49 protein-coding genes and 2 pseudogenes (1 of these 51 running past the window's edge) are annotated in these 57,671 nt (G+C 37.2%); 19 read left to right on the top strand and 32 right to left on the bottom strand.

Translation table 11 applies throughout. The annotated features are described in order from the left end of the window. Positions 1-166 precede the first annotated feature (166 nt). Positions 167-748 carry a hypothetical protein gene (locus tag L647_RS0112235; protein ID WP_024611342.1) on the top strand — a complete coding sequence of 194 codons (582 nt, stop codon included), beginning with the start codon at positions 167-169 and terminating at the stop codon, positions 746-748. A gap of 271 nt (positions 749-1,019) precedes the next feature. Here L647_RS0112235 and L647_RS0112240 read toward each other — a convergent pair whose 3' ends face one another. The 8 genes from L647_RS0112240 to L647_RS0112280 form a co-directional block, all read right to left on the bottom strand. After that, a complete protein-coding gene (locus tag L647_RS0112240) occupies positions 1,020-1,460 on the bottom strand; it encodes a hypothetical protein (RefSeq protein WP_081706984.1) in 441 nt (146 codons plus the stop codon). 49 nt (positions 1,461-1,509) lie between these two features. Next, entirely contained in the window at positions 1,510-1,956 is a 447-nt protein-coding gene (locus tag L647_RS0112245; protein ID WP_024611344.1) for a hypothetical protein, read from the bottom strand. 106 nt (positions 1,957-2,062) lie between these two features. After that, positions 2,063-2,404 carry a hypothetical protein gene (locus tag L647_RS0112250; RefSeq protein ID WP_024611345.1) on the bottom strand — a complete coding sequence of 114 codons (342 nt, stop codon included), beginning with the start codon at positions 2,402-2,404 and terminating at the stop codon, positions 2,063-2,065. Positions 2,405-2,974: 570 nt separating this feature from the next. After that, complete coding sequence (locus tag L647_RS0112260) at positions 2,975-3,412, bottom strand: GTP pyrophosphokinase (RefSeq protein WP_024611347.1); 438 nt, start codon at positions 3,410-3,412, stop codon at positions 2,975-2,977. A gap of 81 nt (positions 3,413-3,493) precedes the next feature. After that, positions 3,494-3,865 (bottom strand): hypothetical protein, encoded by a 372-nt coding sequence (locus L647_RS0112265; RefSeq protein ID WP_024611348.1) that lies wholly within the window; start codon positions 3,863-3,865, stop codon positions 3,494-3,496. A 68-nt stretch (positions 3,866-3,933) separates the two neighbouring features. Beyond that, a complete protein-coding gene (locus L647_RS0112270) occupies positions 3,934-4,569 on the bottom strand; it encodes a DUF4272 domain-containing protein (protein WP_024611349.1) in 636 nt (211 codons plus the stop codon). A 45-nt stretch (positions 4,570-4,614) separates the two neighbouring features. Then, positions 4,615-4,920 carry an MGMT family protein gene (locus L647_RS0112275; protein WP_024611350.1) on the bottom strand — a complete coding sequence of 102 codons (306 nt, stop codon included), beginning with the start codon at positions 4,918-4,920 and terminating at the stop codon, positions 4,615-4,617. Positions 4,921-4,922: 2 nt separating this feature from the next. Further along, positions 4,923-5,819, bottom strand: a complete 897-nt coding sequence (locus L647_RS0112280; protein ID WP_024611351.1) for a LysR family transcriptional regulator — start codon at positions 5,817-5,819, stop codon at positions 4,923-4,925. A gap of 122 nt (positions 5,820-5,941) precedes the next feature. Here L647_RS0112280 and L647_RS0112285 point away from each other — a divergent pair, with 122 nt between their 5' ends. Further along, positions 5,942-7,024 (top strand): efflux RND transporter periplasmic adaptor subunit, encoded by a 1,083-nt coding sequence (locus L647_RS0112285; protein WP_024611352.1) that lies wholly within the window; start codon positions 5,942-5,944, stop codon positions 7,022-7,024. 2 nt (positions 7,025-7,026) lie between these two features. After that, positions 7,027-10,090: pseudogene (locus L647_RS01000000124145) on the top strand (efflux RND transporter permease subunit). Between the two features lie 269 nt (positions 10,091-10,359). Here L647_RS01000000124145 and L647_RS0112295 read toward each other — a convergent pair. Continuing rightward, positions 10,360-10,692, bottom strand: a complete 333-nt coding sequence (locus L647_RS0112295) for a PBPRA1643 family SWIM/SEC-C metal-binding motif protein (protein WP_024611353.1) — start codon at positions 10,690-10,692, stop codon at positions 10,360-10,362. Between the two features lie 275 nt (positions 10,693-10,967). On the opposite strand from L647_RS0112295, the gene L647_RS0112300 reads away from it, so the two are divergent. Both L647_RS0112300 and L647_RS0112305 read left to right on the top strand, forming a co-directional pair. Next, positions 10,968-11,222 (top strand): hypothetical protein, encoded by a 255-nt coding sequence (locus tag L647_RS0112300; RefSeq protein WP_024611354.1) that lies wholly within the window; start codon positions 10,968-10,970, stop codon positions 11,220-11,222. A gap of 36 nt (positions 11,223-11,258) precedes the next feature. Next, positions 11,259-11,843, top strand: coding sequence for a hypothetical protein (locus L647_RS0112305; protein ID WP_024611355.1), 585 nt, complete (start codon positions 11,259-11,261; stop codon positions 11,841-11,843). 14 nt (positions 11,844-11,857) lie between these two features. On the opposite strand, the gene rluF is transcribed toward L647_RS0112305, so the two are convergent. The 10 genes from rluF to L647_RS0112355 form a co-directional block, all read right to left on the bottom strand. Next, complete coding sequence (rluF, locus tag L647_RS0112310; protein ID WP_033024413.1) at positions 11,858-12,856, bottom strand: 23S rRNA pseudouridine(2604) synthase RluF; 999 nt, start codon at positions 12,854-12,856, stop codon at positions 11,858-11,860. Positions 12,857-12,942: 86 nt separating this feature from the next. Continuing rightward, positions 12,943-14,013: a DUF418 domain-containing protein gene (locus tag L647_RS0112315; protein WP_024611357.1), complete on the bottom strand. Its 1,071-nt coding sequence runs from the start codon at positions 14,011-14,013 to the stop codon at positions 12,943-12,945. Between the two features lie 30 nt (positions 14,014-14,043). Then, positions 14,044-15,258 carry an HDOD domain-containing protein gene (locus L647_RS0112320; RefSeq protein WP_024611358.1) on the bottom strand — a complete coding sequence of 405 codons (1,215 nt, stop codon included), beginning with the start codon at positions 15,256-15,258 and terminating at the stop codon, positions 14,044-14,046. A 90-nt stretch (positions 15,259-15,348) separates the two neighbouring features. Beyond that, positions 15,349-16,884, bottom strand: coding sequence for a glycogen/starch synthase (locus L647_RS0112325; protein WP_024611359.1), 1,536 nt, complete (start codon positions 16,882-16,884; stop codon positions 15,349-15,351). An 85-nt stretch (positions 16,885-16,969) separates the two neighbouring features. Then, positions 16,970-18,271 (bottom strand): glucose-1-phosphate adenylyltransferase, encoded by a 1,302-nt coding sequence (gene glgC, locus L647_RS0112330; RefSeq protein WP_024611360.1) that lies wholly within the window; start codon positions 18,269-18,271, stop codon positions 16,970-16,972. Positions 18,272-18,285: 14 nt separating this feature from the next. Continuing rightward, on the bottom strand, positions 18,286-20,823 hold the full coding sequence (locus L647_RS0112335; RefSeq protein WP_024611361.1) for a glycogen/starch/alpha-glucan phosphorylase: 2,538 nt from the start codon (positions 20,821-20,823) through the stop codon (positions 18,286-18,288). Further along, positions 20,816-22,879, bottom strand: coding sequence for a glycogen debranching protein GlgX (gene glgX, locus L647_RS0112340; RefSeq protein WP_024611362.1), 2,064 nt, complete (start codon positions 22,877-22,879; stop codon positions 20,816-20,818). The genes L647_RS0112335 and glgX overlap by 8 nt, the downstream gene beginning before the upstream one ends. Beyond that, positions 22,872-25,142, bottom strand: a complete 2,271-nt coding sequence (gene glgB / locus L647_RS0112345; protein ID WP_024611363.1) for a 1,4-alpha-glucan branching protein GlgB — start codon at positions 25,140-25,142, stop codon at positions 22,872-22,874. The genes glgX and glgB overlap by 8 nt, the downstream gene beginning before the upstream one ends. After that, a complete protein-coding gene (gene malQ, locus L647_RS0112350) occupies positions 25,143-27,134 on the bottom strand; it encodes a 4-alpha-glucanotransferase (RefSeq protein WP_024611364.1) in 1,992 nt (663 codons plus the stop codon). Between the two features lie 9 nt (positions 27,135-27,143). Next, the gene (locus tag L647_RS0112355) at positions 27,144-27,446 is read right to left on the bottom strand and encodes an isoamylase early set domain-containing protein (RefSeq protein WP_024611365.1); all 303 of its coding nucleotides are present in this window, start codon (positions 27,444-27,446) and stop codon (positions 27,144-27,146) included. 372 nt (positions 27,447-27,818) lie between these two features. On the opposite strand from L647_RS0112355, the gene L647_RS0112360 reads away from it, so the two are divergent. After that, the gene (locus tag L647_RS0112360) at positions 27,819-28,769 is read left to right on the top strand and encodes a hypothetical protein (protein ID WP_024611366.1); all 951 of its coding nucleotides are present in this window, start codon (positions 27,819-27,821) and stop codon (positions 28,767-28,769) included. 219 nt (positions 28,770-28,988) lie between these two features. Here the strand turns inward: L647_RS0112360 and L647_RS0112365 are convergent, their stop codons facing one another. Beyond that, positions 28,989-29,417 carry an Lrp/AsnC family transcriptional regulator gene (locus L647_RS0112365; RefSeq protein ID WP_024611367.1) on the bottom strand — a complete coding sequence of 143 codons (429 nt, stop codon included), beginning with the start codon at positions 29,415-29,417 and terminating at the stop codon, positions 28,989-28,991. Between the two features lie 194 nt (positions 29,418-29,611). Between L647_RS0112365 and L647_RS0112370 the strand changes: the two genes are divergently transcribed. The 4 genes from L647_RS0112370 to L647_RS0112385 are packed head-to-tail and all read left to right on the top strand — an operon-like array spanning position 29,612 to position 34,216. After that, on the top strand, positions 29,612-30,817 hold the full coding sequence (locus L647_RS0112370; protein ID WP_024611368.1) for an aspartate aminotransferase family protein: 1,206 nt from the start codon (positions 29,612-29,614) through the stop codon (positions 30,815-30,817). Between the two features lie 50 nt (positions 30,818-30,867). Continuing rightward, positions 30,868-31,902 (top strand): arginine N-succinyltransferase, encoded by a 1,035-nt coding sequence (astA, locus tag L647_RS0112375; RefSeq protein WP_024611369.1) that lies wholly within the window; start codon positions 30,868-30,870, stop codon positions 31,900-31,902. A 7-nt stretch (positions 31,903-31,909) separates the two neighbouring features. Continuing rightward, on the top strand, positions 31,910-33,376 hold the full coding sequence (astD, locus tag L647_RS0112380; RefSeq protein WP_024611370.1) for a succinylglutamate-semialdehyde dehydrogenase: 1,467 nt from the start codon (positions 31,910-31,912) through the stop codon (positions 33,374-33,376). 36 nt (positions 33,377-33,412) lie between these two features. Continuing rightward, positions 33,413-34,216: a DUF1338 domain-containing protein gene (locus L647_RS0112385; protein ID WP_024611371.1), complete on the top strand. Its 804-nt coding sequence runs from the start codon at positions 33,413-33,415 to the stop codon at positions 34,214-34,216. Between the two features lie 70 nt (positions 34,217-34,286). Here the strand turns inward: L647_RS0112385 and L647_RS0112390 are convergent, their stop codons facing one another. Then, positions 34,287-35,567, bottom strand: a complete 1,281-nt coding sequence (locus L647_RS0112390; protein ID WP_024611372.1) for a flavohemoglobin expression-modulating QEGLA motif protein — start codon at positions 35,565-35,567, stop codon at positions 34,287-34,289. A gap of 146 nt (positions 35,568-35,713) precedes the next feature. Here L647_RS0112390 and L647_RS0112395 point away from each other — a divergent pair, with 146 nt between their 5' ends. From L647_RS0112395 to L647_RS0112425, 7 genes are all read left to right on the top strand, one after another. After that, positions 35,714-35,971, top strand: coding sequence for a DUF3081 domain-containing protein (locus tag L647_RS0112395; protein WP_024611373.1), 258 nt, complete (start codon positions 35,714-35,716; stop codon positions 35,969-35,971). After that, complete coding sequence (locus L647_RS0112400; protein WP_024611374.1) at positions 35,971-36,282, top strand: hypothetical protein; 312 nt, start codon at positions 35,971-35,973, stop codon at positions 36,280-36,282. The genes L647_RS0112395 and L647_RS0112400 overlap by 1 nt, the downstream gene beginning before the upstream one ends. 451 nt (positions 36,283-36,733) lie before the next feature. Further along, the gene (gene betI / locus L647_RS0112405; protein WP_024611375.1) at positions 36,734-37,309 is read left to right on the top strand and encodes a transcriptional regulator BetI; all 576 of its coding nucleotides are present in this window, start codon (positions 36,734-36,736) and stop codon (positions 37,307-37,309) included. A gap of 1 nt (position 37,310) precedes the next feature. After that, a complete protein-coding gene (gene betB, locus L647_RS0112410) occupies positions 37,311-38,774 on the top strand; it encodes a betaine-aldehyde dehydrogenase (RefSeq protein WP_024611376.1) in 1,464 nt (487 codons plus the stop codon). Between the two features lie 11 nt (positions 38,775-38,785). Beyond that, positions 38,786-40,453, top strand: coding sequence for a choline dehydrogenase (gene betA / locus L647_RS0112415; RefSeq protein WP_024611377.1), 1,668 nt, complete (start codon positions 38,786-38,788; stop codon positions 40,451-40,453). A gap of 157 nt (positions 40,454-40,610) precedes the next feature. Next, entirely contained in the window at positions 40,611-41,828 is a 1,218-nt protein-coding gene (locus L647_RS0112420) for a BCCT family transporter (RefSeq protein WP_024611378.1), read from the top strand. A gap of 9 nt (positions 41,829-41,837) precedes the next feature. After that, positions 41,838-42,539 (top strand): TorF family putative porin, encoded by a 702-nt coding sequence (locus L647_RS0112425; RefSeq protein WP_024611379.1) that lies wholly within the window; start codon positions 41,838-41,840, stop codon positions 42,537-42,539. 613 nt (positions 42,540-43,152) lie between these two features. On the opposite strand, the gene L647_RS0112430 is transcribed toward L647_RS0112425, so the two are convergent. The 3 genes from L647_RS0112430 to fdxA all read right to left on the bottom strand — a co-directional run bounded on the left by L647_RS0112430 (position 43,153) and on the right by fdxA (position 47,989). After that, positions 43,153-45,066, bottom strand: a complete 1,914-nt coding sequence (locus L647_RS0112430; RefSeq protein ID WP_024611380.1) for a bifunctional diguanylate cyclase/phosphodiesterase — start codon at positions 45,064-45,066, stop codon at positions 43,153-43,155. Between the two features lie 204 nt (positions 45,067-45,270). Further along, positions 45,271-47,514 carry a carbohydrate binding family 9 domain-containing protein gene (locus L647_RS0112435; RefSeq protein WP_024611381.1) on the bottom strand — a complete coding sequence of 748 codons (2,244 nt, stop codon included), beginning with the start codon at positions 47,512-47,514 and terminating at the stop codon, positions 45,271-45,273. A 151-nt stretch (positions 47,515-47,665) separates the two neighbouring features. Next, positions 47,666-47,989: a ferredoxin FdxA gene (gene fdxA / locus L647_RS0112440; protein WP_024611382.1), complete on the bottom strand. Its 324-nt coding sequence runs from the start codon at positions 47,987-47,989 to the stop codon at positions 47,666-47,668. A 196-nt stretch (positions 47,990-48,185) separates the two neighbouring features. Between fdxA and L647_RS0112445 the strand changes: the two genes are divergently transcribed. Further along, a complete protein-coding gene (locus L647_RS0112445) occupies positions 48,186-49,793 on the top strand; it encodes an NAD(P)/FAD-dependent oxidoreductase (RefSeq protein WP_024611383.1) in 1,608 nt (535 codons plus the stop codon). A gap of 88 nt (positions 49,794-49,881) precedes the next feature. Next, positions 49,882-51,387: an amidase family protein gene (locus L647_RS0112450; protein WP_024611384.1), complete on the top strand. Its 1,506-nt coding sequence runs from the start codon at positions 49,882-49,884 to the stop codon at positions 51,385-51,387. A gap of 34 nt (positions 51,388-51,421) precedes the next feature. Here the strand turns inward: L647_RS0112450 and L647_RS0112455 are convergent, their stop codons facing one another. The 8 genes and pseudogenes from L647_RS0112455 to L647_RS0112490 form a co-directional block, all read right to left on the bottom strand. After that, positions 51,422-52,723, bottom strand: a complete 1,302-nt coding sequence (locus L647_RS0112455) for a DEAD/DEAH box helicase (RefSeq protein ID WP_024611385.1) — start codon at positions 52,721-52,723, stop codon at positions 51,422-51,424. 67 nt (positions 52,724-52,790) lie between these two features. Continuing rightward, positions 52,791-53,222: a hypothetical protein gene (locus L647_RS0112460; protein ID WP_024611386.1), complete on the bottom strand. Its 432-nt coding sequence runs from the start codon at positions 53,220-53,222 to the stop codon at positions 52,791-52,793. A 1-nt stretch (position 53,223) separates the two neighbouring features. Next, the gene (locus tag L647_RS0112465) at positions 53,224-54,036 is read right to left on the bottom strand and encodes a MipA/OmpV family protein (RefSeq protein ID WP_024611387.1); all 813 of its coding nucleotides are present in this window, start codon (positions 54,034-54,036) and stop codon (positions 53,224-53,226) included. Next, positions 54,029-55,220: pseudogene (locus L647_RS01000000124150) on the bottom strand (beta-ketoacyl-ACP synthase). The gene L647_RS0112465 and the pseudogene L647_RS01000000124150 overlap by 8 nt, the downstream one beginning before the upstream one ends. After that, a complete protein-coding gene (locus L647_RS0112475; RefSeq protein WP_024611388.1) occupies positions 55,220-55,945 on the bottom strand; it encodes a 3-ketoacyl-ACP reductase FabG2 in 726 nt (241 codons plus the stop codon). The pseudogene L647_RS01000000124150 and the gene L647_RS0112475 overlap by 1 nt, the downstream one beginning before the upstream one ends. After that, entirely contained in the window at positions 55,945-56,406 is a 462-nt protein-coding gene (locus L647_RS0112480; RefSeq protein WP_024611389.1) for a hotdog family protein, read from the bottom strand. The genes L647_RS0112475 and L647_RS0112480 overlap by 1 nt, the downstream gene beginning before the upstream one ends. A gap of 3 nt (positions 56,407-56,409) precedes the next feature. After that, positions 56,410-57,579, bottom strand: coding sequence for a beta-ketoacyl-[acyl-carrier-protein] synthase family protein (locus tag L647_RS0112485; protein ID WP_024611390.1), 1,170 nt, complete (start codon positions 57,577-57,579; stop codon positions 56,410-56,412). A gap of 1 nt (position 57,580) precedes the next feature. Continuing rightward, positions 57,581-57,671, bottom strand: partial view of a DUF3261 domain-containing protein gene (locus tag L647_RS0112490; RefSeq protein ID WP_024611391.1) — the end only. The gene runs 470 nt beyond the window's last position; 91 of the gene's 561 nt are visible here — the last part of the coding sequence; its start codon lies off the right edge, out of view; it ends in the stop codon at positions 57,581-57,583.

Here is a 57,671-nt window from a genome sequence, read left to right on the forward strand (position 1 = left end):
GTCCAAAACGCCAATTAAAACAACACCAAACTCCCACTTTATATTCTGCATAAAATACAGTAATCGATTGAACCAAAATAGGAACTCAGCTATGGTTTGTTTATCAATAAAAATAAATAAAAAAACGAGTTAATCTACAGGCTCGTTATGTTTCAGGTGAGGTTTGGTGAATAATATTTGTGAATTCATAAAAAATAATATTAGATTTGTACTTGCCATTACAGCAAACATATTTGCCTTATTCGCTTCTGTTTGGTGGCTTATTGATAGTAACTGGAATACTAATAAACCAATCGAAATAGAACCAATAGTCTCTAGTATTGCTTTAACTGCGGCGTTACTAGGTTTAAATTTTGTAAATGACAAACTAACTAAGCCACGTCTCAAGATTAAATTGAGTATATCATTTGCTGACAACCCGATAACTGGGCGACAACAAGGTATGAATATTGAGGTAGAAAACCATTCAATCCTTAAGGTTTTCATTCGTGGGTTTCAGATTGATTACGTAGGTAAAGATTACTGTGCAAAATTATTGTATGAAGGGTTTACTGATTATCCATTACCAAATGTAGTGCTCGAACCTGGTCAAGCATTCTCATTTAATGTTGTTAAAAAAAATCTTAATGGTGCTCCTACAAACCTTAATGAATTTGGTGATTTAGTTGTTAAAACAGATGTTGGCCATAGGTTTATTGTTCCAGCGAAAGAGGTCAGGAAGCAGCTCGGTTACTTGATGAGTTCTTGAAATATAACAAGAAATCAAACAAGGACCGAGAATAAACTAGACATCCATCCTAAATTTTCACTTTCTTGGGTTAATAATTAGAGTGGCTGTCTAGTTTAGTTATAAATTTAATAACTTGCTTAATTGCTGAGGTAATACTCGGACAACTATGTCCTAGTTATTCCTTTTTATTTTCCACTCAGATAAAAAATCATCTATAAGGTCAAATAATTCATAATCGTCTGTTGTAAATGAAGGTCGATTATATTTACTTATAAATATACACTTAATACTACACCTCTAAATATTTTCTAATTGACGCCCAGTCGGGATAAAGTGAAGTACCAAAGTGTAACAATTTACCTTCAAATTCACTTTGGCAACGTCCTGTATGATTGTCATCTATTAAGTACTGCCCTTTTAATAAACTTTTGTTAGGGCTGATAATTAATCTATTTACCATTTCAAAACCTAAGTGCTGCTCAACCCAAATGCGTTTTTCGGTATAACATAACGGATTTTTTACTGACGGAGCAGTTAAAATATAAGGTGTGTATTTATCAGAATCTAATAAAGCGTTAACGGCGTTAATTGCACCAGGCAAAGGACGTAATTTAGTATAAAAACCATATTGAGATTGAGGAAATTGAATCGCCGGATTTAATTTAAGATCTTGATTCGCAGTCTCGGTAAAATTACAAAGAACATCGTCCATATCAATGTAAACAATCATATATTTCCTAATTTTAAAATCAAGCATGCAAATTTACTACACGTGATAACTATTTTTTTATTATAAAAAGTATTAAAAATACGAAGCCATTTAATGCTATAGAGCATGTACTTAACAACAAGCCATTTATTACATGTTCATTATGTATTTGGCTAATTGACTTTACAGGCGACTCCCTTTCATACTTTATGCGCTCAGTAAATGAATCGTCCATACGAATATAACGAAAAAGAACATAACCCTTACCGCTCACAGTAAAAATTAAGCCTAACCAACCTGATGCCACCCATGGCATAAAGGCAATAAAACCAAATAAGTAGCACAAAAAATATAAACGGTTACCCATGTAGTCTGTGGCTACTTTTAGAATTATTTGTTCTCGTTTATTTTTGGGGATTCGTTTTGTAAAAAGCAGCCTTTGTTGGGCATCTAAGCTCATATGCGCGTAATCATCCGGATGACGACTCGATATGTCTTTTTTATTTTTTGCATTCATTCATATATTATCCATTAAAAAATCAATAATAAACCAATAAAAAAAATCCATATTACGAGCAGCCTTCAAGTTGATCTACTTGATTGTTATTCACTCAATTTCATTTTCAGTTAAATTTACTATTTGTATAAATACGATTTAATATTTCATAAACAATACGGGAATATAAATGATAATGCGTTGAATCGTTGGGGATATAACTGACCGTTTTGATAAAATAAATCTTACCTGTTTTATTAATAAATGATTGCAGAGCGAGTTCAACCGACTCTTTTATTTTATCAACAGACACCACACTACTCAAACCAACATTCATTGCTTTTAACTTAATAAACTGGATACTTTTAACTTCGATGTCAGATAGTTCAATTTGCAAATAAGCATCAAACCCGCCACCGCATTGGAGCGCGCCAGTATAGATATTATCGCCATTATTATAAATTCTCAAAATAGCCCTTACCGCTTAAATATTTTTAAACAAACCAGAAAAATATAATAATTAAAGTGATTATAACTACTTTAATTATTATATTTTTGTTTAAACCATAAAAAAATGCAGGGTAATATAACGCAGCTAATGGAATTGATAACCAGACCAACATAGGCAATATAGAACTACTTACTTCTGAGTGAGGTTGTTTAGCCATATAGCTCACCCAAAAATAAAGAGTAATACTCTGCATAACAGCAAATACGCTATAAGTAGTGACTCGAGCACGCCTACCTTTTAAAATATCGGCTACNCTGCAATAGCCGGTATAACAAGCCAACAACTTAAAAATGAGGCAATCCATATAGGATCGTCGCCTCTTAAAGTACCAACAGGAATACCGCTTCCTATACCTCTTAATATCCACAATGCCAGTATTGATATAAATAGACAGGCTGTTGCCGAAAACCCTCTAATCAAAAAATCAATGAAGATCGCAGTACCCGACTTATTACATTGCATGTAGTGACCTTATGATAAAAATAATACCTGATTACTGATTACTGATTACTGATTACTGATTACTGATTACTGATTACCGCCAAGCGTGCTGTGTAAAGACTTCCAAGCGCGATGGTATTTAGCTACTCGGCTAAGATCATTTTCGTTAACAGTGTCTAAACGTAATATATTTATATTGTCTTCAATGTCGGCAATTTTTATTTTAGCTGCAAGGCTATTCGTTTTTACACGTTTGATAAATAAGTCGTAACTTTCACCTTTAATCTTGGAAAGACATTGAACGGCATTAACTATATTCGATGGTATGCCTTGTGCTAGCAAGTCGTCAGCTGTGTAATCAGAATCCTCAATCACGTCATGAAGTAATGCAACCGCCTTTTCTTCATCTGTGTCCATTTTTGCCATTAAACGCAGCGGGTGTAGAATATACGTTTGACCCGCTTTATCTTTTTGCCCCGAATAAGCTTTAAGCGCTATAGCTAATGACTTTTCAATTATATCCATTTTTTATTCAACCCTATTCCAACATAAAGTGAGCGTAATAAATGCAATGCAACGGGGATATCACCTTACTTATTAACTGTATTACTCGGTAAAGTTAACTGTTGCAGGGCATTTATAAGTAGCCACGCTGTATTGTAAGCCTATCTCAAAATTATTGTATGCGTATTGCACCAAAACTAAGTTATCTTTTACTGCATCATTTTTTGCTTTTTTTAATAAACAAAGCGGCTTACCATTTATACCCGAAGGTATATAATCAGCAATAATAGGCCCTTGTGAATAGCTATAACGAGAACGTTCTAAACAGGATTCTAATTTAAGGCTGTCATCATCGTTAAATGCATTTAAGTTGTATACTTTTAAATTTGCAGAGCCTGGTTCTTCATCGACTAGGCACACTGAAGAACAGCCTCCAAGTATGACTAAGGTTAACAATCCAAACAACTTTTGCATTTTAATACCTATATATTTAATAAATAATTGGTTTATTTAAATACGTAATAAACGGGTTAATTTTTTTACTACGTATTTTGCGCAATATTATCCCAGTCAGAATCATTATCAAGGCACCACGTTAAACCGCGTCTGCGCTCCATAATAAGGCTCATATTAAAGTTGTCGTTAGATTTAGCGTTTAAATTAAAGTGCCTAGCGCACCACATGGCTCTATAATATAAATCTCTCATTGAATAAACTTCTTCAAAAGGACGTAATTGAATATTTTGGGTGAATTTTTCAGGACCTTCTTCATTTTGTAAATTTGGGCAGTAATCAATCATATCATCAGGGATTGGCTTATTAATACTAAGCTCATCAAATTTACTCATAACCCAAATTAATGACCAAAGAGACTCCAAATACCAATGTAAGTTTACTTTGTCTTGCTCCTCTATGGTGTCTTGCGATAACGCTAAAATAGCTATTTCAGCGTCAGACAATGAGCTTGTTAAGTTATTATCATTAATATATTTTTTTATATCTTCGATAGGCGCATTAAAAGCAATATTAATCATCGCATTCATAATAAGTGCTCGGTCTATAATTTCTTTCGGACTCCTCATGGTGGTTAATTCGCAAGAGGGCAACCAATCACACACTTCGCCATTTAAACTCAAAATTATTTTTTCGTTTTCGGTCTTTATTTTATTAAAATCCACGTCTATTAATCCTTATTAAACTTAACTGTATGTAATGCTGAATAATTAAATCCAGCGATGCAATTTTATATTCACTTTATCACTTTTAAAACTAACACCTTCTGATAAAAGCTTTTCACGTTGCTCTTGGTATTTATCGCTTCCCTCAGGGAACGATATTTTACCTTGGCTATTTACTACGCGATGCCATGGAATACTCGAATCTTTAGGCATCATTTTTAATAAACGACCAACCAAACGTGAATTTTGAGGATAACCTGCAAGCGCAGCTACCTGCCCGTAGCTTGCCACAGAGCCTGCTGGTATTGAGCCAATGACAGTAAAAATAAGTGTTTCTTTATCAATATCCATTGTTAACTGGTCCTGGAGTATTCCTTACTTAATTGTTTAAATTGATCCCAAATAGTACGCGCTACAGGACCATGATGAATTGCATGTTGCCTAAACGCTCTAATTTGCGCACTAAACTTATGCTCTCTATCTGTTATATGTATTTCTTGTAGTAAGCCCGCTTTAATTTCGGGAGCGCAATGCGCTAAACTCATCATTGCCCATCCAGCACCTGAAAGTAAAAATGATTTTAAAGTTGATACGTCGTCTATTTTCATCATTGCAGAGCCTTTTGAGTACGATAACCTATCGCTATCTATACTTAAATCGCTTTCAAACATGGCTAAACAGGGATATGTTTGTAGCTCGGTATAGGTGAGTTTTTGAGGGAGCACACCTTTAGCACTTACAATACCTATATCAAGCCTACCTATTGGCACACTTTCTAAATCGCCTGTTGCATGAAATAAGTCAAACCATGGACCAATGCCTAGCTCGGCTTGACCACTATTAACTTGCTCTAACGAGATAAAGCGCTTTCCGCTCGTTAAACTAAACTCAGTGCTAGTAAACAGTCCAAAAGTATTACTTATGATCTCATTATAACTTTGCATATGACAAAGCTGTTCATAACAAATTCTAAACTGCGGTTCATTTCCTAATGATAATTCCTCAGCAAGTTTGCCCAACTCGTCGTTAGCATGCAGTAAGTGCAAAGCCTCTCGGTGAAAAATCCGCCCTTTTTCAGTGAGCTGTAATCTGTACTTACTTCTATCTAGTAACTCAAAGCCTATTTTAGATTCTAAATTTTTGATTGCTAAAGTGAGCGCTGGTTGTGTTTTATGTAGCTTTAAAGCTGCTCCGCTCAGGCTTGCGCTTTGTACTATCGCATCTAAAATTATTAATTGATTCAGCTTCATACACTCCCCCACAACATTATAAATAAAACTTATTGAGTTTCTAAAATTTAATGATTTTTATTTTATATGTTTGCAGCGTATGCTGCACTTAATTATTTTGCCATCTTTGCAACGGAGAAAAAATGCAACTGTTTCGTTTATGTTTGCTAACAACGACTTTACTCAGCTTAATAGCTTGTTCTGAGCCTGAACAACAAGTTAAAAAAGAGCCCATTCGCCCAGTTAAATTATTTAACATTGGGCATGACTCGCAAATAAACATTCGTAGTTTTCCTGCTGAAGTGGTTGCAAACCAAGGCTCATATCTTGCCTTTAGGGTAAATGGCGAACTGATTAAGTTTCCTGTACTTGCTGGCGAGCACGTTGAGAAAGGCGATTTGATGGCAAAACTTGACCCTGAAGATTTTCAGTTACAATTTGACGAACGTAAAGCGCGCTTTGAGCTGGCAAAATCTCAACTTGGGCGTATTGAACAATTGTTTGAGAAAAAAATCACAAGCCAATCAGAATTAGATGAAGCCACTGCCAATATGCAAATTGCTGAGTCTGCATTTAGAATTGCCGAAACAAACCTTGAGTACAGTGAACTTCGCGCGCCATTTTCAGGGACGGTTGCTAAAGTATTTGTTAAAAACTTTGAAAACATTCAAGCTAAGCAAAATATATTACGCCTAGAAACACGCGATTTAATGGATGTAGAAATTCAGGTACCAGAGAAAATAGTCGCTCGCTTACAAAAAGGATCCGACTACCACCCAACCGTAAAATTTGATGGCTTTGACGATAAAGAATACACACTTGATATTAAAGAGTGGGATACCCAAGCAGACCCAGCAACACTTACTTACCAAGTTGTTTTTTCGCTTCCTTTACCCAAGGACTTTAATTTACTTGCCGGCATGACGGGTCGTGTACTAATTGACTTAAGCAAAGTTACTAGCTCACAAGTTGCCTATACTATTTTACCGATTGAATCAGTTTTTTCTGAGCCACAAGAGTCAATTAAAGATAATGCTTATGTATGGATATTTAATCCTCAAACAAGTGAAGTTCGCAAACAAGCGGTAAAAGTAGGTCAACTACATCGCGATGGTATTGAAGTGTTAAGTGGTATTGAAGAAGGCCAAATTGTGGTTTCTGCTGGTGTTAATTCATTAAAAGAAGGCATGAAAGTAAGAGCATGGAATAAAGAGCGAGGCTTATAATTATGAGCTTTGCACAACTCTCCATTGAAAAAAAAGTAATTAGTTGGATGTTTACGCTACTGCTACTAATTGGCGGTAGCGTTTCGTACTTTGATTTAGGCCAATTAGAAGACCCTGAATTTACACTTAAAAAAGCCATGGTTATTACTATGTACCCTGGCGCGTCACCACAACAAGTTGAAGAAGAAGTTACTTTTCCAATCGAAAATGCAATACAACAACTTCCCTATGTAGATTACGTAACGTCTATTTCATCGAATGGTAAATCGCAAATTTCTGTCGAAATGAAAAGCACTTATCGAAAAGAGCAGCTTCGCCAAATTTGGGATGAAATGCGCCGTAAAATTAACGACCTTTCCCCTTCATTACCTAGCGGTGTTTACCCAAGTACTATTTTGGATGATTTTGCCGATGTGTATGGTGTTATGTATTCGGTGACCGGTGATGGCTACTCTTATGATGAACTAAAAGATTATGTTGATTACTTAAAACGCGAGTTAGTCCTTGTTAAAGGCGTAAGTAAAGTCACTATTGCTGGGGAGCAACAAGCGCAAGTAATGATAGAAATGTCTACTCGTAAATTAGCGCAGTTAGGGATTGCCCCAAGTCATATTTTTGAATTATTACAATCACAAAATACAGTGTCTAACGCGGGTAAAATTCGCGTGGGTAGTGAATCGATTCGTTTGCACCCTACCGGTGAATTTAAAGATGTAGAAGAACTCGAAACGCTTATTATTTCAAAACCTGGTGCAAGTGAGCTTATCTATTTAGGTGATGTAGCAACGGTTTTTAGAGAATACGCCGAAGTCCCTAGTAACATTATTCGTTTTAATGATAAGCAAGCACTTTTAATCGGTATTTCGTTTACCTCGGGCGTTAACGTAGTTGATATTGGTAGACATATAGATGAGCATTTAGCATCACTTGAATACCAACGCCCACATGGCATTGATATAAGTTCGGTGTATAACCAGCCAAAAGAAGTTGAAAAATCAGTTGATGGATTTATTGTTAGCCTACTTGAAGCAATAGCGATTGTTATTGTTGTGCTGTTGTTATTTATGGGTATGAAAAGCGGTATTTTAATTGGTGGGATTTTACTTCTTACCGTATTAGGTACGTTTATATTCATGAAATTGTTTGCTATAGATTTACAGCGTATATCCTTAGGCGCGCTTATTATTGCTTTGGGTATGCTAGTAGACAATGCAATTGTGGTTACCGAAGGCATACTTATAAACCTTAAGCGTGGTCAAACAAAACTAAAAGCGGCAATAAATATTGTTGAACAAACAAAGTGGCCATTATTGGGTGCCACTGTTATTGCGGTTACTGCATTTGCGCCAATTGGTTTGAGTTCTGATGCGAGTGGAGAATTTGCCGGCAGTTTGTTCTGGGTTTTATTTATCTCACTTTTATTAAGTTGGATAACGGCAATTACACTAACACCATTTTTTGCTAATTTAATGTTTAAAGAAAACGAATTTAAAAACGATAAAGGTCAAGAAGACGAAGACCCATATCAAGGTATCATTTTTAATTCTTATAAGGCCATTTTAGACTTATCTTTACGCTTTAGAAAAACGACTCTTATTTTAATGGTTGTTTTACTGTGCAGTGCCGTTGTTGGTTTTGGCTCTGTTAAACAATCGTTTTTTCCTGCATCTAATACGCCTATGTTTTATGTTGATTACTGGCAAGAACAAGGCGCTGATATTCGCTCAACACTTGATGGTGTTAAACAACTCGAAGCCTATTTACAAAATGAAGATTTAGTTGAAGAAGTAACAAGTACAGTAGGTCAAGGTGCTCCTCGATTTATGCTGACTTACGCGCCAGAAAAATCATACCCTGCATACGGGCAGTTAATCATACGTGTTACCGACAGAGAAGCCGTTGCTGTTATTATGCAAAAAGTGCGCGACTACTCAGTAAACCATGCCCTTTCTGCTCAATTAAAAATCAAACCAATGGAAATTGGCCCCTCTACTGATGCAAAAATAGAAGCACGTTTTTCAGGACCCGATCCTGTTATTTTAAGGCAATTAGCAGCGAAAACTGAAGAGTTATTAGGCAGTGACGATGGGGCATTTAATATACGTAATGATTGGCGTGCTCGTACTAAAATGATTCGCCCACAATTTAATGAGCAAAAAGCGCGGCGCTTGGGTATTAGTAAATCAGATCTTGATGATGTTTTACTAACAAGCCTTTCAGGTAAACAAGTTGGTGTGTATCGCGATGGTACGCAGTTATTACCTATCATTACCCGTTCACCTGAAAACGAGCGTTTAAATGTAGAAAGCGTACACGACTTGCAAATATATAGCCCTGTACTGGCTGTGTTTGTTCCTGTCACACAGGTAGTTGATGAGTTTGTTGTTGAGTGGGAAGACAGCCTTATAATGCGCCGCGATCGTAAACGCACAATCACGGTAATGGCTGACAACAATGTTTTAGGCGACGAGACACCAGCAAAACTATTTGCTCGTATTCGTGCTCCTATAGAAAACATAAAGCTACCACACGGATATGAGCTGGAATGGGGCGGTGAATTTGAATCGTCGAGCAAAGCACAAAAAGCTATTTTTGGCTCGTTACCGCTGGGTTATTTAGCCATGTTTGCAGTAACTGTATTGCTATTTAACTCGGTAAAACAACCTCTGGTTATTTGGGCAACTGTACCACTTGCTATTATTGGCGTGAGTGCTGGCTTGCTTGTTATGAACACACCGTTTAGCTTTATGGGGCTGCTTGGCTTGTTAAGCTTAAGTGGTATGCTAATTAAAAATGGAATTGTGTTGGTCGATCAAATAAATTTAGAGCTTCGTGAAGGAAAGCAACCATATCAAGCCGTATNCCGGTGTGAGCCGAGTGCGTCCTGTAGCTATGGCAGCTATCACCACTATATTAGGTATGATACCACTGTTATTTGATGTATTTTTTCAATCAATGGCAGTAACTATTATGTTTGGGCTAGGTTTTGCCACCATACTTACATTAATTGTAGTACCGGTGCTTTATACCGTTATATTTAGAATAGATTATGAACCACGTAAATAGTTAGCCCTATAATTAAAAAGCATTAAAAAATGCCACTGACTTAAGGTCAGTGGCATTTTATTTAATACCAATCTGCTTATATATGGGGTCTATTTAACAATAAGAAAATTGCGCTAGAACTAAGCAAAAATTTTTGTATCTAGTGTTCTAAATAAAAAATTTTAACAACGTTGTAGAGTGATTTAATTCGATAAATTGTTCAAATATTTATGCAGGTTGGTATAAATCATGTGAAATAAGAAAGGCTACTTATTTAGTGGTCAATTAAATTAACCGCAACACTTTTTGTACTTTTTACCGCTACCACATAAACAGGGTGCATTGCGCTCTGGTACTTTATCAAATACTTGTGGCGTTGACTTACTAAGTGCAAAGTCTAGTTCACGAATATCTTCTGGTTCTTGTTCTTTAACTTCAATTGAAGCAAAGAGCGAATGCTCTGCTAATATGGCTTCTATTTCTGAGCATCGTTCAGCCGAGTTTACAATTAACGTTAACGGGTGCAGCTCTGTGCCAACCTTTGCGGTACGTTTTGGTGCAAATCCATTACTGTTATTTTTACCCATTATGTCGGGCTTACCCATAAAGAAAAATTTTGACATGTTACTTCTATAACCTTTCTACATTATTAAGACGGCGCATCTTAACAGTTTATCCAACATATAACTAAGCCGTACTGGTAATGCGCAATATAAAACAGGCTTTAAGAGAGATAAGAGCAATTTAACAACACAACCACGATTTTTAGTGCCTTTGCCTACTAGTTGAACTTAGTATGGTTTGCTAGACAAACATGAAATTCATAATATAGTTAGGTTTATATACGGGTTAAAAATCTATCGTATTGTGTTTATTATCTCAACATTCAGGAAAAGCGTTGGAAAATTTTAAAATTGCGATACTAATAGCAGGCAGTATTTTTATACTTTTTGGCTATCTACGCTTTATAAGCGACGATAATGGTAACGTAAACTTGAACAACTACCGATTTACAGGTGGTATAGGGCTAGTGTTTTTAGGTATGATTAACTGGACACGCGACATAGTTAAACGCTTGCGCTCAAAAAACGCACTATCAGCATTTGCTATCTATTTTGGTATGCTTTTACTTTATATTGGCTTTTATATTTAAGCCGTAACCAATGCAACATTTAATAAGTGATCACCTTTGACTGCAAAAAAATTTCTCTATGAATCTCTTATGTTCTTCCCTTTCTTACCACCGTGGATTTTAATAGAATGGGATGAAAAGGTCGATCCTTCTTTTATTGCTAGCAATACTTATGATTTCTTTTTAAAAACGTTATTTCCAATACTTACAATTATTTTAAGTATAATTATATTTATTTTTTTAAGGAAAAAATACAACGATAGTTATAACTTTAGAGGAAATATTAAAGATTTTATTTCTGAATACGGAAAATTACGTAGTTTACGCGAAGCACTAGGAGTCCCTCTGTTACTTTATTTATGGATGTCGGCTTCGATTTGCCTTTTACCGAAAATTTTTACTCACTACCACGGTGGTGATTCATGGCAGCGAGAATATCAACTAATAAAAGTAGATAAATGCCCAAGGTTTTATGAATATGAATGTTCAGAATTGACAGTTCTTGATTTAACAACGTACAGAAAACGTTCATTTAGGTGGTATGCAGATAAGTATAAACTGGTTAGCTTACAAAACAAAAAACTAACCTTTGTGGGCGTTAAAAGCCCACTTGGATTTGTTGTTGATGAAATACAGTGGTAATTTTTTAGGATAAACTATTTTTTTAGAGTTAATATTTTTCGCGTATTCGTTTTAGAGTCTACCGGCTTATCGTTTTTAATACTTTTAGGTTTACCAACATACGTGGTTGAGCGCTTTTGATAAGGTGCGTTACTGCGCTCATTTTTACGTTCGCTATTAGCGTTACCACGCTCAGAGTTACGATTTGTATTTCGCTCAGTACTACGATCACTATTTCGGTCGCCATTATTAAAGCGTCGTGGGTTTTCTCCCTGAAAATCACGCTTTTTAGGTGCTGAAGCTACATTAACTTCTGATTGCTTATTAGTATCAAGCGAGTGCTCTTGGGTTTTACCAGAATCAGAAATTGAATCGTTTATTTGCGCCATTTCAATATCTGATAAATGACGCCACTGCCCTACTTTTAAACCTTTAAGTGTTACGTTCATTATGCGCGTACGTTTTAAGGTTACAACTTCGTAGCCTAAGTATTCGCACATACGGCGTATTTGACGGTTTAAACCTTGAGTAAGGACTATTTTAAATTCTTTAGGGCCACTTTGCGTAACTTTACATTCTTTAGTGACTGTATCTAAAATAGGCACGCCATTCGCCATTTTTGTAACAAATTGACGATTAAGCGGTTTATCTACCGTAACAACGTATTCTTTTTCGTGATTATTGCCCGCACGCAAAATTTTATTAACAATGTCGCCTTCATTGGTTAAAAATATAAGCCCTTCAGACGGTCTATCTAAACGCCCTATTGGGAATATACGCGTAGGATAATTTACCGCTCGTATAATATTACTTTGAATTTTACTCTCGGTAGTACACGTTATGCCAACCGGTTTATTGTAGGCAATGTAAACGCGCTTCGGCGTGGCTTTAAGAGGCTTACCATCAATTAATACAACATCGGTAGCGGCTANATTAACGCTGACACGACCTTGCTCAATATATTTATCGGCTTCGCGGCGTGAACAAAATCCTGTTTCACTAATAAATTTATTTAAACGTTTTAATTCAGTCATGGCACTTATAGCGTAGTAATTTTTAAGGCGAGTAGTGTAAACCACCCACACTATTTTTTCGCCCCTAATTTAATATTTATAGGTGTTTAAGCATTAATTTTTGCTTTAGTTAATTTTCGCCATACAAATTCAAGCGGACCTTGGCTAAAATAGCGGCTGTATATAAATGTAAATAGCAATTGCAGTGCAACTAAAGCCGTTGCTACTAACCAGTAATCTATTCGATTAAAGCTAAGTACCCATTGCGTAAATAGCACTTTATATAACAATAATTGCATGAGTGTTTGGCTAATATATAAAGTAAATGCTAAGCGCCCTGTTTGTTGAATAAGCTTACCTACGTGTGCGCTGTTATTGCAAAACTTAACAACTAAATGAATATAAAGTGCAGCCATACCAAGGGCCGCAAACATATTTATTAACTCTTGAATTGCATACATAAAGCCACTGTTGTATTGCGAAATACAGAGCCTAAATACACTAAAAATAATACTCACAATTACAGCAACGGTTAACTGCTGCGAGTTCAATCCTTTACTAAATACGTCTTGTTTATATAAATAAATACCAATAAGCATAATACCTACGCACATCCACATAGTCATTATTGGCACTATAAATATCATTAATGCATTCATACTAATGTTCGAAATAAAGTAATCAATGTAGTGAGGGTTATATAAAGAGATGAAATCTTCAGAGTTACGGTAAATAATATCAGCAGGGGCGCTATACATAACAAGCCCTGTAGTTACTCCTCCCAATAAAATAAACGCTGTTCCACGTTTTAAGAGTAGTTCGTTGTCGCTTTCTAAATATTTAAGGGCATACCAACCAGACACACCATAAACGAATAAAATATCACCAGCCCAAAGTAAAAAACCATGCGCTAAACCAAATAATATTAACCAGTAAAGCCTGCTTTTTAATTGCACATCAGACTTATAACGTTGCCATTGAATATAAAGCCCCGCTCCAAAAAGCAAACTAAATAAGGTTCTAAAACGACCATCTACAAACAAAGTGCTAAAGATGTGAATAATTGAGTCGCTAACAGGAGGATTAGTTAAAGAGGTATACCCGTATTCAAAAAAGCCGAAGGCGTAAGCATTCATGTAAACCAAGCCGAGCACGGCAACGCCGCGAATAAAGTCCATATTATAATTGCGCATTAAAGCTATTATCCGTTAAATATTATTCTTATAACTGTCAGCCCAATCGACTGCATCTTGGTAAAGTTGAGGTAATGTATCACTGTCTATATTTAATAAGAGCATGGCTTGTTCTAGTGCCCACCAACTTCCACTTTCATATGCTTTAACAACATTTAAAATGTAGTAAAGTTTATTTTTATCATTAAGCAATGCCGCTTTTATTTCATCAGGAAAAGGTAACTTTTCTACTAATAGGCTCATTGGTTGATCAAGTATTGCATCGAGTAACGAAAAAAGCCCGGTTAAAAACGCTTCTCCAACGAGATGTTTAGCTACCCTTTTGGCTATTAATTCGCAAAAACGTGCTCGGACTACACAAACTTGCATTAATTCTGCAGGCTTTTTACCCGCAGTATGCGCAGTTACAATTAAGCTTACAAACTTCTTTATACGGTCGTGTCCTAAGTAAACCAAGGCTTGCTTTAATGACGATATTTCACTTTGAATAGGGAAAACACCGCTGTTAATTAGGCGTAATAATTTATAAGCAAGTGCAGCATCGAGTTCAAACAAACCAGAAATAACTTTTATATCAGGGCTTTGTTTCATTATTTCAGCATAAATAGCCACAACCAACCCATAATTATAATCAATATCGTTTTGCGTTATCATGGTTGGTTTTGCAAAAAAATAACCTTGGAAGTAATCAAACCCCATATCGTAGGCAAGTTGGTAATCTTCTTGAGTTTCTAATTTTTCAGCAAGTAATTTAATTTTTTTATTTTTCTGAAGGCTTTTAACGATTGTAGTTATTTCATTTAGAGGCGTTATTTTTATATCAAATTTAATTAATTTGATTAACTTTAAAAAACGATCCCACTGTGGTTTATACACAAAATCGTCTAGTGCTAGTTTGTAATTACTATTAAAAAGATCGCAGCATAAAGCATAATTATCGTCGCTTGGCTCTATTGTTTCTAGCAGTTCTATTACAACATCTTGGCTGGGTAAAAAAGCGCATAAGTCTAGTTTTAAAGACTCTGGTCCAATATTGATCAATGCTTTTTTACCCGACGTTATATGCCGAGTACCTAAATTGAGCTGGTTTTCCATAATAAGTCGAGCTGTTGCTTGACCTTCGGCTATATCAGGGAAATAGTTTTTAGGGCTATCACGAAAAAGTAGCTCATAGGCTACTACTTTTTGACGACGATTGAATATTGCTTGCCTTGCAACAAATACAGACACATTACCTACTTCTTAGATTTTATATAATACTAAGTAATTAAACCTTAAATCGATAAAATTGTCACTCAACTTTCTAACTTACGTAACAATTTACTGGTATAAGGTTGTTATATAATCAGCAGCCACTTGTGGCCATGAAAAACGCGCTTGTTCTGCGCTTTCCTTTATTTTAAGCCATTTTTTAGGATCCTGCTTTTTAATTAAGAGTGTTTCGTTTAAACAAGTAAGTAGGTTACTCGTTTGAGTTGCTAAGGTGCCGCCAATAAAACTAAAACCATTTTCATTATGCTTTACGGTATCTTTTAACCCGCCAACACTATGAACTAGGCAAGGTTGCCCTGCACGCATTGCCAACATTTGGCTAATACCACAAGGTTCAAACGAGCTTGGCATTAAAAATAAATCACCTAATTGATACATCAAGTCACCAACGCCCTGACCATAACCTTTTAAAAATAAAAGATTTGGATTACGCGCCATTGCTTTTGTAAAAATTAATTCAAGTTCACTATCCCCTGAACCCAATATAATAAGTCGCCCATTAAAGCTATTAATAACCTTACACACGTTATCTATGGCTAACTTACCATCGACTGGTTGACATAATAGCAATACTTTTTGATCTGTGAGTCGCCCAACACTGGTTACTAATGGTCCATTGCTAGGTAAAGCTTTAAATTGCTGTAACCGTTGATGAGCAATATAGTAACTACTTTGTAGTTGCTCATTATTCGCCATCCAGTTAAATAAGGTATTTTCGATACTTTGATATAAAGTATTTAAATCAGCTTTTTCTTCATTACGTTCAGGGTATTCACAGCCATTTAAAATACCAATTAACTTACCTTGCTTGGCTGCATTTTGTAGGTCTTGTTCGAGCCCTTCACCACCAAAAAAACCATGTTCATAATTACTGGGGTTAAGCACTTCTTGGCTATATGTTGGTGATACAACATGTACTTTATCGCATAAATTAATGGCACTTCGCATTGGGTTAAAACAATTAGGATAGCGAGGGTCACATAAATACTGACCATTATAACTAAGTGAAGGAAACCATGCTTCTAAGCTAGAATCATCATGCTTAAAAGGTCTTATGCCTTGTAATGCAATATTGTGCACTGTGTAGGCAATATGTAAATTAATAAGTGAGCTATAGCGAGCTTCAAACTTGAGTAAAACAGCTACACATGCGCTGTGCCAATCGTGTAAATGTAAGGCATTAGGTCGCGTAAGTAAGCCTTGCAATAAAGCTTCACAAACGCCAGCATTAAATAAAGCAAATTTAGTTGCATCAGTCGCAAACGGTCTACCTGGTGCGTCGTTGCAGTACACACTACCAGAGTCACTAAACAATGGATGGCTAATAACAATTTGGCTTACATTATTTTGTGTTTGTTCTATTTTATAAAGTTTTAAAATATGTGATTGTGCATGAAATGCAACAGTTACTTCACCAATATAAACACGCTTAAGGTGGGCAAAGCCATAATCGGGAATAACTACATCAACTGTTATACCTTGTTCTGCAAGTGCTTTTGGCGCATCACGTACTACATCTGCCACTCCGCCTACTTTTGCGCCTGGTAACGCGTCGTTTTCTGCTGCAACCATTAATACATGCATTAATTTACTTCTTCCTTTATTTCTGTGTGGGCTTGCTCAATTAAGAGCAAGCCTTATTGCCGTGCTTATTTTTTTAGCTTGTTGTTTAAGCTAGTTTTTTATTCTCACGCGATTGACGCTCTAGCTTTTTAGCAAGCTCGATGAGCATATCACGGGTAACAAGTACTATGCCTTTTTTAGATACTCTAAAGCCATTTTCTTGATCTGCTTGGCGGTCGTAACCTATTTCAAGCCCTGCTGGTATTTCACAGCTTCTATCAATTATAGCGCGCTTGATTTTACAACCTCGGTTTATAACAGCACCTGGTAAAATAACTGACTGCTCTATAGTACAAAAAGAACGTACATGTACGTTAGAAAACAATAATGATTTTCTAACTAACGAACCCGAAACAATACACCCACCAGATACGGTAGAGTCAACAGCCATACCACGTCTATCGTCATCATCAAAAATAAATTTGGCCGGTGGCAGTTGTTCTTGGTAAGTCCAAATTGGCCATCGTGGGTCGTATAAATCAAGCTGAGGTTCTGGCATTACTAATTCCATATTCGCTTCCCAAAACGAATCTAGCGTTCCGACATCACGCCAATAAGGTTGCCCTTCTTGCTCTGGATCTCTAAATGGGAATGCAAACACATTATGCTCTTCAATAATGGCTGGAATAATATCGTGCCCAAAGTCACGACCTGAACCTTCAGTTTCGGCATCTTTTTTAAGTTGTTCAAATAAAAACTCTGTATTAAATACATAGTTTCCCATTGAAGCTAAACATATACCTGGCTTTCCTGGTACTGAGCTTGGGATTGCCGGCTTTTCATCAAAACGTCGAACGCGGCTTTCTTCATCTACGGTCATAACACCAAAAGTATCAGCGGCTTCTTCTACTGGCACTTCTAAACAACATACCGTCATATCAGCACCATTTTCGACATGTTTAGCTAATAAAGCACCATAATCCATTCTATAAACATGGTCACCTGACAAAATCATCACATACTTAGGTAACTCATGACGAATAATATCTATATTTTGAAAAACCGCATCGGCTGTCCCACAATACCAATCATCACCTTGACGCTGTGAAGCAGGTAATATTTCAACCGACTCACCCAACTCCTTTTTAAAATGTCCCCATGCTCTATTTACATGACGTATAAGCGAGTGAGATTTGTATTGTGTAGCAATACCCACGCGCCTTACACCTGAGTTAATACAGTTTGATAACGGAAAGTCGATAATTCGATGTTTACCACCAAAATACACTGCGGGCTTTGCACGCCAATCTGTTAATTCGTGTAATCGTGAACCACGACCACCAGCAAGTATTAACGCATAAGTTTCTCTTGTTAGGCTACTTATGTAGCGGTTTTCATAATTAGGCATAATACTCTCTCCATTTAGTCTAGGCTTTTAGTGGCATGGCTTTTAGTTGTCGTTAAGTCTGTTTCACTAATATTGAGTGGTTCTAAGTGCCAAATATCGTCACTGTATTGGCTTATAGTTCTATCACTTGAAAACATCCCACTTGCGGCTGTATTCAAAATACTCATTTGTGTCCAATAAGTTTGATCTGCGTAAGCTTTATCAACCTCTTTTTGGGCTGCCACATAACTTTCAAAATCGTGCGCTACAAGCCATGGATCGTGTGGGCTCTTAATTGCATTTGTTATATCGTCAAATAAGCATGGTTCGAATAAGTTAAAATGGCCGCTTTCGAGTAGTTGCATTACATTATTTAAATCACTATTTTGAGCAATTAAGTGCTCTGGATTGTAGCGCGATTTAATATCGTCGATTTGATGTGCTTCTGCGCCAAACAAAAAGAAGTTATCAGCGCCTACAGCATCTCTAATTTCTATGTTTGCCCCATCAAGCGTACCAATGGTCAGGGCTCCATTCATCATGAACTTCATGTTACCTGTGCCCGAAGCTTCTTTACCCGCTGTTGAAACTTGCTCTGATAAATCGGTTGCAGGGCAAATAACTTCCATAGCAGTTACATTATAATTAGGTAAAAATGCAACACGTAAATAAGGTGCAGCAAGCGGATCTTTATTAATAACCTCGGCTACATTATTAATTAACTTAATAATTTTTTTAGCCATGTAATAGCCTGGTGCTGCTTTACCACCTAAAAGTACACAACGTGGCACTAGCCCTTTTGTATCGCCACGGCGAATACGGTCGTATAAATGAATTACATGCAACACGTTTAATAACTGGCGTTTATATTCGTGAATACGTTTTACCTGTACGTCAAACATCATCGACACATCAAACTCGATACCACACCGTGCTTTAACTAAATCAACTAAGCGTTGTTTGTTTTCACGTTTAGCAGATTGCCACTGTGCATGAAATGCTTTGTCATCAAAAAAACGTCGTAGTTGGCTAATTTGAGCAAAATCACCCACCCAATCATTACCAATTTTATCGCCAATAAGTTTACTTAAAATAGGGTTACAATGTGCAAGCCAACGACGTGGTGTTACACCATTTGTTTTGTTATTAAATTTATCAGGCCATAATGCGTAAAATTCTTTAAACAAACCTGCTTTTAATAACTCGGTATGCAATGCTGCTACGCCATTTACAGAATAGCTGCCTACTATAGCTAAATACGCCATGCGTATTTGTGGCTCATCGCCTTCTTCAATAAGTGACAACGCACGCTGTTTATTTACATCCCCAGGCCAATGTTGTGCAACTTGTGCTAAAAAGCGGGCATTTATTTCGTAAACTATTTCTAAAATACGCGGTAATAGTTTTGAAAATAACGATACAGACCATTTTTCGAGTGCTTCGGGTAATAATGTATGGTTTGTGTATGCCATTGTTTTGGTCGTTATTTGCCAAGCGTCATCCCAATCAAGTTCGTAATCATCAATTAAAATACGCATAAGCTCAGCAACAGCAATGCTTGGGTGCGTATCATTTAACTGAAAAACATGAAAATCAGAAAAATCGCGGAAGCTCTCGCCATGTTGTGCAACCCATTGATCAACTATGTCTTGAATACTCGCAGATGATAAAAAGTATTGCTGGCGTAACCTAAGCTCTTTACCATTTTCGCTGCTATCATTTGGGTAAAGCACCATCGTTATTTGCTCAGCCAGATTTTTTTGCGCGACCGCTTCTGAATAACTACCTGCGTTAAACTCTGTTAAGTTAAATTCATCTGTCGCCTCTGATTTCCACAAACGCAGTGTATTAACAATATTGTTTTTATATCCAGGAATTGGTACATCGTAAGGCACTGCTAATACATCGTGAGAGCTCATCCATTGACGATGCTCACGACCATACTTATCAGTATAGCTTTGCACGTAACCACCAAATTTAACGCGTTTAGCATGCTCTGGGGCGCTAAGCTCCCACGGATGCCCTTCACGTAACCAGTTATCTGGTTGCTCAATTTGATTCCCATCTTTTATAGATTGGTTAAACATACCGTATTCATAACGTAAGCCATAACCAATAACGGGTAATGCTAAACTTGCACAACTATCTAAAAAGCATGCTGCTAAACGCCCAAGTCCACCATTACCAAGCCCTGCATCGTGCTCTGCATCTTCTAATGTTTCTATTGTTGTACAATATTCTTGTAACGCAGCCGCTACTTGGTCGTCTAAATCTAGGTTTAATATTGCATTGCCAAGTGCGCGACCCATTAAAAACTCTAGAGATAAATAAGCTGTTTTTCGGCGCTTTTCTTGTTTAATTTGCTGATTAGTTTCTCTGCATCGTGCAACGAGCCGATCGCGAATAGTCAGTGCTAAAGCGTGGTATAAATATAACCTTGATTCGCCAACCTTATCGCGCCCAAGGGTGTAATAAAAATGCCGTGTTAAGTCGTCCTTTAGCGTGTTTTCATCAATAACCGGACCTTCTTGCCAACCCTTTACTACACACACTTGTTCATCTTGTTTAGCCATGACCTACTTCCTCTAAGTTTGCACTGAATACCCAGCTACTTTGTGCAGAAATTTCAACCATCGCATCGTTGTTACTACTCACAGATGCATTATTTACACTTGATAAAACCATTTGCCAAGGCGCGCTAATTGGTGACGGCGGCAATTGACACAAAACTGTTTTGTTACTTGCGTTAAAGACGATTAATAGCGCGTGTTTATTTTGCTTATCGAGTAGGCTATACATTAAAAACTGCCTAGCATCTTCATGCCAATGTTCATCAGTCATGGTAGTACCTTTTTCGGTAAACCATTTGACGGTAAAGCGCTCGTCTATATCATCTAAAAACACACTATGTTTAAACGCGCTATGGGCACGTCTAATTTTTAGAGCATCGTCTATAAAACGGGTTAAAGCGTGGTTTAATTGCGAATCCTTCCATGCAAGCCAACTAGTACGATTATTTTGGCAATAAGCATTGTTATTTCCACCTTGAGAATGCGCCATTTCACTTCCAGCCGAGAGCATTGGCACGCCTTTGGATAGAATAAGCGTTAGCAAAAAGTTTTTTTGTTGCTGCAGGCGAAGTGCTGTTATTTTAGGATCGTTAGTAAACCCTTCTACGCCACAATTAAAAGAATGGTTGCCACTGTGACCATCACGATTTTGTTCACCATTTGCCTCATTATGTTTCTCTTCGTAGCTCACTAAATCGGCAAGCGTAAAACCATCATGACTCGTTATAAAGTTAATACTATTTAGCGGACCTCGTTCACTGTGCTCAAAAATATCAAACGAGCCATGCAAACGCTTAGCTACGTTAGCAATAATACCTTGTTCACTTTTCCAAAAGCGTTTTATTACATCACGATACTGATCGTTCCATTCTCGCCAAGGCGAAGGAAAAGCGCCTAATTGATAACCGCCAGGCCCTATATCCCATGGTTCACTAATTAGTTTAACTTTGTTTAAAATTGGATCTTGAGCAACCGCTTGTAAAAACGTGTGCGACGCACTAAACCCTGATTGCGAACGACCTAAAATAGTTGCTAAATCAAACCTAAAACCATCAACCCCCATTACTTCAACCCAGTAACGTAAACTGTCGAGCACAAGTTGCAGCGTTTTAGGGTGATCGATATTAATTGTATTGCCACAGCCTGTATCATTTATATAAATATTTGGCTTATCTGTTACTGTGCGGTAATACGCTAAATTATCAAAGCCTCTTAGCGATAAAATAGGACCATCAGTGCCCGCTTCTGCGGTATGGTTATAAACAACGTCTAAAATTACTTCTATGTCTGCATCATGAAACTCTTTAACCATTTGTTTAAATTCGTTTATATCGTCGTTTATCAAATAGTCTTTGTGTGGGGTAAAAAAGTTAAGCGTGTTATACCCCCAATAATTTTGCAGCCCCTTGCCAGTCAAAAATTGCTCACTAATAAATGCATGCACCGGTAATAATTCAACAGCAGTAACACCAAAGCTATGTAAGTGCTCAATAAAAGTAGGATGACTTAAACCTAAAAACTTACCTTGTAGCGATTTAGGTATTTTAGGGTGACGACACGTTGTGCCTTTAACATGGCATTCGTAAATAACAGTATTAGACCATCTGTGGTTTGGTTTTTTATAAGCATATAATGTAGGCGCCGCTACTTTAGATTTTGGTATATCAATGGCATTATTTACATTACTTTTAGTGCCTATTGGCATTTGTCCGTAATGGCGTTCACTCCAAGTAAACTCACCAAATAAGTCTTTAGCGTATGGGTCTATGAGCAGTTTATTTTCGTTAAATAATAACCCTTTTTGAGGGTTATATTCTCCTTCAACTCTAAAACCATATAGCGCACCAGCATTTAAAGGCGCTATATGAATACTCCAAATACCACCTTCATTAATGTTCATCGCCATTTTTAATATTTCAGAATGACCACTTTTATCAAATAAACACACATAAGCTTGCGTAGCCTTTGGTGCATATAGTGCAAAGTTAACGCCGTTACTTTTAACGCTTGAACCTAACGGTTCAACATGACCATGAGTTGCTTCAAATTGATTACTCATCATCGACCTTATGTAAATAAATAGTAGTTAATCCGCCAATGGCTATATTAATGCTTTGATCAAAACCATGACTTGGGATATTTGACGATTCAATAAGTTGGGAAGAGTTTTGGGTAACCTCTATTCCCGATCCAAAGAACAATGTTTGGTCAGTGTTTAAAATAACGTTATAACGACCTTTAGCTGGCACACCTATTACGTAACTTTGGTACGACATTGGCGTAAAGTTAGCAATAACAACAATAAAGTCGTGGGCATTTTTAGCAAAGCGAACAAAGCTTAATATGCTTTGTTCATTATTATTATTGTCTATCCAATTAAACCCTGCGGCGCTCGTATCTAGTTCGTATAGGGCGGGCTGGTTTTTATAAACTAAATTAAGTTGTTTAATTGTTTGTTGAATCCCGCTGTGACTTTGATGATCCAGTAAATGCCAATCGATGGAATGATCGTGCCCCCACTCTTTACGCTGAGCAATTTCGCAGCCCATAAACAATAACTTTTTACCCGGGTGAGCCCACATAAAAGCGTAATAAGCACGCAAGTTTGCAAACTTCTGCCAATCATCGCCTGGCATTTTTTCAATTAAAGATCCTTTACCATGAACAACTTCGTCGTGGCTCAGTGGCAAAATATAATTTTCACTGAATGCATACACCATCGAAAATGTTATTTCGTGATGATGATGCTTTTTATAAAGTGGGTCGTGTTGCATGTAACGTAAACTGTCGTTCATCCATCCCATATTCCACTTATAACCAAAGCCTAAACCATTATGATCAACACTTTGCGTAACACCTGGCCATGCTGTTGACTCCTCAGCCACCATCATTATTCCGGGGTTATTTTTGTAACTGCGTAAATTAACCTGCTTTAAACATTCAATAGCGCCGAGGTTTTCACGACCTCCATAGCAATTAGCAACCCATTCACCTTCTTTTCGGCTGTAATCTAAATACAACATTGACGCCACAGCATCTACTCGTAAACCATCAAGTCCAAATTGGTGTAACCAATACATAGCATTAGAAATTAAAAAGCTTTTAACCTCTGGGCGATCATAGTTGTAAATATAAGTATTCCAATCGGGATGAAAGCCTTGGCGCATGTCAGCATGTTCATATAAATGAGTGCCATCAAATCGATGTAAACCATGCGGATCACTAGGGAAGTGGCCTGGCACCCAATCAAGTAAAATACCTAAATTAGCTTTATGACACTGCTCTACAAAATATTTGAAGCTACTGTAGTCACCAAAACGACTCGTTGGCGCAAATAAACCAACTGGCTGATACCCCCACGAGCCATCAAAAGGGTATTCACTTATAGGCATAAGCTGTAAATGCGTAAAATTCATTTCAAGCGCATAGTTAACTAGCTTGTCTGCAAGCTCTGTATAGCTTAAATAACGATTGTTTTCGGCGCGTTGCCACGAACCTAAATGTACTTCATAAATACTAATTGGCGCATCAATATGGTTACGTTTTTGTCTGTTTTGTAGAGCGTATTCATCTAGCTTTATAGGTTCTGGTTTATATTGCAATACACTTGCAGTACCGGGTGCTTGCTGCATTTTAAAAGCAAAAGGGTCTGCTTTTTCAAGTACTTCACCACTTTGAGCTGTAATCGAAAATTTATAGCACATGTCGGCTTGAAGACCTGGTATAAATAACTCCCATACACCACTCGCTGGATGAAAACGCATAAAATGACGATTTGTTTGCCAATAATTAAACTCACCAATAATAGACACACTTGCTGCATTGGGCGCCCATACACAAAAACGCACCCCATCAACATTTTGCTGCGTTGTAAAGTGTGCGCCAAAATGAGAGTAAGCATGCTCTAAACTACCCTCATTAAATAAATACATAGCATCTGTATCAAGCGCGCTGTCAAAGCTATACTCATCATCAAAAGTAATTAGCGCATCTTCGTACTTAACTTCGCATTGATACGGCAATACGGGTAATTCACTTAAACAAGCAATAAACAAATCACTTTGTTTGTAACGTTCAGTTTTTATAAGCTGGTTATTAATTATTATATTAACGCTAAGCGCTTTAGGTAAATATAAACGTATTTCAACACCGTTACCTTTTACTTTGTGCGCGCCTAAAAAACTAAATGGATCCTTAAAACGCCCTATATTTAAAGTGCTTACTTGCGCGTCGTAATCGGTTCCTTGTTTAGAGGTGTCTAATTTAGCGTTTTCTACTTTTTCGTTATTTGTTTTTAAATTATTGGTAATAGAACTGCTCATTTAATCTTTCCTTATAGAATCGATAGCAGCTAATAGCGATGCATTTTTACTAAAAATCTCTTCGCATGTGTGCGTTAATACACGACGCCAATTAGGATATTCTGTATCTGTACCAGGAATATTTACAGGGTACTGCTGCTCATCTAAATCATCTATTTGTAGCGCAAACAAGCGCGACTGTGAACGTGCCAAACATATGCCTAACGCGCTATACACATCTATCGCATTACTTTGCAGTGTGAGTTGTTTATTTTCAGTTTGATTAATAAAACGCAGTAAGCGTGCTTGTTCTTGTGCTCGTACTTCTGTTAGTTCTGCATGTTGTTGCTCATCTATTAGCGCATATTGTTGCTTTATATTTAAATCATCATGCTGCCACCAGCCAGTAAAAGGTGGAACATCATGATTAGCAATCATTAATAAGCAATGTGGTGCTAAGTTGTCCAACGATAAAAACTCACCATTATGCTGCTTTTCAAAATAGAACAAACTGTTAGAAAAAATACCGCTACTCGCCAACGCTTCTCTCACCTCAGGCGGAACTATGCCTAGGTCTTCACCTATAACAATGCTTTGATTTATATGAGATTCAATTTTTAAAATCGCGAGTAAATGCTCAAACGGGTAATAAACATAACAACCATCTTGTTGACTATTATTGTCAAAACACCACCATAAGCGCCGAATTGCCATTACATGATCAATTCTGAGCCCACCAACATTTTGCATATTGGCGCGAATAAGTGCGCGATAAAATTCATAATGATTATTGCTCAAGCTATGTGGATTAAGTGCAGGTAATCCCCAATTTTGACCCGCTTCTGCCCATGGATCTGGCGGTGCACCAACATTAGCACCTTGGCTAAATAAGGACTGTTGGCTTTTAAATTCTGCGCCATCACCAGCACAGCCAACAGCTAAGTCATTAATTAAACCTATTGCCATTCCTTTAACTTCACAATTTTGTTGGCACAGTGCTAATTGAGTATGAGCTTGCCATTGTAAGTAATAGTCAAATGATGGGTTAAGTGACTCAAGCGTATTTAATGTGCTTGTGTTTGTTTTACAAAAATCAGTAAATGCTTGTTGGCGCTCTTTACTTGCTGTTAATTCAAACTGATTATAGAGCGCTGTAAATAACGTGTACTTAATACGGCTTACTTTTTCATAATCTATAAACTGATCATTGCTTTGTGTAAGTGATACAACGTCATCACTTTGCATTAAAGTGCTCAGCTGTGCGTTATTATTAGCGTCTTCACATAAGTCGATTGATATATAGAGAGGATTTAAAAGTGCACGGCTATTGGGGCTATACGGGCTTGCTCGTTCTGGCATATTTGCAAACAATAAATGCAATGGATTAAGTAAAATATAATCCATATTTTGTTCACTACACAAATTTGTTAATGTAAATAAATCACTAAAATCACCGATACCAAGCTTAGCGTTATTTTTTAAGGTATATAACTGTATAGATAAACCCGTGCGTTTTTTATCTACGGTTTGATAAACTTGTTCAGGCACAAACCAGATTTGAGTATGAGATAAATTATCGCCTACCTGCACCGTCGCATCATAATAACCAGATGGCATATCGGGCAATAAAAGACTGAGCTCAATATAACGTACCCCATGTAAATTATATTCGCCTGTATCGGGATAATCATTAAGTGTATCGAATGTTAAATTACAATTAAGTGATTCAATATTTACATGGGCAGTAAAATGACGTTGGCGCTCATCAATGCGTATTTTTAACGTATTTTTAGGTGATTCAACCAAGCTAACACTTGGCACTAATTGTAACCAACCCGCAGCGTCTAGCTCATAGTTAAGATGTGCAACTTGATTGCTGTCTTCGGTGTTTACACCACAGCACTGCAAAGCACGCTTTCGCGTTTCTTCGCTAAAAAAAACCTGTTCACCAGTATATTTAGTGAATTCATAGCCAATACCATGCAGGTAAAACAACTGCGAAAGAGCGTCCATTACCCTACCTTAATTTATACGTTGCGTATTTACTATGCTGTTTTCTGTTCCAAATGTATTGCCAATATAACCATCAGCTTGATGGTCATTATCCCAAATATCGCCATTTATTAAGTAACGAAAATGAAATTGCTGATCAACGGGAAGTCGTTGCTTGTATTTAAACACACCTTGCTTTTTATTAAGTTTCATTGGCACAGGTTGCCAATCATTAAATTCACCTAATAAGCAGACTTGCTCTGCTTCTGGGTGAGAAAATTCAAAAGTAACTTCAGCTTCATCTTTTGTTTTAAAAAAACGTTTATTCAACATAGCAGGCTCCAACTAAACCATAAAGGGTAATTAATCTTTGCCACAGGCCATACAACTAAACAAAAAGGCGATGTGGATTCCATTCAAAATCATTAAACATGTATAAGTTAAACAAAACTTTATTTACGCATTATTACAGTGCAGTAGTTTCTTTTAACGCACTCATTAAGTGCAATTTAATGCTCAATAGTGCGTTTTAAAAACCACCGTTATATAGAGCAATTTTTAAACCAACTAAATATAAAGCTGGTACTTATTTATTAAAGACACAATTAGCCTTAACTATAATACTAATTTTATAAAACGCTTTTGTTATATACTTTCATCAGCGATAATACACACATCTTAATACTCTGAAATATATATAATTTCATGTTGAAAAAAAGCATTTTTAGTACTATAGCGCTCATTTTTATTATTATTACTAGCTTTATTGGATCTTCAATTTATACCCTTTATAGTAAAAAAGAAATATCAGTAGACCCTAAATTAAAAGAAATATCAGGCATCGAATTTGATAAGCATAAACGCTTGTGGGCTATTAACGACAGTGGCGACGATCCTAAGCTGTACAGACTAAATAAAGACGGTTCAATTGCTAAAGAGATATTAGTAACTAATGCTAAAAATATTGACTGGGAAGACATGACTCAAAACAAATTTGGGCATTTCTTTTTAGGGGACTTTGGAAATAACAAAAACGATCGTAAATGGTTGACAATTTACAAAATAGAAAACCCTATCGATATAAAAACAAATACAACCGAAGCTGAAATAATAAAATTTACCTATCCAGAAATGGATGGAACACCTATTAAACCAAACAACCGTAATTTTGATTTAGAAGCTTTTGTAGCGCTAGGGCGTCACTTGTATCTATTTACTAAAAATCGTACTGAACCTTTTGATGGCATTACAAAAGTTTATAAAGTGGGAGATCATGCTGCCAATTTTAACGCCGAGCTCATCGACTCATTTAAAACCTGCACAACCATGGAAAAACTATGTTGGATAACATCAGCTGCATTAAGTCCTGATCGTAAAAAATTAGTATTACTCGATTCAACCAGTATTTGGTTATTCGAGAACTTTAAAGGCGACAAGTTTTTCTCAGGGGATGTATCAAGAATTGACTTAGGTATTGTTACGCAAAAAGAAGCCATTACTTTTTACGACGATAATACAATTGTATTTACTGATGAAGAATTTAATGGAATTGGCGGTAATGCCTATTTTATAAAGCTTGATAAAGCTAAAAAAATAGTCGTAAAAAGAGCGCTTCATCCAGAGAGCTCAGAAAAAAAGCAAATACAAACTAAATAATAACGGTAGAATTAATAAAAAAGTTATCATTATTAAACCGACTTATTTTTATTGATTACCAATCTTTAGCTAAGCTTTAAAACAACCGCTTGCAAAACAGAGCTTATAAAAACGTGCACAACTTAAATCTAGTATTAATCTTTATATAATATTAAATAATAGAACGTTTAATTATTAAAACGCTTCATAATGCTTATATTTTTAAAATACTATACAGCTTTAACGCTTGAATTTTGTTTCTAAAATAACAGAAGATGTTGTGCGCTCTACCCCATCAAGATTTCCAATATCATCGAGTAAGTGACTCAGCTTTTCTAAGTTTTGCGCTTGTACTACGGCAATTAAATCAAATTCACCACTTATGGCATACAGCTGTGAAATAGCATCAATTTGTTTTAATTCTAAATTAGTTTTTGTTGTTAGCTTTTGTCTTACCTTAATAGATACATGCGCCGACACCATTTTGTTTAAATAGTCATCTCCATAATCTACGCTATACCCTTTAATTACACCGGTTTCCTCAAGCTTTAACATTCTACTTTGTACGGTAGAGCGCGAAAGATTGAGATGCCTTGCTAGGTCTGAAATACTCGCTCTAGCATTTGTTTTTAATATAGATAATAGCTTTTCGTCTTGTGGAGTTATCATAATGCACATTACTTTCGTTATTTTGCCTTTTATTCTAATCATTTTTCACAAAATAGCACTGCAAATTTAACCTCTAACGTTCGATAATGACGCTCTATACAAAATAATATCAAGCTTGCTGAAGAATACAGGCTATATTCTTCTTTGTTTTAGCAACATTTCTTTTTAAACAGCCATAAAATTTAGGTGTAAAAATGCAAGTAACAAGAGACTTATTTAACGACGTAATGGTACCAAACTATAATCCATCAGCAATTATTCCAGTTCGTGGTGAAGGTTCGCGCGTTTGGGATCAAAATAATAACGAGTTTATCGATTTTGCTGGTGGTATTGCCGTTAACTGTTTGGGTCATTGTCATCCTGCATTAGTAAAAGCATTAAAAGAGCAAGGTGAAAAAATTTGGCATTTATCAAATGTTATGACCAATGAGCCAGCACTTCGTTTAGCTCAAAAAATGGTTGAAGCAACATTTGCTGATAAAGTTTACTTTGCAAACTCAGGCGCAGAAGCCAATGAAGCAGCGCTTAAGCTAGCTCGTCGTTATGCATTAGACGTATATGGTAATGAAAAAACGCAAATAATTGCATTTAATAAAGGTTTTCATGGTCGAACATTTTTCACAGTAACTGTGGGCGGGCAAGCGGCTTATTCAGATGGCTTTGGTCCAAAACCAGCTGACATAGTACATTGTGATTTTAACGATATAGCGGCATTTGAAGCGCTGATCAGCGATAAAACATGTGCTGTTATGATGGAACCATTACAAGGTGAAGGCGGTATTATTTCACCAACAGATGAATTTGCTAAAAAAGTACGTGAACTTTGTACTAAACATAACGCACTACTTATTTTTGATGAAGTACAAACAGGTGTTGGCCGCACAGGCGATTTATACGCTTACGAAGGCTTAGGAGTTGTACCTGACATTTTAACAACGGCAAAAGCATTAGGTGGTGGTTTTCCAATTGGCGCTATGATCACTCGCACACACATTGCTGAGCATTTAAAAATTGGCACGCACGGTTCTACTTACGGTGGTAACCCACTTGCTTGTGCCGTAGCCGAAGCTGCATTTGATACCGTAAATACACCAGATGTACTAAACGGTGTTAAAGAGCGCGAACAGTTATTCCGTGATGGTTTAAATGCAATTAACGAAAAATACAACGTGTTTAGTGAAGTACGCGGTAAAGGCTTATTAATTGGCGCAGTATTAAATGACAAATTTGAAGGCCGTGCACGCGACTTTTTAGTAGCAAGTGCTAATAATGGTTTAATGAACCTTGTAGCTGGCATGAATGTAATTCGCTTTACGCCATCTTTAGTTATCCCGTTTGAAGATATTAAAGAAGGCTTAGCGCGCTTTGAAAAAGCCGTTAGCGATGTAGTAAACGGTTAATATAGTTTAAGTTAGCACGCCTACAGGCGTGCTATTGGAGCAAGCAATAAATGCAAGTATTACGTCCTATTACTGCCAATGATTTTGACGCACTTAAACAAATTGCGATTGAATCCGGTCATGGATTTACCTCTTTACCTGTTGATGATGCACAGCTAAAAGAAAAAATTGAACGCGCTGAAAAAAGCTTTGCCAAAAACATTAACCAGCCACTTGATGAAAGCTACTTATTTGTTTTAGAAGACAGTGAAACAGGCGAAGTTGTTGGCACTACAGCAATTGAAGCTGCCGTGGGCTTGTCGGTGCCTTTGTACCATTATCATTTAGGTAAAACAGTTCATCACTCGCCTACTTTAAAAGTATATAACACCGTTGATATTTTAAGCATGTGTAACGACTACACAGGTTGCTCTGAAATATGCACATTATTTTTGCGCGAAAATAACCGTAAAGGTTTAACGGGTCGATTTTTATCGCGTTCACGCTTTTTGTTTATGGCTCAGCATAGCGAGCGTTTTGCCGATACTGTTATCGCAGAAATGCGTGGTGTTAGCGACGAAGACGGTCATTCTCCTTTTTGGCAATGGCTGCAAGAGCACTTTTTTAGTATCGAATTTCCAGAAGCAGATCACTTAGTTGGCTTAGGCGATAAAGTATTTATTAGCGAGTTAATGCCTAAATACCCTATTTATGTGAACTTGCTTAGCAAAAAAGCCCAAGCAGTTATTGGGCATGTGCATGAAAAAACAAAACCTGCGCTAAAGTTATTAGAAAAAGAAGGTTTTGAGCACAGAGGCTACGTTGACTTATTTGACGCAGGCCCAACAGTTGAAGCAAAGCTTGGTAATATTCGCAGCATTCGCGACTCTCAAGTTTGCCCTATTACTATTGGTGAGCTTGATCACATATCACAAAATAGCTCTGATACGTTGGCTGTATGTAATCAAGGCGTAAGTAGCTTTAGAGCAACATTTACCAAAGACGCACATTACAATCATGCAAAACATACTCTCGTCATTAGCCAAGATGTAGCTAAGGCGCTTAATTTAAGCCAAGGAGATGCAGCGCGATTTTTCCGCCTGTAAATTATTTATGAATACACACCTAATTAATAACCAGTGGCATGTGGGCCTTGGTCCAGCATTTGAGTCAATCAATCCAAGTAATGGCGATGTGGTATGGCAAGGTAATGGCGCAAACGCTGATCAAGTAGATTCAGCTATCAAAGCAGCCAGAGCAGCACAGGTACAATGGGCAGATAAGCCGCTTGAAGAGCGTATAACCATTCTTGAAAATTTTGCCGCTCAATTAAAAGAACACAGCGAAGAATTTGCGACCATAATTGCACGCGAAACAGGTAAGCCATTATGGGAAACCCGCACCGAAGTGGGCGCAATGACAGGCAAAGTAGCTATATCTGTAAAAGCGTATCATGAGCGTACTGGTACAACCGAAAACCCAATGCCCGGTGCTAAAGCATTTATTAGACACAAACCGCATGGCGTTGTGGCTATTTTTGGCCCGTATAACTTTCCGGGGCATTTACCAAACGGGCATATTGTTCCTGCAATTTTAGCAGGCAACACCGTAATATTTAAGCCATCAGAACTGACGCCGCACGTTGCAGAATTTACGCTCTCACTTTGGCTAAAAGCAGGTTTGCCAGCGGGCGTTATTAACCTTGTGCAAGGTGAAATTGAAACAGGTAAAGCACTTGCATCTCATAAAGACATAGATGGCTTATTTTTTACCGGTAGCTCAAACACAGGTCACTTACTACATAAGCAATTTGCAGGACACCCGGGCAAAATTTTAGCACTTGAAATGGGCGGTAATAACCCCCTTATTGTAAAAGACGTGAGTGATATAAGCGCTGCTGTGCATGATATTATTCAATCAGGCTTTATTACCTCAGGTCAGCGCTGTACGTGTGCACGCCGCTTATTTATTGAAAAATCGCTCAATGGCGATGCTATTTTAGAAAAGCTAATAAGCGCGACTAAAAACATAGTTGTAGACGACAGCTTTGCTACAGTGCAGCCTTTTATGGGTGCAATGATAAGCGAAAAAGCAGCACTGGGTATGGTCGCTGCGCAAAGTGAATTAGTGTCAAAAGGCGCACAAATCCTTGTTGAACTTAAGCAATTAAAACCAGGCACAGGTTTTGTAAGCCCCGGCATTATTGATGTAACAAACATTACCGACATGCCCGATGAAGAACATTTTGGACCGCTAATTAAAGTGTATCGCTTTGATGACTTTGACAGCGCAATCATTGAAGCCAATAACACAAGCTTTGGTTTATCTGCAGGTTTATTGGCTGATAACGAAGATGATTACACTCACTTTTTAAAGCGCATTCGTGCAGGGATTGTTAACTGGAACCGCCCTATTACGGGTGCCTCTAGTGCTGCTCCATTTGGCGGTATTGGCGCCAGTGGTAATCACAGAGCAAGTGCCTATTACGCCGCTGATTACTGTGCATACCCTGTGGCATCTGTTGAGTCAGACAAAGTGAGCTTACCGCAAACCCTAGCGCCTGGCTTGGTAATTGAATAAGCAATAAAACCAAAATTTTAGATTTAAGGATTTAACATGCATACTGATGTAAACACATTATTTGAGAGCCTTTGGAAAAACTACTTAAACGTAACACCATCGGCAGACAAAATTCATGACCTTTTAGGATCAACGCAAAAAGATGACATTATTAACGATCATATTGCGCTGCGTACATTTAATATCGAAAAAGTAGGTCTTGAAAAGCTCGCAGCTCATTTTTTAGCTATTGGTTACAAAGAATGTGGTGAGTACCACTTTGAAGCTAAAAAACTATATGCAAAGCACTACGAGCATAGCGATCCGAATCAGCAAAAAGTATTTATTTCTGAGCTACTAGTAGAAAAATGCTCGCCAGAGTTACAAGCTATCGTAACCGACATGGTTGATAAAATTGATGAAAGTGCTGTTACTGCTGACAACTTTTTGTATTCAGGCACGCATTGGCAAGTAAGCACCGATACTTACAAACAACTGCTAGCTGAAAGCGAATATGCAGCGTGGATGTCGGCGTGGGGCTACCGTGCCAATCACTTTACCGTAAATATTAATACGCTTGCTAAGTTTGATAATATTGAAGATGTTAACCAAGCCCTTAAAGAGGCTGGCTTTTCGCTTAATACGTCAGGCGGCGAAGTTAAAGGCTCACCAGAGGTGTTACTAGAGCAATCGTCAACACTGGCTGATGAATACTCTGTTACCTTTAGTGACGGTGATATGAGCATTCCTAGCTGTTTTTATGAGTTTGCTATTCGTTACCCTAAAGCCGACGGTGAGCTTTATACTGGTTTTGTTGCAGCCTCAGCTGACAAAATATTTGAAAGCACCAACGCTCGATAGCAAAACCTAAAGTACTTTATTTTAAAAGCCCGTTATGGGCTTTTTTTATGTCGATAAGTATATTGATTAATTATAAAAATAGCGGTTTATAGTCGTTTTCTAACTTTTCAAACGATAAGTCACCAATAAAACGACCGAAGCTCAACCAAGTTGCTAAACCACGCAAATCTTTAAAATGTGGTGGCACAAACTTAGGGCTTTCTATTACACCTAAATCATGAAGTTGAGATATTAATCTAAAGTCATCTATCGATATTTTACCCACGAGTAATAAAGGCAGTCTATCGATTCGACCTAGCTGTATTGCTACGCGAATTAAGTTATATACCAGTACAAAGCCTTTAATATAGGCAATATCTTTTGTAAAAGGCAGACCTGTTGGCGTACTGCCTCTAAATACACGCTGCGCGAGTGTGTAGCTGTCGTCTTTTGATAAACCTTGCGCTACATAGTCACGGTAAATGTCTACAAACTCAGCGCCATCTATTACCTTTGTAACGGCTTGAATACGATTCACTAATTTAGATAAACGCCTTGGAGTCGATTTTAAAGTAATAATTTCGGTTAGTACCGCTAAACCTTCTTGGGTAATAGTTGAGCTAGGCGTGCCTTTACTCAAACATGTTAAATACGGCTGAGCCAAACCATTTTGAGTTGTACCTACATGTATCCACCCTTCGTGAACTTCTAAAATATCAAGTTCCCGCTGAGAAAACTTAACATCTTGATTTAGTTTTATATTATTAGCACCCGCTGCAGCATCACTGACAATACCATCGCTAAGCATTACTTCTACATTTATACCCGTCATACTTGCATTAACTTGCTCAGATAAAATGCGCACAGCATCAACCGCATCAATGTTTTTTGGATCATCAGGCAGTATGTCTGCAACTAATAAGTTTTGTAATGGCTGCTCTAACATATTAGCTAGTTCAGATAGTGATGGCTCACCTGCATGAAATAAATCTTTAGGGTGACCAAATAACTCCACCGATAAGTCATGAAACTCAGGCGTGCCACGATATTCAAGCATACTTAATACCGTTTTATACTCGGTGCACATTTTTCCCATATATTGAGCAATCGGATTTAACTGCCCCAATTGATTAATAATGTTGCGGTGCAAAGTAGAAAACGCTTGGCGTAACTCGCTAGGTACAAATCCGAGATCGCGCTGTTGGTAATATGCGCGGTCTATAAGTGGATTTTTTTGACATTTTTGTCTAAAAAACTCCTCTTTAGTTTGTTTATCCCAATTAATAGCATCAAGTATCCTAATTGGAGTTTGCAATGCAATTAATTGATCTGATAACTCTCGAGTTTTTAGTAGTAACGCCTTGTCTATCATGGTGTAAGCTCAACAATAAATGAGTTTTGAGCATAATTTAAAAAAGCTAAATTACAAAGTAATATCATACTTTTTTAGCTATTGTTTTTAAGATGATCGACCCTCATATCTGTATCGTATGAGTTACTAAAGGAAGGGCATAAAACATGAAAAACGAAATCGATAATAAACAGATTTTAGCCGTATATGAACGTATAATTCAAAAAGGTGAAATGACTGATGAAGGTAAACATTATCAAGGTGTTACTGCATATTCAGACGTAGATGGTTACACCGTATACTTACAAGGTAGCGGTGTTGAATTACGCTTTGGTTTTCACAATACTTACCATCTTGAATACGAACATGAAAAACACAAAGACGACTTTTTAAAAAAATTATATAACATTGCAAACGAGAGCTAATGCACCCACGAAAACGCAGACACCGCCCTACCAGTAAGCTCAATACTACTTTTATAAATCAAGTAGTAGAAGAGCTTAGAGCTAATCCTAGCAAAGTTTCTATTATTAAAAGCAATTTGGAGCAGTATCGCTCCCAAGCCCATTTAAAGCGTGGCTTTTTACTCGCCATAGAGCGCTTTGATTGGGTTTTTGAAGCAAGCGAAGATATTGATTTTATTTGCCAACAAATATTGGCTGATGACTATATAGGAAACAGATTAAGACGCTACCCTCTGCTTTTTAAAGGGTTAATAAATACAATAGATCATTAAATTGGCGTATTGCTTACATTTAGTTTTAACAGCAACTTTAGCTAGATGTGCATGGTCTAATTAGGTTGCTTTTAGCAATCATTCCTTCTTTCAAAGTTTATTAGTGTACTAAGTAATTGTTCCATTATTGACCCATTGTATTAAAATAATACTATTAGTACTCTAATCATTACCGTACTAACATTATTTTTAATCGTTTTATTAATGCGAACAAGTAAAGAATACGTTACAACCATCCCCCTCGTCAAAGCAAAGCCTAACCATTTGTTTTTTAATGAATTATAAGCACCTCCTTTAAGCACTAACTTTACGGGCTTTCGTGTGTTTTTGTTAATAATCTATCTACATTTTAGCATCTAGTAATTTACTTTAGCCTTGAATTATTAGAGCTATTACCTTAAGCTTATGTTTATTGAACGTTCAATTAATAATAATTATGCCTAAAGTTGGAATGGAACCTGTCAGGCGTCAGCAGTTAATTGACGCGACAATAGAGTCGGTTGCAATGCGTGGATTGCAAGGAACAACGATAAATAGCATTAGTAAAAATGCAGGTTTATCGTCTGGCATAATTAGTCATTATTTTGGTGGCAAACAAGGGCTCATTGAAGCCACTGTTAGATACCTACTCTCAAATCTTAATAAAGAGTTAATTGGGAAAGTTGATAGTAATACAAGCCCAGTACAGAGGTTGATGTTTATAGTTGAAGCCAACTTTGCACTTGTTCAGCAACGCGGTGACACCACTAGAACATGGTTGAGCTTTTGGGCTCAATCAATGCACGACCCTGAACTACACAGATTACAAAATGTAAACAGTAATCGCTTGCAAAGTAATTTAGCATTCTCTTTTAAGCAATTAATGCCTACAGAGCAAGCCAAACAAGCTGCTGAACTTAGCGCCGCAATGATCGATGGCCTATGGTTAAGAGCAGTACTTAGTAAATCAGATAATAACCAGTTTAAACACAGTGAAGATTTAGCAAAAAGCTATGTACATTCACTCATAAAGCAATATGGAGCCTAGCGTGACTACACCTGTCTATCAAAATTTTATTAACGGCCATTTCCTTGCAAACCAAAGCGGCAAAACATTTGATGTAACAAATCCGGCAACGGGTGAGGTTATTTACGCAGTAGAAATTGCTGATGAATTTATTCAAAACGCAGCTATTGAAAGCGCAAAACAAGGTTTTGCTCAATGGTCAGCAATGGCGCCAATTGAACGTAGTCGTATTTTATTAAAAGCCGTTGCTTTGTTACGCGAACGCAACGATGAGTTAGCACTAATAGAAGTACTCGATACTGGTAAACCAATGCAAGAAGCAAATTGTGTTGATATAGAAACTGGCGCTGATGTAATTGAATACTTTGCTGGTTTAGCTCCTGCACAAGTAGGCCAGCAACAAATGGTTGGCAACGATTTTTATTACACACGCAAAGAACCATTAGGTATATGTGCTGGTATTGGTGCATGGAACTACCCTTTGCAAATTGCATGTTGGAAGTCGGGCCCTGCTCTCGCTGCTGGTAATGCGTTTATATTCAAACCATCAGAGGAAACGCCACTAGGTGCACTAAAACTTGCAGAAGTATTTGTTGAAGCTGGTGTACCGGCTGGTGTGTTTAATATTGTTCAAGGTGCGGGCGATGTAGGTCAGTGGCTAACACAGCACAGTGAGATTGATAAGGTATCGTTCACTGGTGAAGTAGGCACAGGTAAAAAAGTAGTGGCAAGCGCTGCGGGTACTTTAAAAGATGTAACGATGGAACTTGGTGGTAAATCTCCGCTATTAGTTTTTGATGATGCCAATATTGAGCAAGCTGTTAGCGCTGCGATGTTAGGTAATTTTTATACGCAAGGCGAAATATGTACTAACTGTACACGTATTTACGTTCATAAAAATGTATATCAGCAGTTTATTGATGAGCTTAAAGCGCGCACTGAGAAAAACATTATTGCCGGTGACCCTCAAGATTTAAATACAAACTTTGGCGCACTTATCTCTAAAAAGCATCAAGATTTAGTAATGAGCTACGTTAATAAAGGCATCGAAGAAGGCGCAACGCTATTAACTGGTGGCACAACACTGTCTCCGGAATCTGCCCCTAATGGCTATTTTGTAGCACCGACTGTGTTTATTGATTGTAATGACGACATGACTATCGTTAAAGAAGAAATATTTGGTCCGGTAATGAGCGTGCTTGTTTTTGAAGACGAAGACGATGTTATTGCACGTGCTAACGGCACTCACCTTGGTTTAGCCGCAGGTGTATTTACTAGCGATATTAAACGCGCACACCGCGTTATACACCAATTACAAGCGGGTATTTGTTGGATTAATGCTTACGGTAACTCACCTGCTGAAATGCCAGTTGGCGGTTATAAGCAATCGGGTATTGGTCGTGAAAATGGCATAGAAACACTTGATCATTACACACAAACTAAGTCTATTTATGTTGGTATGACCGACATAGAAAGCCCATTTTAAGGCGCCCTACTATGAGTAATCATTACGACTATATTATTGTTGGTGCGGGTTCGGCTGGTTGTGTTTTAGCAAACCGTTTGTCTGAAGATTCAAGTAACCGTGTATTACTACTTGAAACTGGCGGTAGCGATAAAAGTATTTTTATAAAAATGCCAACCGCGTTATCTATTCCTATGAATAGTGACAAATATGCATGGCAGTTTCATACACAACCAGAACCTCATTTAGATAATCGGGAAATGCATTGTCCTCGCGGTAAAGTATTAGGCGGCTCGTCATCTATTAATGGCATGGTATATGTACGTGGCCACGCAAAAGATTTTGACGAATGGCAGCAACACGGTGCAAACGGTTGGGATTACCAATCATGTTTACCGTATTTTCAAAAAGCAGAAAGCTTTTACCTTGGTGAAAATACTTACCGTGGTGGCAAAGGCCCGCTTGGCGTTAATAACGGCAACGAAATGCAAAATCCACTTTATCGCACCTTTATAAAAGCAGGTGTTCAAGCGGGTTATGCTTCTACTGATGATTACAATGCTTCGCAGCAAGAGGGTTTTGGCCCGATGCACATGACCGTAAAAGACGGCGTGCGCAGCTCTGCTTCTCGTGAGTACTTAGACCCTGTTAAATCGCGTAGTAATTTAACTATTATTACTGGTGCACTAGCACAACGCGTGATTTTAGATGGTAAAAAAGCCACTGGCATTGAATACAAAGTAAATGGCGACGTTAAAACTGCACATGCTGCAAAAGACGTTATATTAAGTGCAGGCCCTATCGGCTCTCCACATATTTTACAACTCTCTGGTATTGGTGATACTCAAACGCTTGAAAAAGCAGGCGTTGAAGTACAGCATCATTTACCTGGTGTTGGTCAAAACTTACAAGATCATCTTGAGTTTTACTTTCAATACAAGTGTAAGCAACCTATTACACTCAATGGCAAGCTAGGTCTTATTTCAAAAGGTTTGATTGGAGCTCGTTGGTTATTAACGCGTTCAGGTTTAGGTGCAACGAATCATTTTGAATCGTGTGCGTTTATTCGCTCAAAACCAGGTGTTGAATGGCCTGATATTCAGTATCACTTTTTGCCAGCCGCTATGCGTTACGATGGCAGAAGTGCATTTGCTGGTCATGGTTTTCAGGTACATGTTGGTCATAACAAACCAAAAAGCCGTGGTAGTGTCACTATAGCTTCAGCTAACCCAGAGCAGCCACCAACCATTTTATTTAATTACCTTGAGCATCAAGACGATATTGAAGGCTTTAGAGCCTGTGTGCGCTTAACGCGCGATATAATTGAGCAAAATGCTTTTGATGAATACCGCGATGAAGAAATTCAACCAGGTAAACATATTCAAACAGATGAAGAAATAGATGCCTTTGTACGCCAAGCCGTAGAAAGCGCATACCACCCTTCTTGCTCGTGCAAAATGGGTGAAGACGATATGGCCGTTGTTAATTCTAATACCCAAGTACATGGTATTGAAGGACTACGTGTTGTTGACTCATCTATCTTCCCAACTGTTCCTAACGGAAACTTGAATGCGCCTACTATTATGGTTGCCGAAAAAGCAGCTGACATAATCTTAGGTAAAAACCCATTACAGAAATCGGATGTGAATGTTGCCATAAATTCTAATTGGCAAGAAACACAACGTAGTACGGAGATCTAACTTTAGCCACTCGCTTGGTTTAGTCTCGTCGGGCTAAACCAAAGGGCGCCTTGCAGTGGCACACGATGTAAATAGGTTACGTTGTGTTAATGCAAGAATAAAACAATAAAATACGGAGTGCTTATGAATTATTTTTATTCATTACTGGAGGGTAACAATGACTATTTGGCTTAATGCAGGCATCATTTTTACTTTACTAGCGGTTATTATTATCTTACTTAAATGGGGTAATGTTCGAGTAGTAGGTGTAACACCGGTAAAAACGTTTACTTTTATCGCTATACTATTTACGTCAGGCCTTGATGTAGGTCTTATAATGTTTCCTTTAACCGAGTTTGCAGGTTATGCAGACATAAAAGCAAGCCCAGAATACGCGTTTGCAAATCCACTGGCTATTGAGTTTGGCTACTGGGGATTTTTAATCTGGGGATTTTACTTTCTTACGTGCTTTTATTTCTGTGTAATAGAACCTAAAGTTAAATTTTTCGAAATTCCTTGGGTTAAATTTATCAATAATGTTGTAATTATTGGTACATGCGCATTCACCGCTTATTTATTATTGAACAATTTATCTTGGTATTTACCTGGATTGGCTGATGATTCAAGTGTAGCTCCTGAGTTTTATCTAATCGTATTCGCTGCTATTTGTTTTGCTGTGTACTCGAGTACAGATATTAAATATGTTCGTATTTTAAGTATTTCTACTACGTGGCTGTTTTTAGCATTGATTGCCTTTATGTGGGTTGGCGCTTTTGCAATGGGCGACAATGAGATGTCAGCATTTACAGATAACCTAGGATCAATCGGAACGTATTTCGCTAATATTAATGAATTTGTTTTACCGCTTAATGACTATCATGAGTTTTATTTATTCTGGTGGTTCGCATGGAGCATAATGATTGGTCAATTTACATCACGTTTTGTCGGGGGTCTTAAAACATACCAAGTACTTGGTGCAATGTTAATCTTTCCTTCAATTCCAATTGCAATCTGGTTTAGCGTGTTATACCAATACCACGAAGCAGGCATTTCGACTCAGGGTATTAAAAACTTTGCGATGGTGTTTGTAGGTATTGTATTTGTAATTAACTCACTTGATTCGTTAGTGCGCTTATATACAGATAACCTTAATTTAACTGTAAAACGTTTTGGTAAAGCAAAGTACATGGCGATGAACGTTATTGCCCTATCGTTATTGACGCTATTATTTAAATTAGAATTTTTACAAATTCAATGGGTAGGTGCATTAGTAATTGGTTTGTTCTTTATTTGTGCCGCATTTATTGGCTATAACAAATTTAAAACAGTAACTAATATTGATAGCTCACCAAAAGAAAATAAAATTGATTACACAAAAATAGACACTGTACACTAGGGATAAACAATGAATAACAAACTAAAACAACTTGTAGTAGCACTACCATTTGCACTTTTATCAACAACCGCAGCAGCTGATTGGTCAACAACAATCACAGCAGCGTCTGATTATACGTTTAACGGTGTAAGCCAAACGGATAGCGACCCAGCAATTCAAGGCAGCTTAGACTATGCTTTTGATAGCGGCGTATATGCTGGCGTATGGGCTTCAAATGTTGATTTTGGTGATGACACTGATTTTGAACTTGATGCTTATGTAGGTAAATATGTACAACTAAATGAGCAATTTAGTGCAGATTACGGTATCGCTTATTATACTTACCAAGGTAACAACAGCGATTTTAATTACGCAGAAACATACACTAAATTTGGTTATGCGAGTGAGTATGGTCAAACTGAACTTAACTTTTGGTACAGCTGGGACTACTTTGGAACCGGTGCGGGTCATGTAATATCAATGATTGCACACACGTACGAGCTAGCACCAAACCACGCTCTACGTGCCAGCTTTGATATATCAAACTCACTTGATGGCGACAAATGGGAGTGGGATGTAAACCAGAAAAAATCATACAGACATTACCGCCTAGCTTATCAAACTAGTTACGAAGGTTTTAATATTGAAGTAGCGGCTGAAGATACCAGCTTAGATTACGATTATTCTGATGAGCGTATTGTTTTAGCTATTTCACGTACATTTGATTTATAAGTAATACTCATTTAAAAGAGCCACTTTTGTGGCTCTTTTTTATATTTTATTTACACCTTCACCAATTAATATTATGAGAATAACAACTACACCCCTTATCTTTAAGTAAAAAGCACACGTAATTTACACAATGTTATCCACTCTACTTAACTTCTATTCATTAAAATTTTAAACAACATTTAATAAAGAATGACCTACTCTAAATTTTTAGCTGCAATTGTTACCTTAGTTCATATAACGATGAACGAAAGGGATTTAACTACGCACAAAAATTTAAAAGGTAATTGAAGAAGTGTGATTTTTAGCAGGTTGTATTTAGCATTTATAATTTTAGTTATAGGTTTTACAAGATATTTAAATCATCCTACTTAATCTATTACGCCAATATATTTAGTCATTAAACCTCTTAATGCTAAGAGCACTGGCTTATAACAAAGTTAAATTTAAAGTGGTATAGGAGTTTTTAAATTAAGCCGTGGTTATGTAACGTGTATTTATATTTAGTAGATTTACTAATACAAAGATGTAATGTCATATAAAGATATTTTAAGCTCTTACATTACTAAAAGTATGCTTAATGCTTTTTAATAAAGCATTATTTATAAAATACTTATTATGATGAAGGTATTTCCCAAGCACTTGAACCCGAAGCTGAAAGGTTACTTGTGTTATTACGTAACACTTTATTACCTACGTTTACAGATGACTCTGGTCGACTCACCAAATAACCTTGTACTGAACTAACACCTATTTTTTTAACTAATTCAAATTGTGCTATGTCCTCTACCCCTTCAGCTACAATTTTGAGACCTAACTTTTGACCAAGCTCACTTATTGTATTTAATATATCGTTATATTTTTGGCTCTTATTAGCTTGAGTTATGAAAGAACGGTCTATTTTAATAACATCTATTGGTAAATCAGCAAGTGTACTAAGAGAACTAAAACCCGTGCCAAAATCATCAATAGCAATAGTCACCCCCTCTTTTCTTAATCTTTCAAGATCTTTAATCATCAGTGGATTTGCTTTTATAAATGTCGACTCTGTAATTTCTAACATAAGTGACTTAGCAGGTAGACCTGTTTTCTTAAGCTTTTTCATTATCCAATCATAAACATCACGATGCTTTAATTGTACCCCTGAAACATTAACTGATATTTTAACTTTTCGCATACCGGCATTATGCCAAGCAGCCATCTGCCTACACGATTCAAGCATTATCCAATCGCCCAACTCTAAAATTAAATTAGACTCTTCTGCTATAGGTATAAATTCAGAAGGAGGGATCATTCCCTCTATAGGGTGATCCCAACGAGTAAGCGCTTCAAAGTAATCAATCATGCAATCTTCAACATGCACAATTGGTTGAAAAGCTAAGTAAAAATCTTTACAGGCTACTGCTAATCGTAATTCTTCGAGTAAATAGTGGTAACGTCGCATTTTGTTACCCATTTCAGGAGAGTAAACTTTAAAAATACCTTTACCATCACTTTTAGCACGGTACATTGCAACATCAGCTAACTGCAATAATGCTTGAGGGGTAGATGCACTCTCTGGATAAGCGGCAATACCAATACTTGCACTAATTTTTACAATTTTATTACCAAGTACAAAATCTTTTTCAAGCTCACTAAGGACGTGCTTTGCTATATCAACAACTTTTTCATCTGTCTCTAACGATTCAATAAATATTGAAAACTCATCACCACCTAAACGCGATAAATTTTGCTCAAGCTGGTTAGCACTGTTGATATGACTTAATTTATGATGGCGCAATACATTGGTTAAACGAGTAGCTACTTGAACCAAAATTTCATCACCAAAGCTGTGCCCAAACGAGTCATTTACTTGTTTAAAACCATCTAAGTCTATAAACAGTAATGCGCATTTAAGAGTGTCATTTTCGGTGTGATTAATTTGTCTATCTATATGCTCTATGTATGCATGTCGGTCAATTAAAAGTGTTAGCTTATCTTGGCATATACTGGTTTGTGTTTGTTTAACGTAATTTGCAACGTGTGTATTTAAAGTATTTATAGATTGGCCAAGGTTTGTTATTCCGTTGGGATTTTCTGAAAGTTTACTTTTTAAGTTAAATGCATTTAATAAACTATTGGTTTGGGTATTTAATTGTTTAATTTTATTTTTATAAAAGCTTTTTCTTCGCTCTTTTTTTACATACACAGCAAAACCAAAAAATGCGATAAATACCATTAAAAAGTTAAAAGGAGAACTTAAAGCCATCATGATTAAGCTGTTAGCATTTGCAGCTACAAATTCAGTGTCAGTTGTTTTTATTAACAAATAATCCATGTTGGGCTGATGGATTATATAATGACCATTAAGTACAGGGTTGTACCAAGGTGCCATATCAAGATCTGTACTGCTAATATTAAAAGTGCGTATATCTATTTTCGATTGAAATAAATTTATACGATTAATTTGACTCGTTAATTCTATATTTAGACAAAAGCCAAATAAAATAACAATAACAAATAGAGCAACCATCGGCTTAAATTTATTCATTATGAAAATCCATCTACGTTTTCTTTCCTATTAAACCCAAACTAAAGAGAGATTATATCGCCTACTTTTAGTACCACGCAAGTAATAATGTACTACATAGTAATTAGTTACAATAATATGACTGATAAAAACTGCTGGTAAGACCTCAGTTTTTAAGCTAATTAATATAAATAGCGTAAATATCAATCAACCTATTACTAATTATTAAAGTTGCCATGCATAACTAACTTTTGTAAAAAACGTACGCTGATCTCGCTCAACACTCTTAAGTGAATCATCTTGATAGCCTTTATCTGAATAACCTAAATAAAATAGCGTTTGTGCGTTAATTTTATATGAGTAAACAAGTTGGCTGCCGTAGTCTTTATTAATTTGACTTACCTGATAAAAATAAGCATCTTCATTTCGGTCAATATCTTCAAACTGTAATATTAACTTAAGCATAGAGCGCATACTAAATTTATAATAAAGTCTAAAATCTATAAGGTTCGCGGTAAAAATACGTTCACCATCTGGCGCATCTAACTGGCTGTAATTGTGTTTTAGGTCCATTTGCCAATGATCGTTAATATCCCACACTACTTGCGTTTGTGTATCAAAAGCATCGCCTAACTGCTCGTTTGCATAGTCAATTCGGCTAGCGTATTCAATATATAGTGATAACTTTAAATCTTTAGTGGGTTTAAACCCAGTGTAAATATAACCAATATTTTGATTATAAAAATTGTCGTTATAATTTTCATAACGGTGCACTAAACCAATTTCAAAAATAGATTGTTTTTGACCTTTAAAACTTAAAAAACCCTCGTATTCTTCTTCAAGTAAGTCACCATTTTGTGCCCATGTTTTATCCCATTCTGCTTCGTACGACCATGAAGTTAGCAAATCAGCTTCGTCTCTATACCATGTTTGTCCGCCACCAAACCCCACTTTTTCGTAATCTACTTTAGCCTGATAGCCTAAGTCAGTCCGATAGTCTTGACCAATATTTTCATAATATAAAAATAATTTATAGTCACGTTTATCACGAGTTAGTTCCAACGCATACGCTTGGTCTGACTGTGTTTCAGACGTATTATAATTTTCAATTAAAAATTCAGAGTTACGGGTGTCAGCTGTCGATGCTTGATATAAAAGAGTATCTGATTGATTAAACCAATAGCTCCCATCAATCGAAAAAACAGTATTATGATAATCATCACTTTCTCGGTGCGTACTTGTAAGACCAATTATACCTTGTTCACCCATATCAAATTGATATCTTGCTGCAGCTGCATTTGTTTTATCGTTAAGACTTGCAAAGCCAGAACCTTGGTTTGTTGGAAGTAAAATATTACTATTATCATCATCAGCTAACATCAATGCATAACTATGATCTCCCGTTTTACCTGTTAACTTTGCACCTAACGTGGGTTCTGCAATAGTTCGCGTATATAAAAGTTCAAATAAACTACTTTTGAAATACGATGCTCCATCTAAAAAGAATGGACGTTTTTCAGCATAATAAATAGAAAATGTAGTGTTAACATCAAGCTCTAAAGAATCTGTTTCGATTTGAGAAAAATCAGGGTTGATTGTTGCATTAATAACGGCGTCGTTTGTTAAACCCCATCGTAAATCTAAGCCAATTTCGGTGTCTAAATCACCATTGTCCCAATCACCTGGTACTTGAGGTTTTGAATCATTACGAAGCGCAGTTAACGTAGGCGTTATTTGAACATTTTTACTTGATTCAATATCGTTGAAACCAATTAATTTATCAAATTGGCATAGGCTGCATTTTATATTTCTATCAAAGCCCATGTTTGATAACTGATAAAATACGTCACGTTGATAATTTCTCATTACTGAAAAACCCCACGTTAATTCTTTTTTATTTTCAGGGAAACGCAGCGCTTTAAAAGGGATCCGCATTTCAACAACATAACCTTGATCGGTAATTTGTCCGGCACTATCCCAAATAGCATCCCATGAGGTATCAGAACTCCAGCCATCAGTATCTGTCATTCGTATATCGCCTTGTGCACCAAGCGGATTTACGTGAAACTCATAACCTGTTCGCTCATCGTTAAAAGTATCAATAACAAGAATAACAGCGTCATCTTCCCAAAGTGTATCTCTGTCACGAAGAGAGGCGCGCATTTGTGATGGGTCTGGATCTTGGGCAATAAAAGCAACATATAAGCTGCTGCCATCTTCGTATAAATAAGCATCCGTTTTTACTGGAGGTGTGCCCTTTTCATTTGGCTCATCTTGATAAACTATAGGAATGTGTGTGGCATTGATCCAATGAGGTTCATCCATAACCCCGTCAACAGTAATACTTTGATCAAGTCGAGTAAGTGAAAAGTGTTGTTTGTCAGCAAAAGTGTTAAAGCTAGAAAGTAATAAAGTGCTACTTAGAAAAAAGAGGTAAATTTGTTTTTTTATAGTTATAAAGTACTGCATAAACATCCATTTAGACTACATTCATTCAATAAGAATGATTTCTAAGCTGGATTGTAATTTAACTGGATAGATTTGTTAATACTTTGAAAAACTAAATACGCAATTTATTAACTAATTAATAATAAAGGATTAATTAAACGAAGTATAAAGGTTAAGTTTCAATAAGTTTTAGTTTATCTGTAACACCATTCCACATATCAGCATCGTCCGGTGCTGGTTTTACTTCTGTAATACGTGGCCATACGAGCGCAAGCTCTGCATTTAACTCTGTAAATTCTTTTTGTGATTCAGGTAATTCGTCTTCTTGAAATATAGCATCGGCTGAGCACTCAGGTACACATAAGCCACAATCAATACAATCAATAGGGCTAATGGCTAAAAAATTAGGACCTTCAAAAAATGCATCTGCAGGGCACACTGATACACAATCAGTATACTTACATTTTATACAATTTTCGGTGACTACAAACGCCATAATAGTTTAATACCTAATATTTAAAACAACAGGTGCGGATCATACCCATCCATCCCAAAAATACAATAAATAAGTGCCATATGGCACTATTTTAACGTAAAATACGCGGCTTATGTTTGCACACACTTTGTGCCCTGCATCCCCCTTATTGTGAGCGGTAAATTAAATCCCGCTATGACACCTAAAAGAGATATAAATGATACGTTTAACCGAAATAAAGCTGCCACTTGATCATGACGAAAATGCAATTGGACAAGCAATTGTAAATAAACTTAAAATCCAACCTGAACAACTGCATAGCTTTAATGTATTTAAACGTGGTTACGATGCACGTAAAAAAACAGCAATTTTACTTATCTATACACTCGATATAGAAGTTGATAACGAAACTGATTTATTAGCTGCGTTTGAAAAAGATCAGCACGTAAAAACAGCACCCGATACAAACTATAAATTTGTAGCACAAGCCGGAGAAAACATTACAGAGCGCCCTGTTGTTATTGGCTTTGGTCCTTGTGGTTTGTTTGCTGGTTTACTGCTTGCTCAAATGGGCTTTAATCCCATTATATTAGAACGTGGAAAAGAAGTACGTGAACGTACAAAAGACACGTTTGGATTTTGGCGTAAACGTACACTTAATACAGAATCAAACGTACAGTTTGGTGAAGGTGGCGCAGGTACTTTCTCAGATGGTAAATTATACAGCCAAGTAAAAGATCCAAAACATTATGGTCGTAAAGTCATAACTGAGTTTGTAGAAGCTGGCGCACCGGATGAAATTTTATACGTAAGTAAGCCACATATTGGTACATTTAAACTTGTTACCATGATTGAAAAAATGCGTGCCCGCATAATAGAACTCGGTGGTGAAATTCGCTTTAGTACACGTGTTGACGACATTCATTTAGATGATGGGCAAGTAACAGGCTTAACGCTTTCAAATGGTGAGCAGTTAAATACTCGCCATGTTGTATTAGCTGTAGGTCACAGTGCTCGTGACACGTTTGACATGATCCACAAAAAAGGCATTTACGTTGAAGCAAAGCCATTCTCAGTCGGTTTTAGAATCGAACATAAACAATCAATGATCGATGAATGCCGTTTTGGTACAAATGCAGGTAACCCTATTTTAGGCTCTGCCGATTATAAACTTGTTCACCATTGTGATAATGGTCGCACAGTTTACAGCTTTTGTATGTGCCCAGGCGGTACTGTTGTAGCGGCAACCTCTGAAGAAGGACGTGTTGTAACCAATGGCATGAGCCAATATTCGCGAAGTGAGCGCAATGCTAACAGCGCTATTGTTGTAGGTATTTCTCCAGAGCAGGATTTTCCTGGTGATCCGCTTGCAGGTATAGACTTACAACGTAAACTTGAAGAGCAAGCTTACGAGCTTGGTGGTAGCAACTACGATGCACCAGCACAATTAATTGGTGACTTCTTAAAAGGTAAATCATCTGCAGAGTTAGGTGAAGTACAACCATCTTACACCCCTGGTATTAAGTTAACTGATTTAAGTAAGGTACTACCGCAATTTGCTATTGATGCTCTTCGCGAAGCTATACCTGCGTTTAATAAACAAATCCGTGGTTTTTCTACTAACGACGGTTTACTAACCGGTGTCGAAACACGTACTTCGTCGCCAATCAGTATTAAACGCGATAAAACGTTCCAAAGCATTAATACTAAAGGGCTTTACCCTGCAGGTGAAGGTGCAGGTTACGCTGGCGGTATTTTATCAGCTGGCATTGATGGTATTAAAGCAGCTGAGGCGGTTGCGCTGTCTATGCTAGAAAACGCTTAAACTTACTTAATACCCTCTTTGTAGAAAAGCCTCACATTGTGAGGCTTTTTTTATGTAAAATATGTAAAACACTAAGTTACTTTTAATAATGACTAAAAAACAAATTAGCCTTCTAATATTTATAAGCATATTCGTAACATTTAATATAAAAGCACAAGAGCTAAAAACAATTGGCGAAATTCATAACGCTTACAAAAATAAAATCATTAATGCTGAACAACTTACGCTGCTATATATTAAGCGTATTAAAGAGCTTAACCCACAATATAATGCTGTAATTAGCATCGAACCTACAGCATTAAAACAAGCTAGGGTTCTTGATAATCTGGCTGAAAGAGGTTTATGGGCAGGACCTTTACATGGTATTCCCGTTCTACTTAAAGATAATATAGAAACTATAGGTACTCTTCCCACAACAGCTGGTTCTTTAGCACTTAAAAATAACGTTACAAATAATGATGCCTTTGTAGTTAAAAAATTACGCAGTGCCGGCTCTATTATCTTAGGGAAAACCAACTTAAGTGAATGGGCTAACTTTCGGTCGTCTTTCTCATCTTCAGGTTGGAGTGGCATAGCAGGGCAAACTAATAACGCACACGATATAACGCGAAGTCCTTGGGGTTCTAGTTCCGGTTCAGCCGTTGCAATAGCGCTTAATTTAGCCCCTGTAGCACTTGGCACTGAAACAGATGGTTCTATTACAAGCCCTGCCTCTGTTAACGGTATATATGCTATAAAACCAAGTATGGGTCAAGTATCTAGGTCAGGCAGTATACCTCTTTCAAGTAGTCAAGATTCTATTGGTCCAATGGCTCACTCTTTAAATGATGCACTAACAGTTTTATCTGTAATACAAGGTAGAGATCCACTGGACACATCTACAACCGACTTTAGACTAAAGCGGACAACCATAAAAAATAAACAACCTCTCATCATTGGTGTATTACCGAGTGATCAGTTCACAGTTGAAACACAAAAAGTCTATGCTAAACAAATTCAAGCTTTAAAAGCTGCAGGGCATATACTTGTCAACATTATCATAACCGATAATTTAGACACATTATTAGCTGATGAATACTACATTCTACTTTATGACTTTAAGAATGAAATTAATCAATACCTTAAAAACACGCCAAAAGAAGTCACCGTAAAAAGTTTGAGCAATTTAATTGATTTTAATGAAAAGAATAAAGAAATTGAAATGCCTCATTTTGGGCAGAATATTTTAATTCAATCTAATGCTATTAACTTAGATGAAAAACGTAAATATCGTCAAATTAAATCACGTTATCGTTCTGTTGCAACAAAAGCAATTACTAATCTATACAGTAATAAAATATTGGATATAGTTATTGCACCCACAACATCCCCAGCCTGGAAAACTGATTTGATTAATGGCGATAGTACTAAAAACAATAGCAGTTCATTACCTGCCATTGCTGGAACAACACACATTACCTTGCCTGTTGGTAGAGTAGAACATTTACCTGTTGGGTTATCAATTATCGCAGATATAAATGGTGAGTATGCAGCTTACGCTTATGCTCAAATTATTGATAAAGTACTTTCTAAAGACATAAAAAAACCTGAGTAAACTCAGGTTTTTAAAAACTTAACTGCGTTAACTGTTACTTTTTAAGTGACAATTTTTCGCCTTTTAAGTTTTTACGAATGCTTGAGATGCGTGAGCGATTAACCGCACGTGCTTCACCCGTCGCTTGTCCAGATAATTTATTAGAACGTGTACGACGTAAATGTGCTGGCTTTTTACCAATTTTATCAATTAGCACTTCGCGATTACTTACTTCATAACCTTCTAAATATACACGTTTGATTTTTTGACCGATTAACGTTTCAATTTCAAATAATGTATTTTCTTCTTCGCGGCTAACAAATGAGATTGCTTGACCTTGTCTACCAGCACGACCAGTACGACCTATACGGTGAACATAATCCTCTGCAAGCCAAGGTAGATCAATATTGATTACACGAGGCAAGCCATCAATATCAATACCACGAGCAGCAACTTCAGTAGCTACTAATACGCGTACTTTGCCTTCTTTAAATTCACGTAAGGCACGACGGCGATTACCCTGAGACTTATCACCATGACAAACGCCAGCAGGAATACCATCAAGGTTAAGCTCTTTAACAAGCTCGTCAGCTGTTTCTTTCATGTTTACGAATACAAGCACTTGTTGCCAGTTTTTCTTACCAATCAGCTCAGAAAGTAACTCTTGCTTACGGCGCTCTTCAACTGGGTAAACAACATGCTCAACTGTACTTGCTGTACTGTTAGTTTGATCAACACGAACTATTTCAGCTTGTTTCAATACTTTAGATGCAAATTGTTTAATTGCTGCAGGGAAAGTAGCTGAGAAAAGTAAAATCTGGCGCTCTTCTGCACAGCTTTTAATCACGTTTTGCATATCTTCAATAAAGCCCATATCGAGCATACGGTCAGCTTCATCAAGAACAAGATGCTTAACATTCGCGAGGCTTAAGTTACCTAAACGAATATGGTCAAATAAACGACCTGGTGTAGCAACAACTACATCTACGCCTTCTTTAAGTGAATTAGCTTGACCAGCGGTACTAACACCACCAAATAAACTAACTACTTTAAGTGAAGTATGCTTTGCAAAGTCTCTAAAATTATTAGCAATTTGCTCTGCAAGCTCACGAGTAGGGGCAAGAACTAATGCATGAGGAGCATTAGTAGTGCTGAGTTCAGACTCAACCAATTTTTGGATGATAGGTAAAGCAAACGCGGCAGTTTTACCGGTACCAGTTTGTGCACTGGCTAAAACGTCTTTACCTTTACGAACAGCTGGAATTGCTGCGCGCTGAATGGGCGTAAGAGTGTGATAGTTAAGTTCGTCCAACGCCTGGATGATTTCAGGAGCGAAACTAAAAGATTTAAAATTCATGCTGTATAACCTACGGCCACATTATCAAGGGTCGCAAATTATACAGCAAAAAAGTAGTAACAGTTAGTTATAACTTAACTAAAGTGCCTTTTAATGCAACACCGGCCATAATAGTACCCGCACCGCATTCAAATTCAGTACTACTAACAAACTCACGTTTTTTGTAATATGACTGAATATTAACAACTGCATTCATGCCTTCTTTTACTGCACGCTCTTGTAATGCTTTAAGTGCACTTAACATTACCCACTCACATGCCTCAGTATCAGACTTACCAAATGCATTGGTTTTTTTATTAGTGATTACTTCACCGTATTTGCTGCTTTCTTTTGAATAACTTTGGTCAGCAAAGTAAAGTGGAATATCCAATAATGCATTTTTTGCTTTAGTTGTTTCTAACAATTTTTGAATTGGGTATTTACTAATATCATCTCGGGCTTGAGCAGCCGATGTCATTAATGCTGTGGCAATAAGCAACGTACTTATAATCGTTTTCATTTTATCTTCCTTCTCGTGTATAAAATTTCCATGCAACGCCAAAGCCAAGCGATATATTACTATTTTGCTTAACTAAAGGACTCTGTTGCTGCTTTGTATTTGCTAGGTAATCATATTTTACAAAACCACCTAACCAATATTTTTTAGTATCAAGATTTATCCCAATGGATAAATCTGATCCTGAATATCCAGAACGGTTATTAAACTCAGCTCGTTCAGTACTACTATCAAGTAATGAAATACCATAATAATAATTTAAATAACGATCGTCAGCAAAATTAGCATTTGCTCTAATACTGGTGCTTAACTCATAATCATTCGTTATTAAAAGTGGCGTCTCGAAATACACACTCGGTCCATAATGCCAACCTACATTCGTAATAGACCCAAAATCGGTAGCCATAGCTTTTCGAGTAAAAAGCCCAAAATATAGGTGGTGTTTTGTTTGTGGAGTTCCTATTAAATAATAATTTAATGATGGTCCCAGTTCAAATACCCAATCTAAATCATCTAAGCCTTCACGTGCTGTGTTATCTTTACTGTCAACGGCAATACTTACACCTGCCGAAATGTCTAAATGCAGGTTCCCCTGCTGCCACAAGTAGCCTGTAAAGCTATTGCGGTCGATATCTAAATCATCACTTTGATAACGGATATAAGGTACGGGGAGTACATACTGTTCACTTTGATCAGAACCTAGGTAATGTGGGATGTCAGCCATAAAAATACCGCCACCCACTTCAAGCTTTGATGCACTAAACGAAAATGTACTAAATAAAATTAATAATAGGTATAACCACTTAACTTTATTCACCTTGAAACCGTTTAAAAATAAGAGATGTATTAATACCACCAAAAGCAAAGTTGTTACTCATTACAAAATTTGTATGAATCTCTCGACCTTCCTCAGTAATGTAATCAAGAGGTGCGCATTCACTGTCGATTGCTGTTAAATTAATAGTAGGTGCAAACCAGTCATCATTCATCATGTTTATACTTGCCCATGCTTCTATAGCACCACACGCACCAAGAGTGTGCCCTAGATAACTTTTTAGAGAGCTAATAGGCTTAGCACCTAATGCATTAAATGTTGCATGAGATTCTGCAATGTCACCTCTATCGGTTGATGTACCATGTGCATTAATATAACCAATTTGATCCGCTGAGATATTAGCGTCTTGCAGTGCCATTTCGATTGCAACTTGCATTGTTTCAGAAGTTGGCTGCGTTACGTGTTGCCCATCAGAGTTACAACCAAAACCAACAACTTCAGCTAATATGGTTGCACCACGTGCTTTAGCGTGTTCATACTCTTCTAAAATGAGGGTACCTGCGCCCTCACCGATAACTAATCCATCACGGTTTTTGTCAAACGGTCTAGGTGTATTTTTAGGCGTTTCATTTTTTGTACTCGTTGCATACAAAGTATCAAAAACAGCCGCTTCTGTAACACATAACTCTTCAGNTGGCTTCATAAGCATAACCAATTCCTTGTGAACCAGAAGTACACGCTGAACTTGTCGTGATCACGCGACCTTTTAAACCAAAAAAAACGCCAACGTTAACCGGTGCAGTATGAGCCATCATTTGAATATAACTCGTCGCGGTTACGCCGTTCATAGAACCACTTTCCATCATACGACCAAAAGAGACTAAAGGCTCTGTTGAACCTATTGAAGAGCCGTATGACACACCGGTAGAACCATCAGTTAAAGCTGGGTGATCCAACAATTGTGCTTGCTCTAAGGCACGCTCAGTCGCAACTGTCGACATTAGAGAAACACGCCCCATAGAACGAACCTTCTTTCGCGTATAGTTTGCTGGGCGACTAAAGCCTTCAACGGGGGCTGCTAAATTGGTATTTAAGCCATCAATATAATCCCAGCTAGGCATACGTTTAACCGCATTTTCACCTTTTATTAAAGCCGCTTTGAATACATTCCAATCATCACCTAGCGCAGTGATAGACGCCATTCCCGTTACTACTACACGTTTCATTACGCCATTCCACCATTAACTTGAATTACCTGACGGGTAATATAACTTGCACCATCAGACATTAAAAAAGCGACAGTTGCTGCCACTTCATCTACATTTCCCATACGGTTAGCGGGGATCATTTTTTTCATTTCAGCTATTGGTAAATCATCAGTCATACCGGTATCAATAAGACCAGGTGCCACGCAATTAACTGTAATCTTTCGTTTTGCAAGTTCAACAGCAAGAGCTTTCGAAGCTCCAATAATACCCGCTTTTGATGCACTATAATTAACTTGCCCGCGATTACCAGCAACACCCGAGACTGATGACATAGCGACAATACGCCCACCTTTACGATTACTTACCATTGGCATAACTAAAGGATGTAACACATTATAAAAGCCATCTAGGTTTGTGTGTATTACACTATCCCACTCTTCATCTGTCATTGCTGGAAATGCAGTGTCAGCTGTTATACCGGCATTGCATACCACGCCATAAAATGCACCATGTTGCTCTACATACCCACCTAAAATTGTTTTAGCTGATTTTCTATCTGCAACATCAAATTGCAAAATATCAACATTGACACCTAGAGCAATAATTTCAGATTTAACCTGTTGTGCCGCCTCTATCCCTGATCGACAATGCAAACTAATATCAAAGCCATCTTTAGCTAGCTGTAAAGCAATGGCTTTACCAATACCTTTACTCGAACCGGTTACTAGTACACGTCTTGACATTAAATTTGCTCCGCTAAAAATTGGCTAGGGTTTTCTGGTTGAAATACATTAATTTTGGCATCCACTAATAGCGCGTCGCCTTCTTTAATTTTGCACTCAAATGCACTTAAACCACTTTCTTCACTATATAATTTTTCAACTTCAATGGTTAAAGTGCTATTGAGAGAAAAACCAGTGCAATGCATTTTATACTTACGGCTGCTTACTAAAAATCCTACCTCTACTTTAGCACCGCTATCTACTTGGTTTGCGTTAGCATAAGCGGCAATGGTTTGTGCCATATATTCTATTCCAACATGACTTGGTACCCGCTTTAACTCAGGATCATAAAAATTACTTTGTGCAGTAATCGTAACAAGACAGCGTCCACTAATTTCGTCATAACTTTCTAAGCTATCGATTAAAATCATTGGTGCAGTGTGTGGTAATACACTTTCGATTGGGTGATGAGGGTGATTCATAGCTTATAGTCCGATTAATACACTGACGTTATTACCGCCAAATGCAAATGAGTTTGATAAACAGGTAGTTATTATAGAAGGGTGTTTAGCACCAACTGAAACAAGGTTTATTTTGGGTAAATTGGTATCTCGTTCACCATCCCATACATGAGGCGCATAATCATTGCCCCCTAATAATAACCAACATAAACCTACTTCAGTCGCGCCAGCGGCACCTAATGTATGACCAATCATACCTTTAGATGAGCTACATGGTGTTTCAATACCAAAAACATTCATTACAGCAATGGCTTCCATTTCATCATTTTTAGGCGTTGCAGTACCATGCAAATTTACATAGTCGACTTCATTTATATTGATATTGGCGGCAGCTAACGCACTTTGCATTGCCATTGCAGCTCCTTCACCTTGTGGATGAGGTGCCGACATATGATGCGCATCACTGGATTCACCAACGCCTAATAATTTAACTTTTCCCTGCTTTTGCACAATACATAAAGCAGCGGCTTCACCTATGTTTATTCCATCACGATTTTTGCTTGATGGGTTTGATATACCTGCAGATGTTGATGCTAAAGCATGAAAACCATTTACCGTCATCCCACACAGGCTATCTACACCACCTACAATTGCAGCATCGGCTAATTCACAAGCTATCATTTCTTGCGCTGTCGCAAATGCTTTAGAGCTTGATGAACATGCTGTAGATAACGTAAAAGCAACGCCTTCTAAACCCAGCTCACTTTGAATAAATTGCGCTAGGTTATCCATCTCTTGTTGCTGGTAATGATACTCACTCGGAAAAAGACCATCCCGCTGTTGAGTTTTCATTGCTTGTTCACCTTGGGCAATACCTGATGTACTTGTACCAACAATAACTGCAATTCGCTGTGCACCATATTGTTTTTTAAGCTCAGTAACGGGCTCTCTTAATTGCTCAAGTGCATGTGCTGCCAATTGATTATTTCGAGTTTGAAACTCAAGAGGTCGGTCAGTTAACTCGGGTAACTCTGCATCCACAGCGCCAACATAAATAGGACCTTCGTCAAATAAAGTATTGTTGATAACAATACCCTCTTGACTGCCTGCAAGTAAGTTACGTTTTATACTTTGATTATCACACCCTAGTGCATTTATCATGGCGTAATGGCTAATAAATAGCGGTTGTTGCATATTAATATTCTTCTAATCTTTCTATAGTTAAGCGATAATTCTGCTCGTTCTCAATAAGTTGAGTCTGTGAGGCATTATATATAACTTCACGA

The sequence above is a fragment of the Pseudoalteromonas sp. TB64 genome, from assembly GCF_000498095.1.
In the GTDB taxonomy this organism is placed as follows: Bacteria; Pseudomonadota; Gammaproteobacteria; order Enterobacterales; family Alteromonadaceae; genus Pseudoalteromonas.

What these genes read in the sequence shown, in the direction of transcription:
- L647_RS0112240 (WP_081706984.1), bottom strand. Translation starts at nt 1,460, where the DNA reads ATGATTGTTTACATTGATATGGACGATGTTCTTTGTAATTTTACCGAG.
- L647_RS0112245 (WP_024611344.1), bottom strand. Translation starts at nt 1,956, where the DNA reads ATGAATGCAAAAAATAAAAAAGACATATCGAGTCGTCATCCGGATGAT.
- L647_RS0112260 (WP_024611347.1), bottom strand. Translation starts at nt 3,412, where the DNA reads ATGGATATAATTGAAAAGTCATTAGCTATAGCGCTTAAAGCTTATTCG.
- L647_RS0112265 (WP_024611348.1), bottom strand. Translation starts at nt 3,865, where the DNA reads ATGCAAAAGTTGTTTGGATTGTTAACCTTAGTCATACTTGGAGGCTGT.
- L647_RS0112275 (WP_024611350.1), bottom strand. Translation starts at nt 4,920, where the DNA reads ATGGATATTGATAAAGAAACACTTATTTTTACTGTCATTGGCTCAATA.
- L647_RS0112280 (WP_024611351.1), bottom strand. Translation starts at nt 5,819, where the DNA reads ATGAAGCTGAATCAATTAATAATTTTAGATGCGATAGTACAAAGCGCA.
- L647_RS0112285 (WP_024611352.1), top strand. Translation starts at nt 5,942, where the DNA reads ATGCAACTGTTTCGTTTATGTTTGCTAACAACGACTTTACTCAGCTTA.
- L647_RS0112295 (WP_024611353.1), bottom strand. Translation starts at nt 10,692, where the DNA reads ATGTCAAAATTTTTCTTTATGGGTAAGCCCGACATAATGGGTAAAAAT.
- L647_RS0112315 (WP_024611357.1), bottom strand. Translation starts at nt 14,013, where the DNA reads ATGGACTTTATTCGCGGCGTTGCCGTGCTCGGCTTGGTTTACATGAAT.
- L647_RS0112325 (WP_024611359.1), bottom strand. Translation starts at nt 16,884, where the DNA reads ATGCATGTATTAATGGTTGCAGCAGAAAACGACGCGTTACCAGGCGCA.
- glgC (WP_024611360.1), bottom strand. Translation starts at nt 18,271, where the DNA reads ATGCCTAATTATGAAAACCGCTACATAAGTAGCCTAACAAGAGAAACT.
- L647_RS0112335 (WP_024611361.1), bottom strand. Translation starts at nt 20,823, where the DNA reads ATGGCTAAACAAGATGAACAAGTGTGTGTAGTAAAGGGTTGGCAAGAA.
- glgX (WP_024611362.1), bottom strand. Translation starts at nt 22,879, where the DNA reads ATGAGTAATCAATTTGAAGCAACTCATGGTCATGTTGAACCGTTAGGT.
- glgB (WP_024611363.1), bottom strand. Translation starts at nt 25,142, where the DNA reads ATGAGCAGTTCTATTACCAATAATTTAAAAACAAATAACGAAAAAGTA.
- malQ (WP_024611364.1), bottom strand. Translation starts at nt 27,134, where the DNA reads ATGGACGCTCTTTCGCAGTTGTTTTACCTGCATGGTATTGGCTATGAA.
- L647_RS0112355 (WP_024611365.1), bottom strand. Translation starts at nt 27,446, where the DNA reads ATGTTGAATAAACGTTTTTTTAAAACAAAAGATGAAGCTGAAGTTACT.
- L647_RS0112360 (WP_024611366.1), top strand. Translation starts at nt 27,819, where the DNA reads ATGTTGAAAAAAAGCATTTTTAGTACTATAGCGCTCATTTTTATTATT.
- L647_RS0112365 (WP_024611367.1), bottom strand. Translation starts at nt 29,417, where the DNA reads ATGATAACTCCACAAGACGAAAAGCTATTATCTATATTAAAAACAAAT.
- L647_RS0112370 (WP_024611368.1), top strand. Translation starts at nt 29,612, where the DNA reads ATGCAAGTAACAAGAGACTTATTTAACGACGTAATGGTACCAAACTAT.
- astA (WP_024611369.1), top strand. Translation starts at nt 30,868, where the DNA reads ATGCAAGTATTACGTCCTATTACTGCCAATGATTTTGACGCACTTAAA.
- astD (WP_024611370.1), top strand. Translation starts at nt 31,910, where the DNA reads ATGAATACACACCTAATTAATAACCAGTGGCATGTGGGCCTTGGTCCA.
- L647_RS0112385 (WP_024611371.1), top strand. Translation starts at nt 33,413, where the DNA reads ATGCATACTGATGTAAACACATTATTTGAGAGCCTTTGGAAAAACTAC.
- L647_RS0112390 (WP_024611372.1), bottom strand. Translation starts at nt 35,567, where the DNA reads ATGATAGACAAGGCGTTACTACTAAAAACTCGAGAGTTATCAGATCAA.
- L647_RS0112395 (WP_024611373.1), top strand. Translation starts at nt 35,714, where the DNA reads ATGAAAAACGAAATCGATAATAAACAGATTTTAGCCGTATATGAACGT.
- L647_RS0112400 (WP_024611374.1), top strand. Translation starts at nt 35,971, where the DNA reads ATGCACCCACGAAAACGCAGACACCGCCCTACCAGTAAGCTCAATACT.
- betI (WP_024611375.1), top strand. Translation starts at nt 36,734, where the DNA reads ATGGAACCTGTCAGGCGTCAGCAGTTAATTGACGCGACAATAGAGTCG.
- betA (WP_024611377.1), top strand. Translation starts at nt 38,786, where the DNA reads ATGAGTAATCATTACGACTATATTATTGTTGGTGCGGGTTCGGCTGGT.
- L647_RS0112420 (WP_024611378.1), top strand. Translation starts at nt 40,611, where the DNA reads ATGACTATTTGGCTTAATGCAGGCATCATTTTTACTTTACTAGCGGTT.
- L647_RS0112425 (WP_024611379.1), top strand. Translation starts at nt 41,838, where the DNA reads ATGAATAACAAACTAAAACAACTTGTAGTAGCACTACCATTTGCACTT.
- L647_RS0112430 (WP_024611380.1), bottom strand. Translation starts at nt 45,066, where the DNA reads ATGAATAAATTTAAGCCGATGGTTGCTCTATTTGTTATTGTTATTTTA.
- L647_RS0112435 (WP_024611381.1), bottom strand. Translation starts at nt 47,514, where the DNA reads ATGCAGTACTTTATAACTATAAAAAAACAAATTTACCTCTTTTTTCTA.
- fdxA (WP_024611382.1), bottom strand. Translation starts at nt 47,989, where the DNA reads ATGGCGTTTGTAGTCACCGAAAATTGTATAAAATGTAAGTATACTGAT.
- L647_RS0112445 (WP_024611383.1), top strand. Translation starts at nt 48,186, where the DNA reads ATGATACGTTTAACCGAAATAAAGCTGCCACTTGATCATGACGAAAAT.
- L647_RS0112450 (WP_024611384.1), top strand. Translation starts at nt 49,882, where the DNA reads ATGACTAAAAAACAAATTAGCCTTCTAATATTTATAAGCATATTCGTA.
- L647_RS0112455 (WP_024611385.1), bottom strand. Translation starts at nt 52,723, where the DNA reads ATGAATTTTAAATCTTTTAGTTTCGCTCCTGAAATCATCCAGGCGTTG.
- L647_RS0112460 (WP_024611386.1), bottom strand. Translation starts at nt 53,222, where the DNA reads ATGAAAACGATTATAAGTACGTTGCTTATTGCCACAGCATTAATGACA.
- L647_RS0112475 (WP_024611388.1), bottom strand. Translation starts at nt 55,945, where the DNA reads ATGTCAAGACGTGTACTAGTAACCGGTTCGAGTAAAGGTATTGGTAAA.
- L647_RS0112480 (WP_024611389.1), bottom strand. Translation starts at nt 56,406, where the DNA reads ATGAATCACCCTCATCACCCAATCGAAAGTGTATTACCACACACTGCA.
- L647_RS0112485 (WP_024611390.1), bottom strand. Translation starts at nt 57,579, where the DNA reads ATGCAACAACCGCTATTTATTAGCCATTACGCCATGATAAATGCACTA.